The following is a 55792-nucleotide window of genomic DNA, read 5'->3' on the forward strand; positions in this document are numbered from 1 at the left end:
GTTCGCCGGCGCCGCCGTCGTCGGGCTGTCGATGTCCGGCGACGGCCGCTCCTCCGTCGGCGGGGTGCTGCTCTGCCTGGCCGCCGCCGTCACCTACGCGGCGGGCGTCGTCGCCCAGAAGCCCGCGCTGAGGCACGCGTCGGCGCTGCAGTTCACCACGTTCGCCTGCGCGATCGGCGCGCTCGCCTGCCTGCCGTTCTCCGGGCAGCTCGTCTCGCAGGCCGCGGACGCCTCGGCGGGCGCCACCCTCAACATGGTCTATCTGGGCGTCTTCCCGACCGCGGTCGCCTTCACGACCTGGGGGTACGCCCTCGCCCGCACGACCGCGGGGAAGATGGGCGCCACCACCTACGCCGCGCCCGCCCTCGTGGTGGGGATGTCGTGGCTGTTCCTCGACGAGGTCCCCGGCCTGGTCACCCTCTGCGGCGGGCTGCTGTGCCTCACCGGCGTGGCCGTCTCCCGCAGCACGCGGACGCTGCGCCGCCGCGTCCCGCCCGTCACTCCCGAACCGGGCGCCCCGGACTCACCCTCCGGGCTCATCGATGCTCATACTCACGACTGATGAGATCCATGCGGATTCGCCCGTAAACTCGCACCGATGGACACGACGGTTGCAGACCCACTCGTCGGGCGCGTGCTCGACGGGCGCTACCGCATTGAGTCCCGCATCGCGCGCGGCGGCATGGCCACGGTCTACCTCGCGCGCGACCTCAGGCTCGACCGCGTCATCGCGATCAAGGTGATGCACGCCGGACTCGCCTCCGACGAGGACTTCGTCGCCCGCTTCATCGGCGAGGCCAAGGCCGCCGCGGCGCTGTCCCACCCGAACGTCGTCGCCGTCTACGACCAGCGCACCGACGGCGAGCACGTCTTCCTGGTGATGGAGTACGTCGCCGGCCGCACCCTGCGCGACGCGCTGAACTCGCTCGGGCGGCTCGGCCCCCGCGCCGCGTTGGAGATCATGCAGCCGGTGCTGGCCGCGCTCGGCGCCGCGCACCGGGCCGGGCTCGTGCACCGCGACGTCAAGCCCGAGAACGTGCTGATCACCGAGGACGGCCAGGTCAAGGTCGCCGACTTCGGCCTCGCGCGGGCCGAGACCGCCAGCAAGATGACCAAGACCGGCATGATCATCGGAACGGTCGGCTACCTGGCGCCCGAGCAGGTGCTGTCCGGCAACGCCGACGTCCGCTCCGACGTCTACGCCGCCGGGATCATGCTGTTCGAGCTGATGACCGGACGGCTGCCGCACCAGGGCGACACGCCCCTCGCCGTCGCCTACAAGCACGTGAACGAGACGGTGCCTCCGCCGTCCAGCGTCGTCCCCGGCATCCCCCCGCAGGTGGACGCCCTGGTCACCGACGCCACGAGCCACGAGCCTCCGCGCCGCCCGCAGGACGCGAACCAGTACCTGGCCGAGGTCGCCGAGGCGTTCGGCGGCCTGCCCCGCGACTTCGACCGCCGCGTCGAGGAGTCGTCCCGCAACGCGACGAGCGTCATGGAGGCCCTGCCCGCCCACGGCCGCACCGCCGTCATGGACGCCGAGACCCTGGCGCCCCGGTACGCCCGCCCCACGAAGACCGACCGCGCCCTCGGGGCGCTGACCGGCCGCTACGTCCTGATCGCCATCGGCCTGGTCGCGGCGGTCATCCTCGGCTGGGCCGTCTGGTACCAGACGTCCGGCCAGTACGAGCACGTCCCGTCCTCGATCATCGGGATGAAGGTCGCCGACGCCCGCGACCAGCTGGAGTCCGACGGCCTGGACGTGCGCACCGCCAAGGCGGTCTACAGCGACCGCGTCCACAAGGGCGGCGTCGCCAAGTCCGACCCGGCCGCCGGGGCCCGCGTCGCCAAGGGCCAGACGGTCACCCTCACGCCCTCCCGGGGCATCACGCCCCGCGAGGTCCCCGACGTCGGAGGCAAGTCCCTCGCCGACGCCAAGAAGACCCTGGAGGACAAGGGCTTCACCGTCGGCCGGACGAGCACCACCCCCTCGCAGACCGTCTCCAAGGGCGACGTCATCAGCACCGACCCGGACGCCGGCGAGAAGCAGTCCCCCGACGTGCCGGTCGCGATCGTCGTCTCCACGGGCATGTCGATGCCCGGCCTCGTCGGCCAGAACGGCGACGCGGCGGCCAACCAGCTGCGCTCGATGGGCCTGGACGTGACCGTCAAGAAGAAGCAGGTCGACGGCAAGGACCCCGACACGGTGATCGAGCAGGACCCGTCGGAGGGCACCGGCGTCTCCCGCGGCGACAAGGTCACCATCGTCGTCAACAAGCGCGACTGCATCGTCGACGCGGGCCCCTTCCAGTTCGGCTGCGACGACGGCGACGGCAACCAGAACGTCCCCGTCCCCGACCTGACCGGCCGGCGCGTCAACGACGCCAAGAAGGCCCTGGAGGACTCCGGCTTCCAGGTGAACGTGACGGGCTTCGGCGGCAACGTCGTCCGCTTCCAGTCGCCCAACAGCGGCGAGGCCCCGCGCGGCTCCACCGTCACGATCGTCCGGGGCCCCTGACCGGCTAGTCTGAACGCGCCATGACCTCACCCATCAATCGCGTACCCGTCAGCCCCGTAGGGGCGCACGTCCCCGTGGCCGGCGGCCTCGCCACCGGCGGCCTGAAGTACGCCGCCGAGATCGGCGCCGAGGCCGTCCAGGTCTTCGTCTCCAACCCCCGCGGCTGGGCCCTGCCCGAGGGGAGGCCCGCCGAGGACGCCAAGCTCCGCGACGAGGACCTCCCCGTCTACGTCCACGCCCCGTACCTGGTGAACCTCGGCTCCCCCACCCCGGAGACGCTCGACAAGTCCCTCGCGGCCGTCCGCCACTCCCTGACCCGGGGCCGCGCCATCGGCGCCCGCGGCGTCGTCGTCCACACCGGCTCCGCCGTCACCCGGACCTACGACGAGGCCATGGCCCAGGTCCGCGAGCACGTCCTGCCGCTCCTCGACGAGATCCCCGAGGACGGCCCCGACCTGCTCCTGGAGCCCATGGCGGGCCAGAACAACATGCTCTGCGCCAAGGTCCAGGACCTGGCCCCGTTCTTCGAGCGCCTCGACCACCACCCGAAGCTCGGCGTCTGCTTCGACACCTGCCACGCCTTCGCCGCCGGCCACGACCTGGCCGCCCCGGGCGGCGTCAAGGACACCCTCGACGCCCTGGTCGCCGCCGTGGGCGAGGGCCGCCTGAAGCTGGTCCACGCCAACGACTCCAAGGACGCCTGCGCCTCCGCCAAGGACCGCCACGAGAACATAGGCGCCGGCCAGATAGGCGAGCCCCCTTTCGCCGACCTCTTCCGCCACCCCGCCACGGCCGGCATCCCCTTCATCATCGAAACCCCAGGCCGAGCCCCCGCCCCCCACGCCAAAGACATAGAAACCCTGAAACGCCTCCGCGGTTGAGCCAGAGCGCCACCCCTGCCTCCCCGCGACAGGGCCCACACCCCGAAGGCAGTTTCAAGCGGCGAGAACCTGCCCTTCGGGCGCGAAGCGAGCCGCAAGGCGAGCCGAAGCGAACCGGCCACAGCCACGGTGCTCCACGATGAAGGGCCCTCAGAGCCCGAAAGAAGAGCACCGCAAGAGGCCCAGCCCAGAACACTCACCCGCACCCACTACTGCAACAACCCCAGCCACCACCGCAACCCCGCACCAGGGCCGCGATCGCGTCCGAAGGCAGTTTCGAGCTTGCGAGAAACTGATCGCGAAGCGAGCCGCAAGGCGAGCCGAAGCGATGCCAGCGATCGCCCGCTTTATCGACGATGGAGGGCCGCCAGGCCCGAAGGAGGAGAAAAAGCAATAAAAAACGACTCAGGCGCCGCTGAACAACCCCCCGACTGTTCAGCGGCGCCTGAGCCACAGGTCGCGGGATCCCACCCCCCCGGTACGGGATCCTGCGACTCACGATCCGGCATTTGTCGCCGGATCTCCGGATTTGCTCTTGTGAGAGGGTTCGCGGCCGGGGACCGCCCGCCCCTCGGGGCGGTGTGACGTGTGGTGCCACTGAGAACACTAGAGGGGTGTCGCCGCCTGTGGACACCGCGACGGCGCGACTGTCGATGAACGGTGTGTAGTCATAGATATACGGAGCGTAGTCGTCGGATGAGCGGTCCCTGCGGCGGGACGAGCGGTCTCGGGCCCGGGTGGGGCGGCCGGAGCGCCGTCAAGAATGGTTCAAATCGGGACTCAGCGGGCGAACACGTCTTCGGGGAGGTGCAGTTTCGTCAGGGCGCGGTCGGCGCGGCGGGGGACGCGGCTGCGGGTCAGGAGTGAGACCGCGACCATGACGGCGAACACGGCGGGGGCGATCAGGGCCGCGGGTTCGGCCACGGCGGCGGCGGTCCAGCCCGTCAGGGGGACCTCGTACAGGTGCAGGACTCCCGAGCCGACGGCGAGGCCGGTGCCGAGGAGCAGGCCGGCGCCTGCCCCGGCGGCGGTCAGGCCGCGCCACCAGATGGCGAGCAGGAGGAGCGGGCACAGGGAGCACGCCGACACGCAGAGGGCCAGGGCGACGAGGCCGGCGGCGTTCTGGGTCCCGATCCTCGGGAGCAGGGCGAGCGGGACGGCGAGCGCGAACACGGTGGCGACGCGGAAGGAGGCGACGCCGCTGCGGCGGGCGCACTGGGTGACCGTGCCGGCGATGGTGACGACGAGGCCGCAGGAGGTGGAGATGAACGCGGCGAAGGCGCCGAGGGTGATGAGCCCGGTGAGCAGCGCGCCGGCCGGCCCGGGGATGCGCTGCGGCAGCAGCAGGACGGTCGCGTCGGTGTCGCCCGTCATCAGCAGTTCGGGAGCGTAGAGGCGTCCCATGGCCGCGTACACGGTGGGGAAGACGTAGAAGAGCGCGAGGAGGACCGGGACCAGGGCGGCCGTTCGGCGGGCGGTGCTTCCGCTCGGATTGGTGTAGAAGCGGATGAGGATGTGGGGCAGCCCCATGGTGCCGAGCAGGATGCCCAGGAGCGCCGAGTACGTGCGGTAGAAGCCGTGCTCCTCCCCGCGGCCGAAGGGGGTGGCCCAGGTCTCGCCGCTCTGGACGGGCAGGCGTTCGGCATGGGGCACCGGCGCGCCGGCCGGGAAGACCACCTCGGCGCCCGGACCGATGGTGTGGCGGCCCGCGGCGAGGGTCACCGCCCCGCCGCCGTGCCGGGCTCCGTCCACGCGGCCCCGGGCGGTGACGAGGACGGCCTCGGGCGCGGTGACCGCCACCTCGGTGCTCACGCAAACCCGGGTGGCGTGCGGGAACCGCGCGGGCCCGCCGGCGACGGGGTCGGGACGGCCGTCCATCTGCCACATGGCCAGCAGCGCCACGGCGGGCACGGCGAGGGCGACCAGCTTCACCCAGAACTGGGCGCTCTGGACGGCGGTGATGCTGCACATCCCGCCGGAGGCGACGATCAGCAGCGTGACCGCCACGACGACGGCCCAGCCCGCCCACACCGGGGCGCCGGTCATCACGCGCAGGGTCACGCCGGCGCCCTGGAACTGCGGCAGCAGGTAGAACCAGCCGATGAAGCAGACGCAGCAGGTGACGATGCGGCGCACGGCCGGGGAGCCGAGCCTCCATTCGGCGAAGTCGGAGACGGTGTAGGCGCCGGACCGGCGCAGCGGCGCGGTGACGAACGCCAGGAGCAGGACGTATCCGGCGGTGGCCGCGACCGGCAGCCACAGCATGTCGGCGCCGTAGGCGAGCACGAGCCCGGCGGTGCCGAGGAACGCGGCGGCGGAGAGGTACTCGCCGCTGATCGCGGAGGCGTTGCGCCAGGGGGTCACGCCCCGGGAGGCGACCAGGAGGTCGGAGGCGGTGCAGGCGGAGCGGCGGTCGCACGCGCCGAGCGAGGCGGTCGCCAGCAGCAGGACCAGGAGCACCGCCGCCACCGCCACGGCGGTCATCGCCGGCCCGCCGGCCCGGTGAGGTCGCGCTCGGCGCGCTCGGCGCGGCCGAGCTGGCGGAACGACGCCGCGACCCAGACCGGCTGGATGCCGAACGCGAGGACGAGCCAGGGCAGCGGGACGCCGTGCACGCGGGCCCGCGCCACCGCCGGGACGATCGCCATCAGCGCCGGGAGCGCCGTCACCACGGTCATGACGAACGCGCCGGTGCCGAGGGCGGTGCGCAGCTGGGCGCGGATGAGGCGCCGGGTCTCGGCGGCGCCGATCGGCGGGCCGGGGACGAGCGCGTCGGGCCCGGCCGGGACGGTATCGGGCGGATCGGGGTCCGCCGGGGCGGTGTCGGGAGGGGCGGTCCCGGCGGCCCGGGCCCGGCCCGGCGGCGCGCCCTCCGGCTGGGAGCGGGGGCGGACGGCCGCCCCCGCCACCGCGTCGCGGCGTTCATCGGTCATCGCGGACCTCCCCCGGGGCCCCGGCGTCCTCGTCCGGCTGGTGGAACTTGCGGACCAGCTGGTCCCTGACCTCGCGGGTGTGGCGGCGGCTGACCTGGAGCAGCTCGTCCCCGATCTGGACCGCGGCCCGGCCGCCGTCGAAGCGCAGCTCGGTGATGTGGGCGGCCGCGACGAGGGTGCTGCGGTGGATCCGGATGAACCCCGCGCCCTCCCACCGCTTGGAGAGCGCCGACAGCGGCATGCGGACCAGGTAGCCGCCGTCGGCGGTGTGCAGCCGCACGTAGTCGCCCTGCGCCTCGACGTGGGTCACGGCCCGGCGGGACACCAGCCGCGTCCGCCCGCCGAGCTCGACGGGGATCATCTCGTCGTCGGGGTCGGGCGAGGCGTCGCCCGCGGGCGGGGACGGCCGGCGGACGGCCGCCGCCACCCGCCGGACCGACTCGGCGAGCCGCTCCGGGCGGACGGGCTTCAGCAGGTAGTCGAGCGCGCCGAGCTCGTAGGCGGCGACGGCGCAGTCGTCGTGCGCGGTCACGAACACCACGTGCGGGGGCGCGGCGAACGCGGTCAGCAGCCGGGTGAAGTCGAGCCCGTCGAGGCCCGGCATGCGGATGTCGAGGAACACGGCGTCGAGGCCCTCGCCCTCGACGAGCATCCGGCTCAGGTCGCGGAGCGCGGCCGAGGCGTCCGCGGCGCCGGCGACCCGCGTGATCCGCGGGTCCTTGCTGAGCAGGTAGGTCAGCTCCTCCAGGGCCGGGCGTTCATCGTCGACGGCGAGGACGTGCAGCATGAGGGCGACTTTGCCGCGATTACCGTCTGTCCGCAATCGGTTCCGAAAAGTGAGTGGCGTGTCGCCCGGATCGCGCCTCAGTCGGGAAAGACGCCCGGACGGTACTTCGGGACGCGCAATTTGACCTTGGTTCCGGCGCCGAGCGCTGTCTCGACGGTGAGGCCGTACTCGTCCCCGTAGACCTGGCGCATGCGCGCGTCGACGTTCGCGAGGCCGATGCCGGGGGCGCCCTCCGGCCGGTCGTGGGTGGCGACGCTCCCCCACCCGGTGGGCCCGGGACGCCCGAGGGGCGCCGAGAGGATCTCTTCGAGCCGCTCGGGGTCCATGCCGATCCCGTCGTCCTCGACGCTGATCGCGGCCTCGGCGCCGGAGTCGCGGGCCACGATCGAGATGTGGAAGGCGCGGCGCCCCCCGGCCATGCCGTGCCGGACGGCGTTCTCGACGAGCGGCTGGAGCGCGAGGAACGGGACGGCGACCGGCAGCACCTCGGGGGCGACCTCGACGTTGCACTGCAGCCGCTCGCCGAATCTGGCGCGCTCCAGAAGCAGGTACCGGTCGATCGAGCGCAGCTCGTCGGCGAGCGTGGTGAAGTCGCGCGGGTTGCGGAACGAGTAGCGGGCGAAGTCGGCGAAGTCCAGCAGCAGGCCGCGGGCCCGCTCGGGGTCGGTGCGGACGAAGGAGGCGATCGTGGTCAGCGAGTTGTAGACGAAGTGCGGCGAGATCTGGGCACGCAGCGCGCGCATCTCGGCCTCGGCGAGGCGGACGCGGGCCGCGTCCAGCCCGGCGAGTTCGAGTTGCCCGGTGACGAGCCGGGCCGCCTCCCCGACCGCGCGGACCCGGGCGGTGGACGGGCTCGGCCAGTAGGCGGTCAGCGCCCCCTCGACGCGGCCCTCGACGGCGAGGGGGGCGACCATCGCCACCTGGACGCCGCAGTGCGGATCGCCGCAGGCGAGCGGCTCCGGCGTGATGACCCGGGGCCGGCCGGAGGTCAGCACGGGCAGCGCGTGCGCGACGGCCTCGCCGGCGTGGGCGCCGCGGCCCGCGCCGTCCCAGGCCAGCAGCCGCGGCGCGTCCCGCGCGGCGCCGCCCGGTTCGCCGGGGCCGCCCGGTTCGCCGGGGTCGCCGGGGTCGCCGGGGTCGCCGGGGTCGCCGGTCGCGTCCGGGGCGCCCGGATCCTCCGGCGGGCGCACCGCCACGATCGCGACCGCCTCGGCGCCGAGCAGCGAGCGCAGCAGGCGGGTCGCCCGGCGCGCCGCGTCGCCGGTGAGCCCGGCCCGCAGCGGGGGCGCGGCGTGCGCGATCAGGTGCAGGGCGGCGAGCGCCGCCGCCTCCGCCGGATCGGCGGGCCCGCGCCGCGGGAGGAGGCACCACCGGCGCGGCGCCCAGACCCCGCTGGCCCCGGCTGCCGCGGCGCACGCCACGACATCTGTGACGGACGGTAGGTCCATGGAAACGTACGGTAATGGCTATCATCGCCGCGGGTGCGCCTGTTGCCGATTTACCGAGGTCTCGAATGGGACACGCTCGGCCCGCCGGAAGGCCCGTTCCGGAGGACCGATGACGGCGGACCGGTCACAGCGGGGGCGACTCGCCCTCGTCCTCCTGGTATGAGTAGCGCTGCTCCCGCCACGGGTCGGCCACGTTGTGGTAGCCGCGCTCCTCCCAGAAGCCCCGGCGGTCCTTCACCAGGTACTCCACGCCGCGGACCCATTTCACGCTCTTCCACGCGTACAGGTGCGGGATGACGATGCGGACGGGGAAGCCGTGGTCGGGGGTGAGGCGCTCGCCGTCGCGGTGGGTGGCGAACATCGTGCCCTCGGTGAGGAAGTCGCTCATCCGGATGTTGGCGCTGTAGCCGTACTCGGCCCAGACCATGACGTGCGTGACGTCCGGCGCCGGCGGCGCCAGCTCGACGATCGTCATGCCGGAGACGCCCTGCCACTCGTTGTCCGGGATCGTGAACTTGGTGACGCAGTGGAAGTCGGCGACCGCGGTGGCCTTCGGCAGCGCGTCGAACTCGTCCCAGTTCCAGCGGTGGTGCTCCCCCGACTCGGTGGCGCCGAAGACCCGGAAATCCCAGTCCTTGGGACGGAACTTCGGCACGGGTCCGTAGTGCAGGACGGGCCAGCCCCGGGGGACGTACTGCCCGGGCGGCAGTTCGCCCGGCTGCGGCGCGGACTGTTCGGGGTGGGTCATGACGCGGCCATCCTGCCATCCGGAGTGAGCTGAGCCATATCCGGGGTGCGCGCGGAACCGCGCGCCCGGACATCGGCTAGGCTTTCCCCGTGCGCAACGTCGTGTATTTCTTTTGGCCCGACCAGCCCGGACGGCTGGTCTGCCAGACGCTGCGCTGACAGACCACAAGGCGAAAGCCCCGGGCCGGCCGGCCCGGGGCTTTCGTCGTTCCGGGGACCGGCCGGCCTCCCGGGGCCTGATGGAGAGGCAGTGAACCCATGGTCGTCGTCATGGCCCCGGAGGCCAGCGAAGCGGATGTCAGAGCCGTCGTCTCACTGGTCGAGACGGCGGGCGGCGACGCCTTCGTCAGCCGCGGGGTGGAACGGACCATCGTCGGGCTGGTGGGCGACGTCCAGCAGTTCGGCTCGCTGAACCTGCGCGGGATGCGCGGCGTCAGCGACGTCGTCCGCATCTCCGCCCCCTACAAGCTGGTGAGCCGCGAGCACCACGCCGAGCGGTCGGTCGTCCGGGTCGGCGGGGTGCCGATCGGCCCCGGCACCATGACGCTGATCGCCGGCCCGTGCGCGGTGGAGACCCCCGAGCAGACCCTCGGCGCGGCGCAGATGGCGCAGGCCGCGGGCGCGACGCTGCTGCGCGGCGGCGCGTTCAAGCCGCGCACGTCCCCGTACGCGTTCCAGGGCCTCGGGGAGGCCGGGCTGCGCATCCTCGCGGACGTCCGCGAGGAGACCGGCATGCCGATCGTCACCGAGGTCGTGGACGCCGCCGACGTCGAGCTCGTCGCCTCCTACGCCGACATGCTCCAGATCGGCACCCGCAACGCGCAGAACTTCGCGCTGCTGCAGGCCGCCGGCGAGGCGGGCAAGCCGGTCATGCTGAAGCGCGGCATGAACGGGACGATCGAGGAGTGGCTGATGGCCGCCGAGTACGTCGCGCAGCGCGGCAACCTCGACATCGTGCTGTGCGAGCGGGGCATCCGCACGTTCGAGCGGGCGACCCGCAACACCCTCGACATCTCCGCGGTGCCGGTGGCGCAGCGCCTCTCCCACCTGCCGGTCATCGTGGACCCGTCGCACTCGGGCGGCAGCCGCGACCTCGTCCTGCCGCTGACCCGCGCGGCGATCGCGGTCGGCGCCGACGGCGTGATCATCGACGTGCACCCGCACCCGGAGACCGCCCTGTGCGACGGCCCGCAGGCCCTGGTGGACGGCGACCTGCGCGAGCTCGCCAAGCTCGCCCGCGACCTGCCTCCGATCGTCGGCCGCTCCCTCACCAGGAGCGAGGACCCCGACGCCGTGCCCGCCTGACCCCGCCTCATCCCGCCCGATCCCGCCCGACCGCTCGGTGTCCCCCGGGGGCACCGAGCGGGTATCGTCCTGAACCATGGCTTACTGGGCACCCGACTGCGGGCCGCCGCGCTCCTGACGGGGCGCGGCGAACGCATTCCCTGCTGATCGGCACGGCCGGCGCGAACACGCGCCCGGCCGCGCCGCCCTGCGCCCCGAATCCGGATCTCTCCTCCCGATTCGAGCCCAGGAGCTTCTTCCGTGTCACAGAACACCTTCCTTCGGCGCGCGTCCGAAAAGTCCGCGCGGTCCCGTGCCCGGCGCGGCGGCGCCGACGTCCTGCTGGCGGCGGCCCTGTGGGGCACGACCGGCACCGTCCGCACGTTCGCCGACGGCGCGACCCCGTACTCGGTCGCCGCGATCCGCATCGTCGTCGGCGGCCTGGTGCTGCTGGCCCTCGCCGCGTCCACGCGCGGCGGCGCGGGGCTCCGCCGGCTGGTGGCGGACCGCCGCAACCTGCCGCTCGTCGGCCTCGGCGCGATCGCCGTCACCGTCTACCAGACGGCGTTCTTCGTCGCCGCCGGACGCACCGGAGTCGCGATCGGCACCGTCGTCACGATCGGGAGCGCGCCCGTGTTCACCGGCGTGATCGGGCTGGTCGCCCGCCGGTCGGTGCTGACGGGGCGGTGGACGCTCTCCACGGCGGGGGCCGTCGCGGGCTGCGCCCTGCTCGTCGGCGGCGGCCGGGACGCGGGCGCGGAGCCGCTCGGCATCGGGCTGGCCCTGCTGTCCGGGCTGTCGTACGCGGTGTACGCCACGGTGGCGTCCGTCCTCATCACCCGGGGCGAGGAGGACCGCGCCGTCGCCGCGGCGCTGTTCGGGACGGCGGCCCTCCCGCTGATCCCCGTGCTGCTCGCCGGGCCCACGGGCTGGCTGCTCACCGGGAGCGGCGCGATCATCGCGCTCTACCTCGGCGTGGTCACCACGGGCGGCGGCTACCTGCTGTTCGCCCGGGGCCTGCGGACGACGCCCGCGACGACGGCGACGACCCTGACGCTCGCGGAGCCGGCGGTGGCGGCGGTGCTCGGCACCGTCCTGCTGGGCGAGCGGCTGGGCGGCGCGGCGCTGGGCGGCCTCGCGCTGCTGGCGGCGAGCCTGGTGGTCCTCGTGGCGCCCGCCCGCCGGCGCGGGCGCGGCGGCGGCGCAAGCGGCGGCGGCGCACAGCGCGGTAACGAAATGGTCTGAACCATTGGCCGGGCGCGGGTTCGGCGAGGATGATGACCGGCATGACGACGGGAGATGGTGACGCCGGGGGGCGGCTGTTCCCGGACGACCTGGACGGCGTCGACCCGGTCGCCGCGGTGCTGCTGGCGGACGCCCGCCGCGCCCTCGCCGCCTACCCGGAACTGGTGGCCCTCGGCGCCGTGTTCACCGCCGCCGAGCGGGTTCCGGGCGGCTGGCAGGTCGTGTGCCCGTTCGACCCGCTGCCGCAGGGCGCGCGCGAGATCCTCGCCGACCACCTGGAGGACCGGGCCGCGCCGGGCTCCGGCGCGCGGGCGCGCGACCTGGCGGCCGCGGCCTGGACGCTGCGGCGCGAGCCGGCCGACGAGGTGATCGCGGGCGGCCGGCGGTTCCGGATCGCCCGGATCGAGCAGCTGGCCCGCACCGGCCCGGACGGCCCCGAGCCGCCCCGCCCCACCGATCTGGACCCGCTGCCGACGGCCGGGCGCCTCCCGCCCGCCCGGCCGCACGAGCTGCTGCCGGACGACGGCCCGGGGGCGGACCTCGCGACCGCCGAGCTGCTGTGCCAGGTGCTGGACGCCGCGGCGGCCACGGGGAACGAGCCGTCCGGCGCGTTCCTCACCCCGGTCGCGCTGGCGCCCGCGTTCACCGTCGCCGAGCGCGGCGAGCGGCGGTGGCGTCCCGTGGGCCGCCTCTACGACGCGCCGTGGCAGGCCCGCGACTCGCTGGCCACCTACTTCCGGCACGTGGTGCCGGCGGTGGAGAGCCCCGCCGAGGCGGACCTCGCCCGGTTCGCCGAGGCGGCGGAGCTGATGGAGGACGACACCCGCCGCAACGGCATCGCCGTCGCGGGCCGCCGCTTCCGCATCGTCCGCATCGAGCGGATCACCCTGATGGGCCCGGACGGCCCCGAGCCGCCCCGCCCGACGGACTTCGACGCCCGCTAGACTGTGTTTTCGCAGTCCCGGCCCACTCCGCTCGCCTGGCGGCTCGCTACGTGACCGGGCCTGGGGCGAACGCGGCATCGCTTCGCGATCAGCCCGGTTCCGCTCGCCTCCGGCTTCGCTCCACCGGCCAGCTCACGCGTTCGCGCGCATGGCCGAAGCCCCCTTCGACACAGGCCCAAGCCGTGGTGATGAGGAAGACCTCCGTCGTGGTGGAGATGTTCGGGCTCCACACCGCAGCGGAGGTCTTCGTGCCGTGACGCCCGGCCGGCCGGCCGTGGCAGGCTCCAGCCGGTCGGGCGGGCGCGGAGCGGCGGGTCAGGCGACCGGGTCGCCGTAGGCGGGGCGGTGCTCCTGGACGGACGCGGCGAGCTGGTCGGCGAGCTCGCCGACGTCGAGGCGCTTCTCGATCTGCCGCAGGTCACCGATCTTGGCGCGGGTCTCGGCGCGGCGGGGCGCGAGCAGCGTGCAGCAGTCCTCGTCGGGCAGCTCGGAGATCGTCAGGGTGCGGATGCGGCGCGCCTGGTCCATGATCTCGACCTTGTCCATGCCGACGAGGGGCCGCAGGATGGGCAGCTCGACGGCGTCGTCCAGCGCGGTGATGTTGGCGAGCGTCTGGCTGGACACCTGCCCGAGCGCGTCACCGGTGATCAGCGCGGAGCCGCGCAGCCGCCGGGCGAGGACCTCGCCGGTGCGCAGCATCAGCCGCCGCTGCGCGATCACCGCGAGCCGGTCGGCGCCGGACGACTTGATCTGCTGCTGCGCCTTGCCGAACGGCACCACGAACAGCCGGGACCCGGTCTGGAACTTGTCCAGCTCGCGGACCAGCGCGTACGCCTTGTAGATCGACTCGGGGCCGGTGAACGGCATGCCGGAGAAGTGCAGGTAGTCGACGCGCAGGCCGCGGCGCATCATCCGGTACGCGGCGACGGGCGAGTCGATCCCGCCCGACATCAGCACGAGGCCGCGGCCGCTCATCCCGACGGGCAGTCCGCCCTGACCGGCGAGGCCGCCGGAGTAGACGAACACCTCGTCGCGGTCGACCTCGATCGACAGGGTGTGCTCGGGGTTCTTCAGCCGGACGGGCTGGCCGTAGCGGTCGGTGACGAGCGTGCCGATGTGCCGGTCGAGCTCGGTGGAGGTCATCGGGAACCGCTTGTCGCGGCGCCGGGACCGGACGGCGAACGCGCCGGTCCGCCCGTCCATGAGCTCCAGCGCGGCGCGCTCGACGCTGGCGAGGTCCTTGCCGACCCGCCAGGCGCGGTGCGCCCACACGATGCCCATGACGTCGGTGATCCGCTGCGCGACCCGCTCCATGGTGGCGAGGTCGGCATCGTGCTTGCGGACGATGAAGACGCCGTGCCGCCGGACGACGTCCACCCGGGCGATCGGCCGGACGGCCGTGCGCACGTTGTCGGCGAGGCGGCGCTCGAACTGCTCGCGGTTCTTGCCCTTGAGGACGACCTCGCCCAGCTTGAGCAGCACGCACGGCTCGCCGTCGACCGGCGACTGCTCCCGGACGTCCGCCGCCGCGGTGCCGGGCGCGGTGTCGAGCGTGGTCATGCGTGATCCTCCTGGCGGGAACAGGGTAAAGAGAGGACCTCCAGTGTGGCCCAGAGAGGCCAACACCGCGACCCGCATTCCCTGTTCCCGCACGGCGGGACGATCAGCCGAAGAAGACCTCGGACTCGGAGTAGCGCTCCAGCGGGACGGTCTTGAGCTCCTTCGTCGCCTCGTCGAGGCCGACGCGGATGATGTCGGTGCCCTGGAGGGCGACCATCTTGCCGTAGTCGCCGTCCTTCACGGCGTCGATCGCCTGGAGGCCGAAGCGGGTGGCGAGGACGCGGTCGAACGCCGTCGGGGTGCCGCCGCGCTGGATGTGCCCGAGCACGGTGGCGCGGGCCTCCTTGCCGGTGCGCTTCTCGATCTCGTCGGCGAGGGCCTGCCCGATGCCGCCGAGCCGGACGTGCCCGAACGAGTCGCGCTCCCCGGTCTGCAGGGCCATCTGCCCGTCGATCGGGTGCGCGCCCTCCGACACCACGATGATCGGGGCGTAGCGGGTCTTGAACCGGCTCTCCACGTACTGGCAGACCTTCTCGATGTCGAAGGGCCGCTCGGGGATGAGGATGACGTTGGCGCCGGCGGCCATGCCGACGTGCAGCGCGATCCAGCCCGCGTGCCGGCCCATGACCTCGCAGATCAGCGCGCGGTGGTGGCTCTCGGCGGTGGTGTGCAGCCGGTCGACGGCCTCCATGCCGATGTTCACCGCGGTGTCGAACCCGAAGGTGTAGTCGGTGGCGTTCAGGTCGTTGTCGATCGTCTTGGGGACGCCGACGACGTTGACGCCGTTCGCGTACAGCTCGCGCGCGACGCCGAGGGTGTCCTCGCCGCCGATGGCGATCAGCGCGTCCACGCCGAGGCCCGCGAGGTTGTCCTTGATCCGCTCGACGCCGCCCTCGACCTTGACCGGGTTGGTCCGCGAGGAGCCGAGGATCGTGCCGCCGCGGGGCAGGATCCCGCGCACGGCCTGGATGTCGAGGGCCACGGTGTCGCCTTCGAGGGGGCCGCGCCAGCCGGCCCGGAAGCCGACGAACTCGTAGCCGTAGACCTGGACGCCCTTGCGGACGACCGCGCGGATCACCGCGTTCAGGCCGGGGCAGTCCCCGCCTCCGGTCAGCACTCCGACGCGCATGCCGTCACCTTCTCCCGCCACCGGGCTCCTCCCTCGGTCCACGTTTCCAGCCTAGTCGCCGCACGCGGCGGCGCCGGGCCCGCGCCGGATCTTCCGGCGCGCCGCCATTGGTCTAGACCATAGCCCGTGGCGGGGCCCCGCGGCACTTCGTTCCCGGGACGGCGCCCTCAGCGCGACGGGCCCCGGCCGAAGACGCGGACCCGTCCCCGGAAGACCACCGCCGCACCGCCGGGCACGCGCCGCGCCGCGGCCCCGCGCGGGCGCGGCGGGTCCTGCCCGTCATAGGACCATCGGAGCTCGGCCAGCGCGAGTTCCCGCGCCGCGTCGCCCGCGAGTCGCCCCGGGTCGCCCGCGAGTCGCCCCGGGTCGGCGCGGGCGAAGTCCCAGCCGTCCCGGAAGGAGCCGCGGGTCGGGCGCCCGGCGGCCCAGGCCGCGAAGGCGGCCTTCCAGGAGGTCCCGTACGAGGCGGCCAGCGCGGGCCAGGCGCGGGCGACCTCGCCCGCGCGCTTGACCAGGATCCCGTGCGCGGCGGCGCGCACCGCCTCGGCGTCGAACCCCTCCGGCATCGGGCCGCCCGACGTCATGGCCCGCACGAGCGCCTCCTGCGCCGCCGCCAGCCCGGCGTCGAACCCGCTCACGTGACGGGCTCCAGTCCGGAGGCGGCGGCGATGGCGTCCAGTTCGGCGCGCAGCTCGCCGGCGGGCGGGTAGCGGCCGTCGCGCTCCAGCAGGAGACCGGGCGGGCGGCACCGCGCGCACAGCTCCGCGACCAGCTCCAGCACCTCCGCGGGGACGGCCGCGGCGTGCGTGTCGTGGTACCGCCCGCCCTCCTGCGAGCCGCCCGCGACGTGGCAGTAGGCGACGCGGTCCAGGGGCAGGCGGTCGAGGAGGTCGGCGGGGTCCTCGCCCCGGTTGCGCGCGTTGGCGTACACGTTGGCGACGTCCAGCAGCAGCAGGGCGCCGGTGCGCTCCAGCAGCTCGGTCAGGAAGTCGGCCTCGGTGTACTCGGCGTCCGGCCAGTCGAAGAGCGCGGCGATGGGCTCGACGGCCAGCGGGACGGGCAGCTCCGCCTGCGTCCGGCGGATGTTGGCGGTCAGCGCGGCCAGGGCGGCCCGGGTGCGCGGCACCGGCAGCAGGTGCCCGGCCTCGACGCCGCCCGCGCGGACGAACGCGACGTGCTCGCTCGCCAGCGGCGCGCCGAGCGCCTCGGCGCAGGCGGCCAGGTGCGCCACGCGCTCGGCGGAGACGGGCTCGGCGCCGCCGAGCGACAGCCGCACCCCGTGCGGGACGATCCGCGCGCCGCGGTCGCGCAGCGCGAGCAGCTCGGGGGCGGGCGCCTCCGGGTGCACCGACTCGGCGATCACCTCGGTGAAGCGCAGCCCCGGCAGCGCGCCGACGAACCCGGCGATCTCGGGCCGCCAGCCGATCCCCACGGCCAGCCGCATGTCAGCCCCCTCCGCCGCAACCGCCGCCGCCCCCGCAGCCGCCGCCTCCCCCTCCGCAGCCGCCGCCGCCGCTGCCGCCGCCGCACGAGCCGCCGCCCCCGCAGGAGGAGGACGAGCACACCGAGGCGGTCGAGGAGCAGGAGGAGCCCGAGGAGCCGCCGGAGGAGGACGCGACTCCGGCCATCTCCAGGTACCGGCCGAGCCCCACGGTCTGGGCGAACACCGGGTCGAGCGCCATGAGCGCGGCCGTGCCGAACAGTGCCACGCCCATCAGCGCGGCGGGGGCCGGCAGCCCGGCGTAGGAGGGCCTGCTCGCCGGGTCGAGGGCGGCTTGGGACTCCTTGAGACGCTCGACGGCCCGCTCGCCCTCCCGCGTCCGCTCGGCGCCCGGACCGAGGGCGACGGCTCCGAGGCTGAGGCCGCCCAGCGCGGCCAGCGGGACGAGTTTGGCCGGGAAGCCGTCGAAGGCGTCTGTCATCACGAAGACGCAGAAGCCCAGCATGATCCACCCGAACATGACCAGCTGGAGGTTGCGCAGCCGGCGGCGCCCGGCCGGTGCGAGCACCATGCCCTGCGCGGCGAGCCCGTCGCGGAGCCGGTCGAGCTCCGCCCGCACGCCCGGCTCGGCGGTCAGCTCGGCGAGCGTCCCGGCCCGCAGGTGCGCGACGGCCCCGAAGACCGCCGCGTCCAGCGGCGTCCCGGCCGCACGCGGGCCGGCGGCGGACGGCTCGCTGGCCAGCAGGCGGCCGTCGGCGTAGGCGTCGGCCGCGCCGTCCAGCCGCAGCGCCGTGATCGAGGCGGCGATCGCGTGCCGTCCCCCGCCGCGCAGGTAGGCGACCTCGTACGGGTGCAGCTCGCGAGTGGGGGGAGTGCCCCGCAGTGCCGGGGTACGCATGCGCCGCAGGATCGCCAGCAGAACGACCCCGATCAGGACGTGGGCCGCGAGGAACCCCAGCGCGGGCCCCAGGATGTCGTCCGCCATGACGTGCTCCCCCGTCGCTATGCGCCTTTGCGTGTTGAGACGCATGCGCCGCCGCGGCGGTTCGCCCCGCGCTACTCCTCCTCGTCGAGGCCCTTCTCGATGGCGTAGCGGACGAGTTCGACGCGGTTGTGGAGCTGGAGCTTGCCGAGGGTGTTCTGCACGTGGTTCTGCACCGTGCGGTGGGACAGGACGAGGCGCTGCGCGATCTGCTTGTACGTCAGCCCCTTCGCGACGAGGCGCAGCACCTCGGTCTCGCGCTCGGTCAGCCGCGGCGCGTCGTCGTCCTCGCGGGCCGGGGCGGCGGCGAGGCGGCGGTACTCGCCGAGGACGAGCCCGGCGAGCCCGGGGGTGAAGACGGCGTCGCCCTCGCCGGTCCGCCGGACGGCGTCGAGGAACTCCTCGCGGGCGGCGGACTTGAGCAGGTAGCCGGTCGCGCCCGCCTTCACCGCCTCCAGGACGTCCTGCTGCTCGCCGCTCGCCGACAGCACCAGCACGCGGACGGGCGGCTCGGCGGCCGCGAGGCGCCGGGTCACCTCGACCCCGCTGAGGTCGGGCAGCTGGAGGTCGACCACGGCGACCTGCGGGCGCGCGGCGGCCGCGATGCGGACCGCGGCGCGGCCCTCCCCCGCCGTCGCGACCACGTCGTGGCCGGCCTCGGCCAGGTCGCGGGCCACCGCCTCGCGCCACATCGGATGGTCGTCCACGACCATCACCCGGAGGGGCCGGAGGGGAACGTCGCTCACGGTCACACCCTAGCCCGCGGCACGCTCATCTCGACCTCGGTCCCCTCGCCCTCCGCGGAGACGATCGAGACGCTGCCGCCGAGGTCGGCGATGCGGCCGCGGATGGACTGGGCGACGCCGAGCCGCCCGTCCGCCGCCGCCCGGTCCAGCCGCCCGGGGGGCATGCCCGGACCGTCGTCGCGGACGCTGACGGTGACCTCGCCCTGGCCGTCCTCCAGCAGGACCCACGCGCGCGCCCCGTCGCCGCAGTGCCGCCGGACGTTGTCGAGCGCCGCCGCCACCGCCGCCTCGACCTCCCCGGCGGCGTGCGCCGGCAGCCGCACCTCCGTGGCGGGCGTCGAGACCGTCACGGAGGTGGAGCCGTGCCCGGCCAGCAGAGCGCGCAGGTCCGTCCCGGCGCCGGCGGCCTCCGCGGGCGGCGCGGCCGGGCCCGCGCCGACGAGGGAGCGCAGCGCCGCCTCCTGCTCGCCCGCGAGGCGCCCGAGCTCGGCCGCCTCGCCGCCGAGCTCGCCGCCGCGCCGCTGCACCATCGCCAGGACCTGCAGCACCGAGTCGTGGATGCGGCGCGCCAGCCGTTCGCGCTCCCGGGTCGCCGCCTCCAGCTCGACGGCCCGCGCCAGCCGCGCCTCCGCCTCCCGCGCCAGCCGCACGACGTGCCCGACGACGAGGCCGGCGAGGAACAGCAGCACGATGCCGTTGAACGTCGTGCCGCCGATGCCGTCGCCCGTCTCGGCGATCGCGTGCACCATGAGGTTCGCGGCGGCCAGGACGGCCGCGGCGGCGATGCCCGCCCGCCGCCCGCCGGCGACCGCCCAGGCCAGCACCGCGGCCGCCACCCACGACACCGGCAGAGTCGGGCGGCCGGCGGAGATGTTCGGGGACGTCTCCACCCACGCCGTCGCCAGCACGCACCCCGCCGCGACGGCGAGGTCGGCGCCCAGCATCACCCGGCCGCGCCGCCCGGGGCCGCCCGCGGCGAACATGGCGGGCCCGAAGGCGAACGACGCGTAGCAGGTCCATCCGGCCATGACGGCGAGGACGGCCCAGCCGCCGAGCGGGTGGGCGTAGCCGCCGGCGTTCATGGCGATCACGACCGCGGCGTAGCACAGGGCGAGCCCGCGGTAGACGGCCACGGCGCGCCACAGCGCCGTCTCCAGGCCCGTCCCGCGCGGCTCAGCCGCCGTCACTCAGCCCTCCGTCGTCCTCGACCGGACGCACCTCCTTGCCGGCCATCTCGGCCTTCACCTCGGCGGCGTAGCGGTCGACGTACTCCTGCCCGGACAGCTCCCTGATCGCCCTCATGATCTCGTCGGTGATCTCGCGGAGCACCTCGTGGTCGTCCTCGCGGCCGTAGTGGCGGGAGAAGTCCAGGGGCTCGCCGAACCGGACGCCCGGCCGGATCCCGAGCCGCGGGTACGGCCTGCCGGGCGGCATCAGCTCGAACGTGTTGACCATCGCCATCGGGATCACCGGCACGCGCGACTTCAGCGCCAGCCGCGCGACCCCCGTCTTGCCGCGGTACAGCCGGTTGTCGGGCGCCCGGGTGCCCTCGGGGTAGATGCCGAGCAGCTTGCCCTCGCCGAGGATCCGCAGCCCCGTCCGCAGCGCCGCCTCGGCCGCCGAGCCGCCCGTCCGGTCGACCGGCACCACCCCGACTCCGGTGAAGAAGCCCTTGCTGACCAGGCCCTTGATCCCCCTGCCGGTGAAGTACTCCCCCTTGCCGATGAAGAAGATCGGGCGCATCAGCGGCAGCGGGCCGAAGAAGTGGTCGGCGAACGACAGGTGGTTGCTCACCATCAGCGCCGGCCCGCGCTTCGGGACGTTGCGCGCCCCCCGGTTCCGCGGCCACCACAGCAGATACATGACCGGGGAGAGGACGATCCTCAGCAGGATCCAGAACCAGAGCATCGTATGCGGGTACCTTTCCCTCGGACCGGACGCCCCCGCGCGGGCGTGCCCCGGTCCTGCCGACGGGGATGATGGGACATCCTCCCACTCTCCGTCCCACCGATCTACCGGCTGGTACCCCGGACCGGAACCCGGCCGCCCACCGGCGGCGGTCCGGGAATAACCGTAGGCTCGGAGCGGTAAAACTCAATCGGGTGCGCCCGGGGGCTTGTCCCGCGCGGCGCAGCGAATACCGTGGGACACACGTTTCGGGGTGTCCGGGAGAGCCTCCGCGCGGGGGCGACCGGGCATCACATGTCAATGGGGGGAGCGGAGGCCGCCATGCCGGTGCTGCCGGTCACGCCGGAGTCGTCGAAGGAGCCGGCCCCGTGAATCGCCGTGGCAATGGACTGTCAGCGGACACCTACGCCCCACTGGTCGACCTCGCGCCGCATCTGGCGGACGCGATGCTGGCGGCCCTCGGCGAGGCGGGCGTCGCGGCCTACGCGGCGTCCCCGTCGGGCCTGCCGGAGATCGCCGAGACGGCCGCGGAGCCGGTCGCCGGCGACGTCCTCGACCGGCTGTACGTGGACGTCGACATGAAGCCGGCCGCCGAGGGCATCCTGCGCGTGCACCTCGCCCGGCTGCGCGAGGCCTCCGCGCGCGGAGGCGACGCCGAGCGCGAGGGCGCCGACCTCGCCGACGCCGACCTGCTCGACCCCGACCGCCAGGACGCCGCGGAGCGCACCGAGACCGGCCTCGCCGACCCGGCCGCGGGCAAGGCGGGCGGCGGCGCCGAGCGCGACGAGGACGCCATCTGGGCCGAGATCGTCGCCGGCTACGACGCCGTCCCCGAGGGCGACGAGGTCCCGTGGCCCGACGAGGAGAACATCCACGAGCCCGCCGACCCCCCGGGCGAGGGCGAGGACCGCACGGGGCGGCTGCCCCGCGCCCGCGTGATCAAGCCCGCCGAGGAGCCGGGGTTCCCGGCCGGCGACGACGATGACGACGAGGGGCACTACGTCCCGCCCCCTCCCCCGCCGCTGCCGAGCGCCGACCCGCTCACCAAGGGAGCCTGGATCGCGCTGATCGGCGGCCCCGTCTACCTGCTGGTCACCGTCATCCTCGACTGGGAGGTCCCCGGCTGGGCCGCCTTCCTCGCCGTCGCCGCCTTCATCGGCGGCTTCGTCACCCTCGTCCTGCGCATGGGCGACGAGCCCCGCGACCCCGACGACGGGGCCGTCGTCTAGCGCGGCGCCAGCTCGGCCAGGAGGGGCCGGTGGTCGGTGGCCAGGGCGTGGTCGCCGGCCTCGTCGGGCGGCACCCCGCACGCGGCGATCCGGACCGCCGGGTCGGCGAAGACGCCGTCGATGCGGCGCCTCGGGCTGCGCGCGGTGAACGTGAGCTCCCCGCCCGCCGGCGCCGCCGCGTAGCCGTCCTGGAAGCGGCCGGCCAGCAGCGACCAGGCCGGGCCTCCCGGCTCCTCGTTGACGTCGCCCGCGAGGACCACCGGGGCGCCGTGGCGGTCCCGGGCGCGGTCCAGGTGGGCGAGGATCTCGTGGACGTGCCGCAGGCGCGGGCCGTCCGCCAGGTCCAGATGGGTGCTCGCGGCGATCAGGCGGGCGCCGCCGACCTCCAGGACGGCGATCGCGAGGGCGCGGCGGTGCAGGCCCGGGTCCGGGGTGAGCAGGTGGAACTCGCGGGCCACCCGGCGCACGTGCGGCGCGGCGAGGACGGCGAGCCCGCAGGCCCGCCGTCCCGCCGCGATCCGCAGGCCGCAGGCCCGCGCCAGGCGGCGGCGCTGGAGCCGCCACCCCCAGAAGCGCGGGACCTCCTGAGCGCACACCACGTCCGGGGCGTTCGCGCGGACGACGCGGGCCACGGCGGCCGGGTCGTCGCGCAGCGACCGGATGTTGTAGGAGAGCAGCCGGACGGCGGCCACGCCTAGACGATCACGTCCTGGAACGGGCGGACGCGGGCCAGGTCGGCGGCGCCGACGATGCCCGCCGCGGATCCCAGCTCGGCGATCCGGATGTCGGGCAGCGGGCGGTGGCCGCGGCCGGTCAGGGCGTCCTCGAACGCGGAGCGGATCGGGTCGAGCAGCAGGTCGCCGGCGTCCGACAGGCCGCCGCCGATGATGAAGGCGCCCGGGTCGAGGATCGCGCTGAGGTCGGCCAGGCCCTGGCCCGCCCAGTGCGCGATCGTCCGGAAGCACTCCAGCGCCGCCTTGTCGCCCTCCCGGGCCGCCTGCGACACCTCGGGGCCGCTGATGCCCTCGGGCCGGCCGCCGCCGAGCTCCAGCAGGCGCCCCGCCATCGCGGGCGCCACCCGGGCCAGGTCGCGCGCCTCGTGCACCAGGGCGTTGCCGCTGGCGTACTGCTCCCAGCAGCCGCGGTTGCCGCAGCCGCAGCGGCGCCCGTCCGGGACGACCCGGAAGTGCCCCATCTCCGCGCCGATGCCGAACCGGCCCCGGTACAGCTCGCCGTTGATGATGATGCCGCCGCCGATGCCGGTGCCGAGGGCCACCAGGACGAGGAAGTTCTCGCCGCGGCCGGCGCCGTACCGGGCCTCGCCCCACGCGGTGGCGTTGCCGTCGTTCTCCACGACGACCGGCAGCCCGACGAGGCTCTCCACCTTCTCCTTGATCGGCTCGTCGCGCCAGGCGAGGTTCGGCGCGAACAGCACGGTGGAGCGGGTCTCGTCGACGAAGCCCGCGGTGCCGAGCCCGACCGCCGCGACCTCCTCGTACTTGCCCTTGAGCAGGTCGACGACCTCGGCGATGGTCTCGGCGGTCTCCTTGGGGTTGGTCGAGGGAGTCGGCCGGCGGACCTTCTCCAGAATCGTCCCCCGGTCGTCGACGACCCCCGCGGCCACCTTCGTGCCGCCCACATCCACGCCGATGGTCAGGGCCATATAACCCTTCCTCCTCCTCACGTCGCCCCTGGCTGGAGCCACTCCACGCTCTACCCGATGTCGATGGGGCCGCCGGTGGCGGCCGACCACGGGTCGCCCGGATCGGGACGTTCCGACCGATCGGACGTACCCGCCCCGGCGCCCTCCGACGCCTCCGGCGGCCCGGTCCGGTCGAACCTCCGCGTCTCGCCGGGCGCGCGGGTCCGGTCGAACGCCGCCGCGACGTCCAGCGCGGCCGCCATCAGCGACCGCCCGGCCTCGCGCAGGTGCCGTCCCACCTCGCCCCCGGACTCCCGCTTGATCGCGATGGCCCGGCAGACCGGGCAGTCGCGGCACTCGGGGGCGCCGGTGGCGATGTGCGGACCGCGGGCGTCCCCGCCCGGCTCGTCGGCGATGGCACGGTCCCACACGTCGCCGGCCGGCCCGGCCCGGCCCGCGCGCTCGTCCCGGCCGCCGCCGACCCGCCTGATCAACGCGTCGACGAGCTTGGCCGCCTCGTCCAGGACGTCGCCCGGCTGGTCGCTCATGTCTCCATCTTCCATCCGTCGTCGGCGTGAACGGTATCGCCTCCGCGCCGTGTTCAGGCCACCGCCCGCGGCGGGCTCAGCCCTCGACGCGGCTCCTGAGGCCCCTGAGGGCCGAGTCGATGATCCGCTTCTCGCCCTTGCGCTTCACCATGCCGATCATGGGGATGCGGACGTCCACCGCCAGCTCGTAGGTCACCTCGGTGACGCCGTCCTCCTCCGCCAGGCCGTAGGCGCCGTGCAGCCCGGTGACGACCGTGCCCGGCTCCACCAGCTCCCACGTCACCCGGTCGTCGCCCTCCCAGGTGTAGGCGAGCCCGACGGTGTCGCTGAACGGACCGCCGTCGAACGTCAGCCGGGCGCGGGCGGCGCGGCCGTCCTCGCCCCTGTCCTGCACGGTGAACTCGCGGATGCCGCTCGCCCACTCCGGATACGCCCCGAGATCGGCGATCACCGCCATGACCTCGGACCTCCCGGCCTTGACCGTGATGGAGGAACTCGTGCGGTCCGCCATCTGCGTCTCCCTCCGGCTCGTCCCCGAACCCCTGCGGGCCCGCTGTCCCTAGAGAAGTATGGTTCACACCGTCAGGACGTAGGGCACACCGCGCGCACGGAAGTGCCCGACGTTCACGCATTCGGTGCGGCCGATGCGGATCCGGCTCGCGAGCGGCTGATGGACGTGCCCGAACAGCACGTACTTCGGCTGCGTGCGGTGGATCGCCTCCAGGACGGCCTCGCTGCCCCGCTCGAACCTGCGCGCCACGGTGTCGTACAGCAGGTCGGGGACGGCGGGCGGGATGTGGCAGCACAGCACGTCCACCTCGCCGACCGCCTCGACCTTGGCCGCGTAGGTCTCCTCGTCCAGCTCGTAGGGGGTGCGGTACTCGGTGCGCAGGCCGCCCCCGACGAACCCGAACCGCAGGCCGCCGATCTCGGTGGTCTGGCCGTCCAGGACGTGGTGGCCGTCGCGCAGGTGCGCGTCCCAGAGCCGGGGGACGTCGACGTTGCCGTAGGTCAGGTACGCCGGGGCGGGCATGGCCGCGAACAGCTCGGCGTACTGGCGGTTCACGGCCCGCTCGATGTGCGGGCGGGCGTCCCCCTCCAGCGAGGCCCACAGGCGCCGGGAGAACTCGCGGGCCTCGTCGAAGCGCTTCTCGGTGCGCAGCCCGATGAAGCGGTCGGCGTTGTCCTGGCCGAACAGGTCGGCGAAGATCCCCTGCCCGTGGTCGTGGTAGTCGATGAACAGGATCAGGTCGCCCAGGCAGATGAGCGCGTCCGCGCCGTCGGCCGCGCCCGCCAGCGCGTCCGCGCGGCCGTGGACGTCGCTCACCACATGGATCCTCATGCACCGAATGTAATGGCGCCGGCCGCCCGGGTGAACGGGCGGAGCGCGGGGGCCGTCAGCCCGCGGCGGCCGCCACGAGGGTGCGCCACTCGCGCACGAGGACGGGGTCCACCGGCGCGTCCCAGTCGCCGTCCGGGCGCACGGCGGTGCCCACGTGGAAGGCGGTGACGCCCGCGGCGGCCAGGACGGCGACGTGCTTGCGGCGCAGCCCGCCCCCGGCCATGATCATCTTGGCGGCGGCGGGGTCCTCGACGGCGCGCCGGACGAGGACGTCGACCCCCGCGTCCACGCCGCGGGCCGAGCCCGCGGTCAGCACCGTGTCCAGGCGCCCGCCGAAAGCGCGGACGGCGCTCCACGCCTGGGCCGGGTCGGCGGCGTGGTCCAGCGCCCGGTGGAAGGTCCAGGGCAGCGGGTCGGTGTCGGCGGCGAGCTTGCCGGTGGCGCCCGCGTCGACGTGGCCGGAGGAGTCGAGGAAGCCGAGCACGAACCCGTCGGCGCCCGCGTCGGCGAGGCCCGCGGCGGCGCGGCGCAGCCGGTCCAGTTCGGCCCCCGTGGTGCGGAACCCCGCGTTGGCGCGCAGCATCACCCGCATCGGCAGGGACGTGGCCTCGCGCATGGCCGCGACGAGGTCGGGGTCGGGGGTGAGCCCGTCCGCGGCCATGTCGGCGACGACCTCGACGCGGTCGGCGCCGCCCTCCTGCGCCGCGCGCGCGTCGGCCACGGTCAGGGCGATCACTTCGAGCAGCGACATGGCGACCCCCGGAACCCGCTTGCGTTGTGCGACCGGCTCAAGCGTAGGCGACCCGGCGGCGCGCGCCGGGGCCGACGGGCGGTCTTTGCCGTGCCGTTAACCGCGGCGGTTCGCGGCACGATTGCTACTCGTGGGTATCATGCGGCAACGGAGGAGTTCTCGCACCGCCCGCCGGACGGCCGGGCGCGCCGCGGGCCTCCCCGCCGTCCTCGAAGACCGATGACAGGAGTGGGCCGTGCGCGAGTCCAGCGTCCCCGCGATGGTGGAGGTACCCGACTCCGCCACTCTGACCGACGCGCCCTTCACCCGGGCTGCGCAGGAGCCCGGCCGGATCGTGCTGCGCCGCAGGAACGGCGACGCGTGGAGCGCCGTGACCGCCGCGGAGTTCGCCGCCGAGACGGCGGCGGTCGCCAAGGGCCTGGTCGCCGCCGGCGTGGAGCCCGGCGACCGGGTGTGCCTGCTGTCGCGGACCCGCTACGAGTGGACGGTCCTGGACTACGCGATCTGGGCGGCGGGCGCGATCTCCGTCCCGATCTACGAGACGTCCTCCGCCGAGCAGATCGAGTGGATCGCCGGCGACTCCGCGGCCAAGGCCGTGTTCGCCGAGACCGGCGCGCACGTGGCGACCGTGGAGGAGCTCCGGGACCGGCTCCCCGCGCTGGCGCACGTGTGGGGCATCGACGCGGGCGGGGTCGCGGAGGTCACCCGGCTCGGTGCCGACGTCGGCGACGACGTCGTCGAGGAGCGCCGCCGGTCCCGCTCCGCCGCGGACACCGCCACGCTCGTCTACACCTCCGGCACCACCGGGCGCCCCAAGGGCTGCGAGATCACCCACGGCAACCTGGTGTCGACCGCCCGCAACGCCGTGCAGGGGGCGATCGCCGAGATCGCCGTCGAGGGCAGCTCCACGCTGCTGTTCCTGCCGCTGGCGCACGTGTTCGCCCGGCTGATCGAGGTCGCCACCATCGAGGGCGGCATCGTGCTCGGGCACAGCGACGTCCCGAACCTGCTGCCGGACCTCGCCACGTTCCGGCCGACGTTCCTGCTGGCCGTCCCGCGCGTGTTCGAGAAGGTCTACAACGGCGCCGAGCAGAAGGCCGCCGCCGACGGCAAGGGCAAGATCTTCAAGACGGCGGCCGAGACCGCGGTCGCCTACAGCCGGGCGCTGGACGGCGGCGGCCCCGGCCTCGGGCTGAAGGCCCGGCACAAGGTCTTCGACGTGCTCGTCTACCGCAAGCTGCGCGCCGCGGTCGGCGGCAGGGTGCAGTACGCGGTGTCCGGCGGCGCGGCGCTCGGCGAGCGCCTCGGCCACTTCTTCCGCGGCGTCGGGATCACGATCCTGGAGGGCTACGGCCTCACCGAGACGACCGCGCCCGCCGCCGTGAACCGGCCCTCCGCCATCAGGATCGGCACGGTGGGCAGGCCGATCCCCGGCGTCGACGTGCGCATCGCCGAGGACGGCGAGGTCCTCGTGCGCGGCATCAACGTCATGCGCGGCTACTGGGACAACGAGGCCGCCACCAAGGAGGCCCTGGAGGACGGCTGGTTCCACACCGGCGACCTCGGCTCCCTCGACGAGGAGGGCTTCCTGAGCATCACCGGCCGGAAGAAGGAGATCCTGGTCACCGCGGCGGGCAAGAACGTGGCGCCCGCCCCGCTGGAGGACCGGCTCCGCGCGCACCCGCTGATCAGCCAGTGCCTCGTCGTCGGCGACGGCCGCAAGTTCATCAGCGCGCTCGTCACCCTGGACGAGGAGGCGCTCGGCCCCTGGAAGGCCCGGCACGGCAAGCCCGAGGCGATGTCGGTCGCCGAGCTGCGCCGCGACCCCGATCTCGTCGCCGAGATCGAGGCCGCCGTCACCGACGCCAACAAGTCGGTCAGCCACGCCGAAGCGATCAAGAAGTACGTCGTCCTCGGCGTCGACTTCACCGAGGAGGCCGGCCATATGACGCCGAGCCTGAAGGTGAAGCGCAACGTCGTGATGAAGGACTTCGCCGACGAGATCGACGCCCTCTACACCGGCTGAGGCGGGACGTCCCGCGCGGTCAGGCGCCGGGCCCGCCGCCGCCGGGGGCCGGGCGCAGCGCGGCGACCGCGTCCCCGATCCGGGTGGAGCCGTTGAGCAGGTCCAGCGTGAGGCGGCGGACGTCGCCGGCGTCCAGCAGCGCCGCGATGACCGCGGCCACGTCGTCGCGGGTGACCGCGCCGTGCCCGACCGGCGGCTCGGCCAGCGCCACCAGGCCGGTGGGCGGGTCCTCGGTGAGGCGGCCCGGCCGCAGGATGAGCCAGTCCAGGGCGTCGCGGCGCCTCAGGTCGTCCTCGGCCTCGCCCTTGGCCCTGATGTAGGCCTCCCAGACGTCGCCGCGACCGGGCGCGGGCGGCTCGCCGGCGCCCATCGCCGAGATCTGCACGAAGCCGCGGACGCCCGCGCGCTCGGCGGCGTCCGCCGCCAGCACCGCGGCGGCGCGGTCGACGGCGTCCTTGCGCGCCACGCCGCTGCCCGGGCCCGCCCCGGCGGCGAACACGACGGCGTCGGCGCCGGTCAGGTGGTCGGCGACCTCGTCGGCCGTCGCCGACTCCAGGTCGCACACGACCGGTCCGGCTCCGGTGTCCCGGACGTCCCCGGCGTGGCCGGGATTGCGGATGATGCTCAGCACGGTGTCCCCCCGTGCGGCCAGCAGCCGGGACAGCCGCAGCGCGATCTGCCCGTGCCCGCCCGCGATCACGATGTTCATGCCGCGATCGTAGGACGCCGGGGGCCCGGACGCGTGGACGCGCGCCCGGGCCCCGGGGACCGGCCGCGCTCAGCGCCGGCGCTTGATCCGCGTTCCCGCCTTGGCGCCGTTGATCGCCCTGACCGCCTTGGCCATCAGCCGGTCGTCCATCACGTTGATGAGGTCGCCGTGGTCGGTGACCGGGTCGTGGCCCGACTCGGGGAAGCTGTCCAGCGCGAACGCCAGCGGCTTGGCCGGCAGGTTGTAGGCCAGCGTCATCCGCAGCTGCGGCACCGCCTTGGTGCCCTGGGGGCACTGCCCCGTCCGCGGGTCCGCGAACCGGATGTGGTCGCGGTGGTTGGCGCTGTCGGTGTTCTGGCCGTCCCAGCAGCTCGGGAAGTTCAGCACGCGCTCCACCTTGCCGCCCCGGGGGCACAGCGGGTACTTGTCGGTGAACGCCCGGTTCTCGAAGCCGCTGCACGTCCAGCTCGCGTGCGCGTTCTTCAGCCCGTTCGTCACGGCCTTGGCGTCACCGGTGGCGACCCGGATGAACCGCGGCATCGCGGTCACCTTGGCGCGCGGGTTGCCGAGGTACTGGATCTTCACGCTGGACGGGGTGACGATGCTGCCGACGTTGCCGTCCGCCTGGCTCTGCTGCGCCCGGTCCGAGGTGTCCTGGCCGTCGCGGAGCCGGACCACCGGCCAGAAATAGGCTGACTTGTCGCCGTTGGTGCAGGTCGTCCCGGCGGCAGCGAAGGTCTCGTCGGTGGAGAACGCGTTCGTGTCGAGGTTGCCGACGTAGTCGTGGATGTGGTGCGCGCCGTTCACGACGCCCGGGGCCGCCAGCACGTTGTCGGGGTTGCTGTGGGCCTGGCCCTTGTTCACACCGCAGTTGGACGCGAACACGCCGGTCGAGGCCTGGCGGCCGCGGCGGGGCTGCTGCACGCGCGGCGCCTTGCGGATGTCGACGAACTGGTCCGCGCGCAGGGCCGGATTCGCCGGGGGCTGGCCCCCCTGCCCGTTCCCCTGCCCGCCGTTCTGCTGGCCGCCGCCGTTCTGCTGACCTCCGTTCTGCTGACCTCCGTTCTGCTGACCTCCGTTCTGCTGACCTCCGTTCTGCTGACCGCCGTTCTGCTGACCGCCTTCGTTGATCGGGCCGCCGTCACCCATCTGACCGCCGTCGCCCATCTGACCTCCGTCGCCCGTCTCGCCACCGTTCTGCTGGCCGCCCTGGGGGGCGGTGGGCGCGGCGGTGGGCGGGTTCGTCGGGCCGGTGCCGCCGTCGGCGGGCAAGGCCGGATAGGCGGCCGCGTTCGCCGCTCTGAGGGTTTCGGAGGCGTTCGCACCGGGGGTCCCCTGGCCCGCCGTGGCGACCAGGGTGAGCGCCGGGATCAACGCGGCGAAGGCTTTCTTCTTTCGTCCCATCGGAAAACTGCTCCCTTTGCGGGGTCAACGTCAGTGCAGAGCGCGCCTGGGAACCAGGCCCGTGCTCTCCAGCAGCGACATGTGCGTGTTGACGAATTTCAGGCACCGTTCGGCGAACGCGCGGATCTCGGTGTTCTCGGTCGCCGCGCGCACCTTGGCGATGACGGTGAAGACCTGCCCGTGGGCGGCACGCAACCGCAGCACGAACGTCTTGTCATAGTCGGCGCCGTATTTTCCCGACATCTCCCTCAGCCAGCTCTTCTGGCTGCCGTTGGGCTCGTTGGGAAGCAGCACGCCCAGCTTCTGCGCCTCGGCGCGGGTGTCGGCGTCCAGTTGCATGTGCTGGCGCATGATGATCTCGCCGACCTCCTTCACCCGGGGGCTGGAGGCGCGCTGCGCGGCCTGCTGCCCCGCGGGCATCTCCCAGAGGCCGGCCTGCCGCACCTTGACCAGGAGCTGCCTGTCCAGAGTGCTGAGCCGGCCCCAGCGGGTCTGGACGGTGCCGCCGAGGTTCGCCGCGCCGCTCGCGGGCGTGCCGACCGGGGTCATGACGACCGCGAAGGCCGCCACGACGGCGGCCGCGGCCGCCAGGACCAGCAGCAGGCGGCCCTTGCCGAGGCGCGGGAGCGTGCGCTTTCCGGCGATTCCGTAGGATTTCCTCAAGGGCTCTCGTCCCTCCTTTCAAGGATCACTCGACGGACCCGGCGCGGGTTCGTCCAGATATACGCACCGGCCCGCCCGCCGGGTTCAACGATGTCCACCTGTCGTCATTTTCTTCTGCCCGGGAATTCACCGCCGCGAGGGCGCCCCGGGGACTCCTCCGACGACGCGGAGCGCCAATGCGGGGCACATCGCGACCGCCTTCTGAACGTCCTTCTCCATCCACGACGGAATGTCGGTTCCGAGCACGACGGGAAAGCCGTACCGGTCGAGCTGGATCAGCTCGGGCACGAGGTAGGCGCACAGGCCGTGGCCGTCGCACCGGCTCCAGTCGATCGCGACCCGCCCCTCCGTGCCGTCCGGCACCGGCAGCGGCAGGACCCCGTAGGTCGACTGGCCGCACCCCCCGCCCCACCGGTGCGCTTCGATGTCGGCGGCGAAGGCCTCCATGGCCGACAGGACGAACCTGGCCGTCCCGTCGGGGTGGGTGCAGGCCCCGCGGCCGCGGCCGACGCCGGCGGCGCGGCGCACGCCGTCCACCGTCCCGGCCCCCTCCGTCAGCGCCATCAGGGACCGGACGACGTCGGGCAGCCCGAGCCGGCACGGCCCGCACTGCCCGGCGGACTGCGCGGCGAGGTAGGAGGCGATCCGCGTGGCCTCGCCGAGCGGGCAGGTGCCCTGGGTGAGCGGCAGGATGATCCCGGCGCCGACCGTCCCGCCGACGCGCCGCATCCCGGCGCGCGACAGCACCGCGCGCGACACCGCGGCCGGATCGAGCCACATCCCGTGGTACCCGCCGACGAGCACTCCCGGCGACGGCGGGACGTCGCAGTGGTCGAGGACGGCCCGCAGCGGCGTGCCGAGCGGCGCCTCCACGACCTGCGTCCCGCCGATCGTCAGCAGCGTGGTGCCGGGCTCGTCCTGCGTCCCGGCCGAGGCGTACAGGTCGGAGCCGAGCGAGACGAGCACCGCGAGCTGCGCGAACGTCTCGGTGTTGGACAGCAGTGTCGGGAAGCCGTCCACCCCGGAGTCGGACGCGCGGACCTTGACGCCCGGCGGGATCGGCGTCTCCCCGTTGATCGCGCGGATCACCGCGCCGCTCTCCCCCGAGATGAACCGCTCGGTCAGCCGCACGACCCGGGCCGGCATCCGCCGCTCGCTGATCGCGGCGCGGACCGACCGGGCGGCCTCGTCGCTCTCGACGGCCAGCACGATCCGCTGGGTGCCGAGCGCGTTCGCCGCGATCTGCGCGCCGTCCAGCACCAGGTGCGGGGCCCGGCCGAGCAGCACCTTGTCCTTGGCGCTGCCGGGCTCGCCCTCGGCGCCGTTCACCACCACCACGACGTCCTCGCTGGACCCGCGCTCGTCGCCCTTCTCTCCCGGCAGCAGCGCGGTCCGGTCGGCGGTCGGGTGGTTGACCCGCGCCGCGACCGCCATCAGCTTGCGGGCGAACGGGAACCCCGCCCCGCCGCGTCCCCTCAGGTCGACCTGCTCGGCCATGCGCACCAGGTCGTCCAGCGCCGGCGCGCGGAGCCTGCCGTGCACCGCCAGGTGCCGGTCGAGGTCCAGCCGGTCGAACCGGTCGAACCCGAGCGTCAGCCGGGGGCCGCCGATGTTGGAGACGGTGACGGTCGAGGTCATCGGTTCTCCTCCGGGAATACCCTGGCCTTCAGGCCGGGGAGGAAACGGGCTCTTATGGAGCAGGGCAGGGAAGCCGGGGCGTTTCGCTGAACGTCCACGAATCGACGTGCGGCTGCGGCAGCGTGCTCGACCGCGATCTGAACGCCGCGCGCAACATCCTGGCCGCCGGGCTGGCGGTGACCGCCTGTGGAGACGGTGTAAGACCTCAACGGGATTCCTCCCGGACAGGGCGGTCGTCGGCGAAGCAGGAAATCCAGCGGGCGACCGCCGGAATCCCCCGCCTACAGGCGGGAGAGGAAGTCAACGGATGACCTCGGTGTCGCGGCCCGACCCGGTCACGGGCATGCCGCGCGGGTCGGCGACGGTCCGCCGGGAGTCCCCGAAGGCGCGCGCGTCGTCGAGGTCGCGCGGGTCGTCGAAGCGCTCCTCCTCCGCGCGGGCGCGCGCCCGCGCGGCGGCGCGCCCCTCCTCGTGCTCGCGCGCCGCCATCGCGCGCCGGTCGCGGCGGCGGCCCGCGCCGTCCGGCAGCGAGTACGCCTCGACGTCCTCGCCGGCCAGATGGACGTCCCGCGGCTTGATCACCACGACCATGCGGGTGACCAGCGCGAGCACGACGAACACCACGCTCATGACGTAGCTCAGCACGACCCACGGCGCCGCGGCCCGCCCGGTGATCAGGCCGTGCACGATCGCGAGCGGCCAGGACACGTAGGCGACGGCGTGCATCGACCGCCACACCCAGGCCTTGCCGCGCAGCGCGAACCGCGCCCGCATCAGCCCGGTGACCACGATGAGGAGCATCAGGTCGGAGGCGATGGTGCCGAGGCCGATCGCGCCGCCGTCCGGCACGACGATCTGGACGGGCAGCGCGAGGCCGCTCATCACCTTCACCGTGACGTGCGCGACCAGCATCGCCGTCGCGATGACGGCGGAGGCCCGGTGCACCGCCTGGGCGAGCACCCGGTGCCGGATCTTCAGGATGAGGCGATCGGTGGCCAGCAGCCCGCTCATCACCGCGGTGGTCAGCGCGACGAGCGCGAAGACGCCGGCGTAGAAGCTGAGGAAGTACTGCACGTTCGCGACCGCGACGGCGCCCTGCGGGGTCGCCGCGCCGACCAGCACCAGCACCGCGCCGGCGAGCACCACGCGCAGCGCCCAGGCGGGCACCGCGGGATCATCACTGTTGCGAATTCGCACCGCTCGGACTCCTGTTCTAGGTGGCGGCAGGCGCCGGGGCGCCCGCCGGTCCGGCGCCGTCCGCCGGCTTCTTGCCGGGCGACGGCGTTGACGACGCAGAGCCGTCCGCGGCGGGGACCGGGCCGAGGTTGGCCAGCAGGCCCCCGGGAAGCACTTGCAGGACGCCGCGTTCGGCGAAGCCGAGGAGCGGCTTGGCGCGCTCGCGGAACGTCCAGCCGCCGATCTCGGCGCCGTCGAGCGGGACCGCGCCGCCGCCGCGGCGCAGCCCGAAGGCGACCTCGGCGCGGGGCGCGGCGGCCCCGCCGCAGGGCCGCGCGGAGCCGGTGCGGCCGAGCGCGTCGCCCTGCTCGACGACGCTGCCGTCGCGCAGCTCGGTCACGCTCCGCATCCCGTAGTACGTGGACGCGAGGCCGCTCGGGTGGATCACCATGACCACCGCGCCGGCCTGGCCGGAGCAGAACCGGTAGAGGCGCCCGCCGCCGGCGGCGAGGACGCGGCCGTCGCCTCCGGAGAACGCCAGCGACGCCAGCGGGCGGGAGGACGCGGCATCGTCGGAGGTGGTCATCGACCACGCCTGGCCGATCTTCCAGGGCAGCACCAGCCGGTCGCCCGCCCGGGTCCCGTTGAGGAGCGTGGCGGCCTGGGCGGCGCTGAGGGCGCCGTACTTGCGCAGGAGGCGCGACTCCGACGGCGACATGAGGTTCGCGGGGGCGGCCCCGAGGAGCGAGGCGAACGCCGTCGCCCCCGACAGGCCGACCTCCCACTGCCGGCCGTTCCAGTGGGCGGCGTAGAAGGCGAGTTCGGGGCCGGCCGCGCTCGCCTCGGGGACGGGGATCGCACTGGTGCCGAAGACCCAGGTCCGGTCGGCGCTCTGGCGGGTGGCGCCCACGAACGGCTGCCGTGTCAGCGCCGCCCCGTAGGCCTGCCGCGCCGCGGTGCCGCGCTGCGCCAGCGTCAGCCTGCGGACCTGCGTGGCGAGGACCCCGAGGTCGGGCCCCGCCGGGGTGGTGGCCGTGCCGCCACCGCCGCCCGGCCGCTGCTGGGGCTGCTGGGGCTGCGCGGACGTTCCGGCGCCGGGTTTCGGCGGCCTGATCGCGCGCTGCGAGCCGACCGGCCCGGAGGAGCCTCCGACGGGACCGCCGTCGAGCAGGGCCCGCTCGGCGATGCCCAGCAGGGACAGCCCGACCGCGGTGGACAGGACGATCGCGCCGATGCTCAGCCGGTCCGCGGGCCGCCTGCCGCGGCGCGGCGTCGCCTTCGGCCCCGGGCGCGGCGGCGACTGGCGGCGCCGCTGCTCCGGCCGGCCGGGCCGCCGCCGGGGGCCGCCCCGGCCCGCGCGGGCCGGCTCCGCGCGGCGGGAGCGCCCGCCCCGCTCCGGGAACTCCCGGGACCGGTCCCTCCCGGACCTTTCCGCGCGCCCGCCGAGCCCCTCGGCCCTGGCGTCGAACCTCTCGGTCCGCGCGTCGCGCGGCGCACCGCGGCCCCCGAAGGGCTCGGTCCGCGCGTCCCGTTCGGTGCGGGCGCCGAACCGCTCGGTGGGCACGTCCTGCCGCGTACTGCGCGCGTCGGACTGCTCCGCCCGAACATCCCGCCGCCCGTCCCGGCGTCCCGCCCCCTCGCCACGAGCGCCGGAACGCTCGGCGTCCCGCCGGGCGGTCCGGGGGTCGGGGCGCTCGGGGCGGGCGTCCCGCCTCGTGCGGGCGGCGTAGCCCGCGGGGTCGTAGCTGCCGCGCGCGTCGAAGCGCTCGGCCCCCGCCTCGGCGCGCCCTTCGGGAGGCTCCGGCCACTGCGCCCGGGGGCGCGGCTTCTCGGCGCCCTTGCCCGAGCGCCGCGCGCGGGCCCTGGCCTCGCGGCGCTTGATCTCGCGCCGCGACGGCTCGCGCCGCGGCGATCTGCGCCCGCGCTCGGACCAGTCCGGCTGCTCCGACCACCAGGACCCTTCGGGCCACTGGGGATCCTCCGACCAGAGCCCCCGCTCGGGCTCGGGGCTCGGGGACGGGCGCGCGGGCGTCTCAGCCCACGGTGAAGCATGCGTTTGGCTCCGGGACGCATGCCCGTAATCGCGTCGCGCCATGCCCTCTCCTGTGGAGGAGACGGAGAGCACGGCGAACGCCGGTGAGTTCCGCGCCGCCGGGCCTGTCACCCGGCGGCCGTCCCGCTGAGACATGACGGGACCGCGGCGTCGGAGCCCGCTCGCTCCCACCACGATCCCCGGACGAATTCGTACGAGTCCGCCCGAACACTCCGGGAGCATACGCCCCTGGAGCCGCTCCGATGTTCTTTGGTGCCGAAAAAGGCCGATGACCCTCGTCCTGCGGCGCCTGCGCTTCTCACCTGTACGCACGGAGGCCGCCGCGGGTTCACGCCCCCCGGGCAGAAGGCCCGCACCTTCTCCCACCTGGGGCGAACGGTTCCTCGGGCGGGGGACGGCTTAGCGACGGCTGATCCGCTCATTAAGGGCGGGTTAACGGTAACGCCGCGGGCCGCCGGCGGCTCTAGCTTCGGGAGTGTCAGCGACCGCGGACGCGGGAAGCGGCGGGAGGTGGCCCTTTGACACGATCACCGCGACACGGGATCCGCCCGGGGGGCCGCCTTCGCCTCCCGCGCGTCCGCGGTCGGGCGCCGTCGCGGGCTCGGGCGCCCTCAGGTGCCCGCCCGCAAAGGCGTGCTCGCGGTTTCGGCGTGGTGAAGCGCCGCTGAGTCGCCGTCCCCGGGGTGAGGACCCGCCTACGGCGCGGGGGCGGGTCCTCACCCCGGGGGCGGTTCCGTTCAGGGAACGAGGAGATTGCCCAGGCGGCTCGCCTGGACGTCCCAGCGCCATTCGCGTTCGATCCACGCACGGCCCTTCGCGCCCATGGCGCGGGCCCGGTCCGGATCCGCGAGCAGCCTCGTCACGGCTTCGGCGATGCGGGGGACGGAGCGGCCCGGCACCACGAGGCCCGTCTCGCCGTCCAGGACGGCGTCCGGGGCCCCGCCCGAGTCGCCCGCGACGACCGGGAGGCCGGTCGCGGACGCCTCCAGGTAGACGATGCCGAGGCCCTCCACGTCCAGTCCGCGGCGGCGGGTGCGGCAGGGCATCGCGAAGACGTCGCCCGCGTCGAAGTGGGCGGGCAGCTCCTCCCACGGGACGCCGCCGGTGAACACGACCGAGCGGCCGACGCCGAGGGACGCCGCGAGGCGCTCCAGGTCGCCGCGGTAGGGTCCGCCGCCGACGATCAGCAGCGCGGCGTCCGGCAGGGACTCCAGCACGCGGGGCCAGGCGTGGAGCAGGGCGTCCTGCCCCTTGCGCGGGACGAGGCGGGACACGCACACCGCCACCGGGCGCCCCGCCAGCCCGTGCCGCTCCCGGACGCCCTCCCCGCCGGCGCCCCGCCGGAAGAGCGTCTCGTCGACGCCGGGCGCGAGCCGGGCCATCCGCTCCGCCGCCTCGGGCGACAGGGCCCGCGCCATCCGGGAGCGGGTGTACTCGCCGAGGTAGGTCAGGACGTCGACGCCGTCGCCGATGCGGCCCAGCAGGGTGCGCGCCACCGGCAGCGACGCCCAGCCGGCCTCGTGCCCGTGCGTGATCCCGACGAGCCGCCGCGCCCCCCGGCGCCGCAGCGCCGGGGCCAGCAGCCCGAGCGGGGCCGCCGCCCCGAACACGACCGAGTCGCAGCGCTCCGCGCGCAGCACGTCCGCGGCCCGGCGCAGCACGCCCGGCTCCGGCAGCATGAGCGAGCCGGGATGCCGGACGACGGGGAACGGCTGCGCGGCGTCGAACTCCGCGGCGCCCTTCCAGGCCGGGGCGTAGACGACGACCGAACCGGGCGGGCGCCGCACGGCGAGGCCGTGCACGAACGACTGGATGCCGCCCGGCCGCGGCGGGAAGTCGTTGGTGACGAACAGCGTCCTGGTCATCGCGCGCCGCCCGGCACGCGGAAGGGCCCGCCACCGGCGTTGCGGTGACGGGCCCCCGATGCGCGGACGATCAGTGCTTGACCTCGTGCGACGTGGCGCCGCCCTCGATCTCGGCGTGCTCGCCGTTCGCGTGCTCGTGCTCCTCCACGGGGACGTCGTCGAACGTCCACGCGCGGTTGAGGCGCGAGCGCAGGTGCCCGATCGGGCCCTTGGTGCCGGGCGCCGGGATCCCCTTGGCGTCCCGGGCCGGGGCCTCGGGCCGGGTGTTCTCCTTGGAGAGCAGGACGTGCAGCTCCTCGGCGCGCGGCGCCTCGTGCCGCTCGGAGTACTGCCCGTCCGGCGACATCATGATCACGCCGCTCTCCACGCCGTGCCCGACGATGTCGGCGTCCTTGCGCTGCAGGCCCAGGCAGATCCGCTTGGTGACGATGAACGCCACGATCGGCCCGAGGAAGAACGCGACCCGGAAGAACCACGTCGTCGCGAACAGCGACACGTTGAACTTGTCCGCGATGACGTCGTTGGCGCCGGCGACCCACAGCAGCCCGTAGAAGGTGACCGCGGCGATGCCCGTCGCGGTGCGGACCGGGGCGTTGCGCGGCCGCTCGTTCACGTGGTGGTGGCGCTTGTCGCCGGTCACCCACTGCTCGACGAACGGCCACGCGGCCGCGCCGCCGAACACGATGCCGAGCGGGACCAGCGCCGGGATCAGCACGTTGAAGCTGACCGTGTGGCCCCAGGCGGAGACCTCCCAGTTCGGCATGATGCGCAGCGCGCCCTCCAGGACGCCCATGTACCAGTCGGGCTGGGAGCCGGAGGAGATCGCGCCGGGGTCGTACGGGCCGAACAGCCAGATCGGGTTGATCTGCGCGAACGCGCCGAGCAGCGCCAGGACGCCGAAGGTGAACAGGAAGTAGGCGCCCGTCTTGGCCATGAAGACCGGGTAGAACGGGTAGCCGTACACCTGCTGCTCGGTCTGGTTCTTGACCGGCATCGCCGTGTGCTTCTGCACCCACATGATCATCATGTGCGCGGTGACCATGCCGAGCAGCAGGCCCGGGATCAGCAGGATGTGCAGCATGTACAGGCGCGGGACGATGTCCTGGCCGGGGAACTCGCCGCCGAACAGGAACATGTAGATGTAGGTGCCGACCACCGGGATCGACTCCGCGACGCCCTGCGTGATGCGCAGGCCGGTGCCGGACAGCAGGTCGTCCGGCAGCGAGTACCCGAACAGGCCCTCCAGCATGCCGAGCGTGAACATGCCGATGCCGATCAGCCAGTTCAGCTCGCGCGGCTTGCGGTAGGCGCCGGTGAAGAACACGCGCAGCATGTGCGCGAGGATCGACGCCATGAACAGGACCGCGGCCCAGTGGTGGATCTGCCGCATGAGCAGGCCGCCGCGCACGTCGAACGTGATGTGCAGCGTCGAGGCGTAGGCCTCGGACATCGTGACGCCCTGCAGCTTCGTGTACGAGCCGTCGTACACGGTCTCCGTCATGCTCGGCTGGAACCAGAGCGTCAGGAACGTCCCGGTCAGCAGCAGGATGATGAAGGAGTACAGGGCGATCTCGCCCAGCATGAAGGACCAGTGGTCCGGAAAGACCTTCTTCATGTTGCGCTTGAAGAAGGTGGTGGAGCCCAGGCGGTCGTCGAGGAAGGTCAGCGGCGCCTGGACCGCCTTCGGGGCTGTCGCCTCGCTCATCCGCGCTCCCAGAAGCTCGGTCCGACGGGTTCGTGGTAGTCGCTCGTGGCGATGAGGTACCCGTCCTCGACGGACAGCGGCAGCTGCGGCAGCGACCGGGCGGCCGGCCCGAAGATGACCTTCGCCGCGTCGGTGGCGTCGAAGGTCGACTGGTGGCACGGGCACAGGATGTGGTGTGTGGTCTGCTCGTACAGGGCCGCGGGGCAGCCGACGTGCGTGCAGACCTTGGAGTAGGCGACGATCCCGTTGACGTGCCAGTTCTCGCGGCCCTTGGCGGGCTTGAACTGGTCCGCGGGGATGTTGATGAGGATGGTGACGGCCTTGGCGTTCTGGGTCAGCACCTGGTCCTCGGGGAGCTCCTCCTCGATCCCCTCGGGCAGGACGGTGATCATCGAGCCCGGGGACGCGAAGTCGCTGACCCGCAGCGGCTTGTTGGTGCCGTCCACGACCAGGCGGGCGCCCTTCTTGCCCTCCGCCTGCGCCTTCTTGACGGCCTCGCCCCAGTAGGTGTGGCGGAGCCGCTTCTCCGGCAGCGGGCCGAGGTCGCGCAGCAGCACCAGCGGGGCCAGGCCGAGCGGCGCGGCGGCCAGCAGCAGCGTGCGGCGCAGCAGGGGCCGCTTGGTGATGCCGCTGTCGTCGGCGCCTTCCAGGAAGTCCTCGGTGAAGGCCGCGCGGGTCTCCTCGGTGGCGCCCAGCTCGTGCCGCTCCTGGAGGATCGGCTTGCTCGTCATCAGGCGGCGCACCCAGATGGTGACGCCGAAGGCCATGGCGAGGAACGACAGCGCCATCAGGCCGCCGAGCCACAGGTTGCTCTCGCGCGCCCGGGTGACGCCGTGCATGCCGCCGTCGCGGCCGCTCCAGCCGATGAAGTAGGCGATGAACGCCACGCTGGCGGCGAACGCGAGCAGGAAGAGCGTCGCGACGATCCGCTCGGCGCGCTTGGCCGACGCCTCGTCGAGCTGCCCTCCCACGCCCGCGGGCGCCGAGATGTCGTCCTCGGCCAGCAGGGCCTTCTCCCGCGCCGGGGACGGCGTTCCGATCACGCGTTCGCGCGGGCCGGGCCGGCCCGGCGTGTCCTTGTTGTCGTCGCTCATGACTTCTTCAGCTTCTTCGGCTTCTTCGCGGTGATCCACATGGCGGCGAGGACCAGCAGGCCGATGCCGACCAGCCAGCCGGCCAGCCCCTCGGTCACCGGGCCGATGCGGCCGAGGCCGTTACCGCCGGGGTTCGGCTCCTCGCGCGTCTGGACGAGGTAGGCGATGATCGCCTGCTTGTCCTTCGGCGTGAGCGTGGTGTCGTTGAACACCGGCATCGCCTGCGGGCCGGTGAGCATGGCCTCGTACATCTGGGTGGGCGTGACGGCGGGGTCCGACAGCGAGGGCGCGTACTTCCCGCCGGTCAGCGCGCCGCCCTGGCCGGTGAAGTTGTGGCACTGCGCGCAGTTGGTGCGGAACAGCTTCCCGCCGAGCGCGACGTTGCCCGTCTTCGGGTCCACGGCCGACGCCGGGGGGATCTCCGGGCCGCCGCCGAGCGAGGTGACGTAGGCGCTGAGGTCGGAGAGGTTCTTCTCCGCCTGGGCCTTCTGCTTCTCGGCCGCCTCCCGCTTGTCCTTCTCCTCGAAGTCGGTCTTGATCGAGGTGTTGAACTCGGGGATCGGCGTCTTGCGCGGCATCTGCGCGCCGGGGTTCGCCGCGGGCATGCGGCCGGAGCCGACCTGGAAGTCGACGGACGCGGCGCCGACGCCGATGAGGCTCGGGGCGATCGGGTTGCCCTTGGCGTCCTTGGTGCCCTCGGCGTTCAGCCCGTGGCAGCTCGCACAGTTCTTGTTGAAGAGCTGCTGGCCGTTCTTCAGGTCCTGCGCCGCCTGGGCGGTGGTCTGCGCCTCGGCACGGTCAGTCCGCGGCGAGAAGCCGGCGTAGATCGCGCCGATCGCCGCCAGGGCCGCCAGCACGACGGCGTAGCCCGCCCACGGGCGCCGTCGCCATGCGGTGATCCTTTTCACGGAAGTCCCCGTTCGGGTCATATCGGTCGGGTCGGTCGGGTCGTTCAGAGGTCGAGCAGGTAGACGACCGAGAACAGGCCGATCCACACCACGTCGACGAAGTGCCAGTAGTAGGAGACGACGATCGCGCTCGTCGCCTGCTCGTGCGTCCACCGCTTGGCGGCGTAGGTGCGTCCCAGCAGGAACAGGAAGGCGACGAGGCCGCCGACGACGTGCAGGCCGTGGAAGCCGGTGGCCAGGTAGAAGACCGAGCCGTAGGCCGAGGACGAGAAGGTGAGGCCGTCCTTGGAGACCAGCTGGGAGTACTCGTAGCCCTGGCCGGCGACGAAGTAGGCGCCCATGAGGAACGAGAGCACGTACCACTCGCGCAGGCCCCAGCGCGCCACGTTGAACACGCTTCCGTCACGTCCGACCTTGCCCGCCTCGGCCTTGAACACGCCCATCTGGCAGGTCACCGAGGACAGCACCAGAACGGTCGTGTTGATCGCCGACAGCGGCAGGTCCAGCGGGGCGCCCGGCCAGGCGTGGTGGCCGGACTGGCCGATCGTCACAGAGCGGATCGTGAAGAACATCGCGAACAGCGCCGCGAAGAACATCAGCTCGGACGACAGCCAAACGATCGTCCCCACGCTGACCAGATTGGGACGGTTCGCCCGTGCGTGAGGTGTTGTCTCTATCGCGGATGCTGTCACGCCAGCATTATTGCGCCCCTATCCAGTGACTGACGCATGACCCCCCTTCTAGGGTTCCCCGAGCGTGTCACCGGTGCCGCGACCCGGTACCCTTCAGGTCCATGAGCACCGCCCCGGAGAGCCCGATGAAGATCCTCGTCTACAGCGACGACGCGAACACCCGCGCCGAGATCCGGATGGCGATCGGGCGCCGGCCCGCCGCCGACCTCCCGAAGGTCGAGTTCGAGGAGTGCGCCACCCAGCCGGCCGTCGTGTCGCGGCTCGACCAGGGCGGCGTGGACGTCCTCATCGTCGACGGCGAGGCGCAGCCCGCGGGCGGTCTCGGCGTGTGCCGGCAGGCCAAGGACGAGGTGTACGACTGCCCGCCCGTCCTGGCGGTCATCGGCCGCCGCGACGACGGCTGGCTCGCCACCTGGTCGCGCGCCGACGCCGTGGTGGGCCTGCCCATCGACCCGATGGGCCTCGCGAACGCCCTCGCCGGCCTCATGCGGCAGCGCCTCAAGAGCCGCCTCCCGGCCCTGTAGCCACGCAGCAGCCACGCACCCACCACGACCCTGTAGGCGACATGGACGCGCGCACCAGCTGGCCCGCACTGCTCAACGCCCTCGTGTCGGGCGACTCGCTGTCCAGCGAGGAGACCTCCTGGGCCATGAACAGCATCATGTCCGGCGAGGCCACCGACGTGCAGATCGCGGGCTTCGCGGTGGCGCTGCGCGCCAAGGGCGAGACGGTCGAGGAGGTCACCGGCCTCGCCCGGGGCATGATGGACAACGCCACGCCCATCGAGGTGCCCGGCCGCATCGCCGACCTCGTCGGGACGGGCGGCGACCGCGGCCACACCGTCAACGTCTCCACGATGGCCGCCGTCGTCGCGGCCGCGGCGGGCGTGCGGGTCGTCAAGCACGGCAACCGGGCCGCGTCGTCCTCCTGCGGCGCCGCCGACCTCCTGGAGCACCTCGGCGTCGCGATCGACCTGTCCCCCGAGGCCACCGCGCGGGTCGCCGACGAGATCGGCATCACCTTCTGCTTCGCGCCGCTCTACCACCCCGCGCTGAAGTACGCCTCGCGCACCCGCAGCGAGCTCGGCACGCCCACGGTCTTCAACTTCCTCGGCCCGCTGACGAACCCGGCGCGCCCCCTGGCCCAGGCCGTCGGGGTGTTCCACCCGCGGATGGCGGGCGTGATGGCGGGCGTGTTCGCCGCGCGCGGCTGCTCCTCGCTGGTGTTCCGGGGCGACGACGGGCTGGACGAGCTGACCACCACCGGCACCTCCACGGTGTGGGTCGTGCGCGACGGGACGGCGACGGAGACGACCTTCGACCCCGCCGACCTCGGCATCCCGCCGGCCAAGCCGGAGGACCTGCGCGGCGCCGACGCGGTGTTCAACGGGCGGGTGGCCCGCGAGACGTTCACCGGCCGGCGGGGGCCCGTCCGCGACATGGTCCTGCTGAACGCCGCCGCGCTCGTCACCGCCTACGAGGGGGCGCCGCCCGCCGCCGACCTCACCGCCACGCTGGGGGCCGGCTACGAGCGCGCCGCCGCCGCGGTCGACTCGGGCGCCGCCGCCGCCCTCCTCGACCGCTGGGTCGACACCTCCCGTCGCCTGCGCGGCTGACGCCCTCCACTCAGGCGACGCCGCTCAGGCGACGCCGCGGGCGCCGCTGGACAGCCGCTGCGCGATGTAGATCGGGATGACCGACAGCACGATCAGGGCGGCGGCGAGCACGTTCACGACCGGGGCCTGGTTGGGCCGGAACAGGTTGTTGAAGATCCAGATCGGCAGCGTCTGGGCGTCCGGCCCGGCGGTGAACGTGGTCACGATGATCTCGTCGAAGGACAGCGCGAACGCCAGCAGCCCCCCGGCGAGCAGCGCCGAGCGCAGCGCCGGGAACGTGACGTGCCAGAACGTCTGGAACGTGTCGGCTCCGAGGTCGGCGGACGCCTCCTCCAGGCTGGTGCCCGTGCGCCGCAGCCGGGCCAGCACGTTGTTGAAGATCGTGACGACGCAGAACGTGGCGTGCCCGACGATCACGGTGAACAGGCCGAGCCCGATCCCGAGGGGCTTCAGCACGACCTGGAAGGCGTTGCTGAGCGCGATGCCGGTGACGATGCCGGGCAGCGCGATCGGCAGCACGACGACCAGCGAGACCGACTCGCGCCCGAAGAACCGGTACCGCGACACCGCGAAGGCGGCCATGCTGCCGAGGACGAGCGCGATGGCCGTCGCGCCGAGGCCCGCCTTGACGCTGGTGAGGACGGCCTGCCGGGCGCCCTCGTTGTCCAGCGCCCGAGACCACCAGCGCCCGGTGAACCCCGACGGGGGCCAGCCGAACGTGGTGTCGGCGTTGAAGGAGTTGATCAGCACGACCAGCAGCGGCACGTAGATGACGGCGAGGCCGAGGAACATCACGACGCGCAGGGCGGTCCGCGCGGCGGGCGAGAGGGTCATCACAGCTCCCTGAGCGCGCCGGTGCGGCGGGCCGCGGCCAGGTAGCCGAGCATCACCACCACCGGGATCGTGGCGACCGCCGCCGCGAACGGCAGGTTGTTGGCGGCGCCGATGTTGTCGTAGACGACGTTGCCGAGCAGCTGGCTCCGGCCGCCGACGATCTTCACGGTGATGTAGTCGCCGAGCGACAGCGAGAACGTGAAGATCGACCCGGCCACCAGCGAGGGGAACACCAGCGGCAGCACGACCGACCGCAGCGTGCGCAGCGGCCGGGCGCCGAGGTCCCCCGAGGCGTCCAGCAGCGAGTCCGGGAGCCGCTCCAGGCCCGCGTAGACCGGCAGGATCATGTACGGCAGCCACAGGTAGGCCAGCACGATCACGGTCGCCGTGAGGCCGTAGCCGGGGCTGGAGAGCCCGAACGGCCCGAGCACCTCGTCGACCAGGCCGCCCTGCGCCAGCATCACCCGCCAGGCGTACGCCTTGACGAGGTAGGCGGCCCACAGGGGCGCCAGGATCGCGATCACCAGGTAGGGCCGGTGCCGCGGCTTGGCGACCTTGGCCATGTACAGCGCCATCGGGAAGCCGATCGCGGTGTCGATGAGGGTGACGGCCGCCGCGACGCCGAGGCTGCGCAGCGCGACCGTCCGGTAGACGGGCTCGTCGACGAGGGTCTGGAAGTTGGCGAGGGTGAACTGCCGGACGACCTCGCCGGTGAAGACGTCGGTCGTCCAGAACGCGGTCAGGAAGATCGCGGCGAGCGCGCCGAGGTAGACGACGGCCAGCCAGGCGAGCGGCGCCGACAGAAGCAGCGACAGGCGCAGCCGCGGGCGGCGGTGCAGCAGGGCCGCCGCCCGGCGCCGGATTCCCGGCGCCGGGCGGCCGTCCTTCCCGCCGGTGAGGGCGGAGCCGGTCATCCCTTGATCGCGGTCCACGCCTGGGTCCACTTGGAGTAGTCGACGCACTTGACGTCCTTGCGCCCGTCGAGGCACTGCGTGATCGGCGTCGTCCAGAAGTGCACCTTCGAGAAGTAGTTCTCGTCGGTGGCGTGGAAGGTGTCGCAGTGGGTCTTGTCCGCGGTCTCCCGGCACGCCTTGGCGTTCGCCGGGGCCTCACCGAACCACTCGGCGACCTGCGCGTTCGCCTTCGGGGAGACGATCCAGTCCATCCACTTGTAGGCGCAGTTGGGGTGCTTGGCCTTCGCGCCGACCATCCAGGTGTCCGACCAGCCGGTGGAGCCCTCCTTGGGCAGGGCCACCTCGACCGGCGCCTTCTCGCCCTTCGCGAGGTTGGCGATGACCTGCCACGTCGTCCCGAGGACCGAGTCGCCGCTCTTGAACGCCTGGACCTCCTTGGTGTAGTCGGACCAGTACTCGCCGATGAGCCCGCGCTGCGTCTTCAGCAGCTCGACGGCCGCGTCGAACTGCTTCTGGTCGAGCGCGTACGGGTCCTTGATGCCGAGCTCGGGCTTGGCCGTCTTCAGGTAGAGGGCGGCGTCCGCGATGTAGATCGGCGAGTCGTAGGCGGTGATCTTCCCCTTGTACGGGGAGTTGGCGTCGAACACCGCGCCCCACGAGTCGGGGGCCGTCTTGACCTTGTCCTTGCGCCACATGAGCAGGTTGGCGCCGCGGCCGTGCGGGATGCCGTAGGCGGTGTTGTTCACCGAGTTCCACGGCTTCATCTTCAGCCCGGCGAAGATGTCGGCGTAGTTCGGCACGAGCCCGGTGTTGACCGGCGCGACCGTCCCGGAGGCGATCAGCCGCAGCGAGGCGTCGCCGGAGGCGGAGACCGCGTCGTACTCGCCGGTCTTCATCAGGGTCACCATCTCGTCGGACGTGCCGGCGACCTTGGTGTTGACCTTGCAGCCGGTCTGCTTCTCGAACGGGGTGACCCAGTCGACCTTGGGGTCGTTGGAGCCGTCCTCGGCGTACCCGGCCCAGGCGACCAGGTTGACCTGGCCCTCGCCCTGGCCGAGCGACTTCTGCATCGGCACATTCGGGACCGGGAAGCCGCCCTGGCCTGCGCCGGTCGCCTTGTCGCCCGAGTCGCCGCCGCAGGCTGCGGCCGCCAGTCCGATCGCCAGCGTCGCCGCGGCGGCGGCCGCCATGCGCGTGGACCACATGGGGAACTCCTTATTGTGGGGGTTTTTCGGGGGTTTTCTGGGGTGGCTCAGGGGGTGGGCGCCGGCGCGGAGCCGGCGCCCGACACGAGGAACTCGTGCGCCTCGTGCCAGCCGACCCGGACGCGCGCGCCGCGCCGGGCCAGCACGTCCGTGGAGGAGGTCCGCAGGTTCTGCTGCAGCGCGACGACCCGGTCCCCCGACTCCAGGTCGATGACGAAGCGGGTGACCGCGCCCGCGTAGACGACCTCGGCGACCGTGCCGAGCGCGTGCCGGTCCCCCGCGTCCGGTCCGCCCGCCTCCCGCGCGCCGCCGTCCTCGTCGACGTGGAGCTTCTCCGGCCGCACGCAGACGTCGCCGATGCGGTTGGTCGTCCCGACGAAGCCGGCCACGAACTCGGTCGCGGGCCGCTCGTACACCTCGGCCGGCGTGCCGACCTGCTGCACCCGGCCGCCGTCGAGGACCGCGATCCGGTCGCTGAGGGTCAGCGCCTCCTCCTGGTCGTGGGTGACGAACACGAAGGTGATGCCGGCCCTGCGCTGGATGCTCTTCAGCTCGACCTGCATCTCCTCGCGCAGCTTCTGGTCGAGCGCGCCGAGCGGCTCGTCCAGCAGCAGCACCTTCGGCTCGTTCACCAGCGCCCGGGCGAGCGCGACCCGCTGGCGCTGGCCGCCCGACAGCTCGGCGGGCCGGCGCGCCTGCATCCCGTCGAGCCGGACGCTGCGCAGCGCCTCCAGGGCCCGCTTCCGGCGCTTGGCCTTCGGCACCTTCCGCACCTTCAGGCCGTACTCGACGTTGCGGAGCACGTCCAGGTGCGGGAAGAGCGCGTAGTCCTGGAAGACGGTGTTGACGTCACGGTCGAACGGCGCAAGCCCGGTCACGTCCCTGCCGCCTAGTTCGATCGTTCCAGAGGTCGGTCGTTCGAAGCCCGCGATCAGCCGCAGCACGGTCGTCTTCCCGGACCCGGACGGGCCGAGCATCGAGAAGAACTCGCCGTCCCCGATGTCGAGGTCGACGCCCGCCACCGCCTGGACGGCACCGAAGGTCTTGCGCAGATCGCGGATCCTCACCGCTGAAGCCGGCATGACCGAAAACATATGGAGTCATAGGTTTAAGTTCAAGTGATGTTCCGGTATCACTGTGTCAACACCGGGAGGGGGCCCATGGACAGCGCGCACCTCGTCGTGTTCGCTCCCGTCGACAACACCGCGCGGGTGCACGCGGTCGTGCGGCGCCTGGGCGACGCGATCGCGCTCGGCCTCCTCGCGGACGGCGAGCAGCTGCCCAGTGAGACCGAGCTGTCGGCATATCTCGGTGTTTCGACGGTCACACTACGCGAAGCGCTGATGGCCTTGCGTCAACAAGGGCTCATCGAGACCCGCCGGGGGCGCGGCGGCGGCAGCTTCGTCCGGGCTCCCACCAGGGCTTTCGATCTCGACGAGCGGCTGCGTTCGCTCAGCGCGGAAGAGCTCCGCGACCTCGGCGACCACTACGCCGCCGTCGCCGGGGCCGGCGCCCGGCTCGCCGCCGGGCGGTCGCTGCCCGGCGACGTCCGGCGGCTGCGGCGGTCGCTGGAGGAGATGGCCGGGACGGGTCCCGGCGCCGGGATGTGCCGGCTGGACGGCAGGTTCCACCTGGAGGTCGCCGCCGCCTCCCAGTCCGGCCGGCTCACCCGGGAGGAGATCCGGCTCCAGGCCGAGATCGGCCCGCTGGTCTGGGCCGTGCACGACCTGCCCGAACGGCGCGACCGCGTGGACTCCGAGCACGCCCGTCTCGTGAAGGCGATCGAGGTCGCCGACGGCGCCGGAGCGCGCGATGTAGCTGAAAGTCACGTCCTGAATGCGGTAGAACGTCTGATTGAACGACGGCTCGCACTCTGAGACCCCGAGGGGGACCCATGCCCGCCGAGCCACCGGCCGTCGGCGCGGCGGCGGCACACGTCCGCGCCACCCTGGACGGCGTCTTCACCACCGTCGCGCAGGTGCGCGACGCGACGGCGCGCTGCCTGGAGGACGTCCGCCGCACCGGGCGCGCCCCCGCCCGGTCCGACCTCGCCGCGCTGCGCCCGCTGCTGCTCTCCCACCTCGGCCCGCTCGTCTGCGGCCTGGGGTTCATCGCCGCGCCGGGGCTGCTCGCCGACGCGGCCTGGTACCTGGAGTGGTGGCAGGCGGGCCCGGCCGGACGGCCGTCCCAGCTGCTGCGCGACCTGAACCCCGAGAGCAGCGTCCTGTACGACTACACCGACTGGGAGTGGTTCACGGGGCCGCGGAGCGGCGCCGAGAAGACCGTCTGCGGCCCCTACGTGGACTACCTGTGCAGCGACGAGTACGTCCTGACCCTGTCGGCGCCGGTACGCGTCGACGGGGCGTTCGCGGGCGTCGCGGCCGCCGACGTCTTCGCCCGGACGTTCGAGAACGAGGTCGTCCCGGCACTGCGGGAGATCCCCGCGCCCGCCCTCGTCGTCAACGCCCCCGGCCGGGTGATGGCCTCCAACACCGCCAGCTGGCCCCCGGGCGCCGTCTACCGCGAGGCCCCCGGCTACGCCGCCCGCTCCTGCGGAGGCGGCATCGACCGCATCGCCCTCGTCGTCGGCCCCTAGAGGCGGCGGGCCGCCCGTTCCGGGGCCGGCCGGGTCAGTCGGCGTCGGGGAGGCCGAGGGAGAAGGCCTGCTCCAGGTCGTGGTGGGAGTAGGTGCGGAACGCGATGTGGGTCTCGGTGCCGGCGATGCCGGGGACCTTGTTGACGCGGCCCGGGATCACGTCGTTGAGCTCCTCGTGGCGGCGCACCCGGACCATCACCATGAGGTCGTGGTCGCCGGTGATGGAGTAGACCTCGCTGACGCCGTCCAGCGCGGCGATCGTCTCGGCCACCTCGTGGATGCGCGCGACGTCGGCCTTGACGAACACGATCGCAGTGACCACTGCACCCCTCCCCCAGAGAAACGGACCCCTCGACCCTATCGGGGGCGCCCGGCCGACCGGGCGCGAGGGGAAGCCGCCCGCCCGGGCCGGACGGGGTCAGCCGCGGCTCAGCGCGGCCAGGCGGTGCGCCGGGCCGGCGCGGCGGGCCAGGAGCGCGAACACCACGCCCGCCACGAAGCCGTAGATGTGCGCGGTGTAGGCGACGTTGCTCTTCTGGTCGCCCAGGGACAGCCACTGCAGCACGAACCAGTAGCCGAGCACCACCCACACCGGCAGGCGGATGAAGATGACCGGCGGCACCCAGCTGACGATGCGGCCCCGCGGGTTGAGGATCACATAGGCGCCCATCACCCCGGCGATCGCGCCGGACGCCCCGATGAGCGGGACGGTGGAGCCGGGCGACGTCCACGCGAACCCGTACACGGCGACGAGCCCGAACACCAGGTAGGCGAGCAGGAAGCGCCAGCGCCCGAGCCGGTCCTCCACCCCCATGCCGACGACGAACAGGAAGACCAGGTTGCCGAGCAGGTGCATGGCGCCGGAGTGCAGGAACATCGAGGTGAACGCCGCCGTCCAGGGCGCCTTGCGGAAGCTCGCGGGCCCGCAGTCGTGCACGACCCCGGCCGGCAGCGGCTGCTGGTCGCCGGTGGTCAGCTCCTTCGGCACGGCGCCGTACTCGAAGGTGAAGTGCGTCGCCTTGCACTCGCGGACCGCGCCCTTGCCGTACCAGGCGGCGAAGTTCGACATCGGGGTGAGGAGGAAGACCACCACGTTGACGGCGATCAGCAGGTACGTCACCCAGGGGACGCGCCGCGCAGGCTGACTGTCGTAGAGAGGCAGTGCCATGCGGGGTCGTCCTCCGGTTGCCGGGTGTACACCGTCACCTTAGTGGGCGGCGGGGCCCGCGAACGGCCCCCTCGGGCCGCTCGTAGCTCCGGTCGTAGGCCTTGTCGATCCACTCGCGCAGCCCCTCGGCGCCGTGCAGCGGGCATGTCCACGGGCCGTCGACCTCGACCAGGCGGACACCGGGCAGGTCGAGCCAGCGCAGGACGCACTCCATCTCCTCGGCGGTCGCGCCCTGCGAGGGGGGCGCGCCGAGCGGGACACCGCCGGGCGCCTCCCCGGAGGGCGGGAACACCGTCTCGGCCGTGGCGATGAGCGCGTCGACGTAGGGCCGGGGCCGGGCGTTCGGCGGGACGGTGCCGGCCGCGGCGAGCCGGCCGTAGCGCACCACCGACAGCTCCCAGCCGCCGTCGAAGGCGGGACGGGCGGCCACGAGCTGCGGCAGCCGGGCCAGCGCCGCGAGCCGCTGCCCGCGCGCGGCGGCCCGGACGAACGCGGCGAGCCGGTCGCGCTGGGCGGCGGCCTCCTCGTAGCGCAGCTCGGAGGCCAGCCGGTCGATGCGGACCTGGGCGGCGGCCACGACGGGCCGCACGTCGCCCTCCATGATGGAGCGGGCCGTCACGGCGTGGAGGGCGTAGGCGTCGGCGGACTCGCGGCCGTCGCAGGGCGCGCCGCACCGGCCGAGATCGGCGAGGGCGCACGAGCGCGCCTTGCCCTGCTGCACCAGCCGGAGGGTCAGCCGCTGGGTGCACTGCCGCAGCGGCACGGCCTCGTGCAGCGCGGCGCGGGCCTCCTCGGCCTGCCGACGCGAGGAGATCGGCCCGAGGTAGCGGGCTCCGTCGGCGCGGCACTCCCGCACGATGGACAGCCGGGGGAACGGCTCCACGGTCAGCTTCAGCCAGATCGCCCGCTCGGGGAACTTGGAGCGGCGGTTGTAGCGCGGCTTGTGCTCGGCGATCAGCCGCAGCTCGCGGACCTCGGCCTCCAGCCCCGTGGCGCACTCGATGGTGCGGACGTTCTCGGCGAGGCCGACCATCTCCCGGACGCGGCGCCGCGTCTCCGAGCCGGTGAAGTAGCTGCGCACGCGCGAGCGCAGGTCGCCGCTCTTGCCGACGTAGAGCACCTCGCCGGCATGGTCCTCGAACAGGTAGACGCCGGGGGTGGAGGGGACGTCGTCGGCGAGGTGCCGCTTGCGCCGCTGCTCGGGGGTGGGCGCCTTGGCGAAGCCCCGCATCTCCTCCAGCGAGGTGACGCCGAACGCGCCGATCCGCTCGATCAGGCCGTGCAGCACCTCCACGGTGGCGCGGGCGTCGGCGAGGGCGCGGTGCGTCGGCTCGTTGGACGTCCGGAAGAAGCGGGCCAGCGTGCCGAGCTTGCAGTTGGGCACCTCGTCGCGGGACAGGACGCGCCGCGCCAGGTCGACGGTGTCGACGACGGGGAACGCGGGCCAGGCGTAGCCGTTCGCGGCGCACGCGGCCTTGAGGAAGCCGATGTCGAACGAGGCGTTGTGCGCGACGAGGACGCAGCCGCGCGCGAACTCCAGGAACGCCGGCAGCACCGACTCGATCCGCGGCGCGGCCGTCACCATCGCCGTGGTGATGCCGGTCAGGGCCGTGATGAACGGCGGGACGGGACCGCCCGGGTCGACCAGCGTGCCGAGCTCGCCGAGCTCCTCTCCCCCGCGGACCTTCACCGCGCCGATCTCGGTGATGGCCGAGTCGGCGGCCGAGCCGCCGGTGGTCTCCAGGTCGACCACCACGAAGGTGACGTCGTGGAGCGGGGTGCCGAGGTCGTCCAGGGTGCCCTGGACGCCGTGCCCGCGGACTCCGCGCCCCTGGACTCCGCGCCCCTGGACTCCGCGCCCTTGGACACCGTGCGCAGCCGTCATGTGCGCGACCGTAGAGGACCCCACCGACAGAACCCCGGGCCGCTAGGGTTGGGGGGCGCCGGGACGTCCCGCCGGGCGGGGGCCGCGAGGACGGGCGGGAGGGATCCCGCCGAGGGCCGGGCGCGATCCGTCCGATCGCACGTCCGCCCCGGTTAGGGCGGGGTGTGCTCGGGAACACACAGCCCACCGGCGGCGCAGCCCGGAAGGAGCGGGATCATCGACAGCGGTCCCGAAGCGACCCCCGGCGACGGGGAGCCCGCGGAGAAGCCGACCCGCCCGCTGCCCGAGGCGGTGCGGCAGGGCGTGGTGGAGGTCGCCGCCGAGCTGATCGGGTCGCTGCCCTCCGACGAGGTCCCCGCGCCGCTGCGCCGGTTCGCGCGCTTCGAGCGCCGCAAGCGCGCGAAGCTCGCGGGCCAGCACATCGCCGCGGCGCTGGAGAAGGACGGGGAGTTCCGGCGCCGGGTCGCCGAGCCGCTCCGGGAGGCGCAGGCCGACCTGGTGGAGGCGGTCGAGGGCGGGCGGGTGCCGCCCGCGGCCGACCCGGTGCGCGTCGCGGTGCTGGCCTACCTGCTGCGCCCGCCGGGCTGGACCGGGCTGGTGGAGTCCGCGCGCGAGGAGCTGGCGCGCTCGACGGCCGCGTCGGATGAGCTGGAGGCCGAGCGCCGCATCGCCGCGCTGAAGGCCGAGCTGGCCGCGACCCGCGACGCCCGCGGCGCCGAGCTCGCCAAGCTGCGCGCCGAGCTGCGCGAGGCCAAGGCCGAGGTCGCGGAGCTGCGCCGCAAGCTGCACGACGCGCGCACCCGGTTCCGGGCCGCGGAGGAGCACGCCCACACGGTCGCGGCGGACGCCGATCGCGAGCTCGCCGCCGCGCGCGAGTCGACCGCCGCCTCGGACAAGGAGCTGCGCAGGCTGCGCGCTCGCGCCGTCCGGGCGGAGGAGGCGGCGGAGGCCGCCAAGCGGGCCGCGCGCGAGGGGCGCAACGTCGACGACGTCCGGCTGCGGATGCTGCTGGACGCGCTCGTGGACGCGGCGCAGGGCGTCCGCCGGGAGCTGGCGCTGCCCTCCACCATCGGCCGCCCCGCCGACGCGGTCGGCGGGCTGGAGCCGGACCGGCTGGCGCACCGCGCGCTGCCCGGCCGGGCCCTGTCCGACAGCGACCCGCAGCTGCTGGACCGGCTGCTGGCGCTGCCGCAGGTGCACCTGGTCGTGGACGGCTACAACGTCACCAAGACCGGGTACGGGGAGCTGCCGCTGGCCGACCAGCGCAGCCGGCTGCTGTCGGGCCTCGGCGGGCTGGCCGCGCAGACCCGCGCCGAGGTGACGTGCGTGTTCGACGGCGCGGAGCTGGACGCTCCGGTCGCCATCGCGGCGCCGCGCGGGGTGCGGGTGCTGTTCAGCCACCCGGGCCAGACGGCGGACGAGCTGATCGGCGAGCTCGTGCGGGCCGAGCCGCCGGGCCGGTCGGTGGTCGTGGTGTCGTCCGACCGGGAGGTCGCCGACGCCGCGCGGCGCGCCAGCGCGCGCCCCTGCCCGTCCTCCCTGCTGCTGCGCAGGCTGGGCCGTTCCTAAGACTCCCCTAAGGCTCCCATAAGGGAGTCCTCGCCGTACGTGATCATGGCGTCACGAATAGTGGACAATATCAGCAGATGTCAATCAAAGAGTGATGAATCGGTTGTGACGGCTGTTGCCCCTCGCTAATGTCGTCGGCTGACGTCGTGGACGAGAGGGGCGAAACCGACCGTGGCCAATGATCACATCGGGGCACCGGCACAGCGGCCTGGCCGCAGGGCGGGCTCTGCGGGCAGAGGCGTCTCCCGCCGCCTCGCGGCCGTCGCCGGCCTGACCGTGACGGTCTCCCTGACCTGCTCCCCGGTGGTGGCGCACGCCGAGCCCAAGCCGACCCGGGCGCAGGCCCAGAAGACGCTCGACAAGCTCAACGAGAAGATGGACCAGAAGGTCGAGCAGTTCAACCAGAACCGCGAGAAGCTCAAGGTCGCCAAGAAGAAGTTCGACGCCGCGAACAAGGCGAGCAAGCAGGAGCAGGCCAGCTTCGAGGAGCAGCGGTCCAAGATCGCTCAGATGGCGGCCACCGCCTACAAGAACGGTGACTCGGCCGATGTCACCGGCTTTGTCGGCAGCAAGGACCCGCAGTCGATCCTCGACCAGGCGGCCGTCTTCTCGCACCTGTCGCAGGAGCGCAGCTCCCAGCTCACCCAGTTCCTCGCGACCGCCCAGCGGCTCCGCCGCGAGCAGTCCCAGGCGAAGTCCTCCTACGACGAGGTGAAGTCGAAGCAGGACGAGCTGAAGAAGCAGAAGCTGGAACTCGACAAGCAGGTGAAGAAGCAGAAGACGCTCGTGCGCCGGCTCAGCCCGCGCACGCCGTCGGGCTCTAGCCCGGGCGGCGGTACCGGCGGCACCTACAACGGGCCGGCCAGCGGTCCGGCCCGCACGGCGCTCAACTTCGCCTACGCCCAGCTCGGCAAGCCCTACTCCTACGGCGCCGAGGGCCCGAGCTCCTACGACTGCTCCGGCCTGACCATGAAGGCCTGGGCCGCCGCGGGCGTCGGCATCACCCGCACCACCAACACCCAGTACGCCTACACCAACAGCAAGCGGGTCGCCTGGAACAACCTGCAGCCCGGCGATCTGGTGTTCTTCAGCAACCTCGGCCACGTCGGCCTTTACGTGGGCGGCGGCAAGATGATCCACGCCCCGCACACCGGCGACGTCGTCAAGATCAGCGACATCGGCAGCGGCTACTACAAGGACAACTTCTACGGCGCCGGGCGCCCCTGACGCACCGCCCTGACACCCGCGCCCCGCGGGCGTGACGGGGCCTCATCGACAACGGACCAGGCTTGACCTGGTCCGTTGTTGATTTTGGGGGGGTTTGCCTTCTTTTGGGGTTTTGGTACCTTGTCACCACCCACGGCGCCCTCCAGACGCCGCGGCCCCGCGGCGCCCACCAGGCGCCCCGGCCCCACGCGGCGCATCCAGCACCCGCGTGACGGCGGCGCGATCCACGCGCCGCTCCCCCCAGGGCGGCACGCCCCACGTGCCGCCCCGCGGCGCCCGAAGGCGCCGCACGGTCTCGACGCAGACCCGGCCGACCCCGTTCCACCGTGCGCACGCCGCAGCGTGCATGGCGCTGAGTGCGCAGCAGCGGTGGCCTACGCGGGGCAGGCCCCGGACGGCCCCGGAGACGGGCCGCCGTCCGCCCACAACATCAGGCGCCGCTCGTTCGCACGCGGGAGACAGGTCCCGTGCCGGGCCCCATCTCGCCCCCAGGATCGCAGCGGCAGCGCCGAATCCGCCTCAGCGCGGAACCGGGGACCCATATCCGCCGGAGTCCGGAGAACGTCTCCGGACGGGCATTCCGGCACCCGGGGTGAATCGGCGCGTCTCTCCCGGCAGTCCGGCGAGAGCCGCCGTAGGGCCACTTCCACGCCCGAACCCGTCAGCTAACCCGGTAGGCGTCTGGAAGACAAGGAGAGAATCCCGCAGCGTTACCTGGGGCGTGGCCGCCACGCGGTCACGCCCCCACCCTCTCACTCCGCGGGCGCCTGCGCCCGCCGAG

At 73.7% G+C, this 55792-nt stretch carries 52 protein-coding genes and 1 riboswitch (1 of these 53 cut by a window edge); of the genes, 15 read left to right on the forward strand and 37 right to left on the reverse strand.

The window, feature by feature from the left end:
* The 3 genes in view from ACQEU6_RS15010 to ACQEU6_RS15020 are tightly spaced (at most 36 nt apart) and all read left to right on the forward strand, a layout consistent with a single transcriptional unit that may run on beyond the window.
* Positions 1 to 562 carry the 3' portion of a DMT family transporter gene (locus ACQEU6_RS15010; RefSeq protein ID WP_499332438.1) on the forward strand. Its footprint begins 407 nt before the window's first position, so 562 of the gene's 969 nt are visible here — the last part of the coding sequence; the start codon falls outside the window, past its left edge; its stop codon occupies positions 560 to 562.
* Positions 563 to 598: 36 nt separating this feature from the next.
* Positions 599 to 2518 (forward strand): Stk1 family PASTA domain-containing Ser/Thr kinase, encoded by a 1920-nt coding sequence (pknB, locus tag ACQEU6_RS15015; protein WP_499332439.1) that lies wholly within the window; start codon positions 599 to 601, stop codon positions 2516 to 2518.
* A gap of 20 nt (positions 2519 to 2538) precedes the next feature.
* Complete coding sequence (locus ACQEU6_RS15020) at positions 2539 to 3399, forward strand: deoxyribonuclease IV (protein ID WP_499332441.1); 861 nt, start codon at positions 2539 to 2541, stop codon at positions 3397 to 3399.
* A 780-nt stretch (positions 3400 to 4179) separates the two neighbouring features.
* On the opposite strand, the gene ACQEU6_RS15025 is transcribed toward ACQEU6_RS15020, so the two are convergent.
* The 5 genes from ACQEU6_RS15025 to ACQEU6_RS15045 form a co-directional block, all read right to left on the reverse strand.
* Positions 4180 to 5883, reverse strand: a complete 1704-nt coding sequence (locus ACQEU6_RS15025) for a sodium/solute symporter (protein WP_499332443.1) — start codon at positions 5881 to 5883, stop codon at positions 4180 to 4182.
* Positions 5880 to 6332: a hypothetical protein gene (locus ACQEU6_RS15030; protein WP_499332444.1), complete on the reverse strand. Its 453-nt coding sequence runs from the start codon at positions 6330 to 6332 to the stop codon at positions 5880 to 5882. The genes ACQEU6_RS15025 and ACQEU6_RS15030 overlap by 4 nt, the downstream gene beginning before the upstream one ends.
* The gene (locus ACQEU6_RS15035; RefSeq protein ID WP_499332446.1) at positions 6322 to 7119 is read right to left on the reverse strand and encodes a LytR/AlgR family response regulator transcription factor; all 798 of its coding nucleotides are present in this window, start codon (positions 7117 to 7119) and stop codon (positions 6322 to 6324) included. The genes ACQEU6_RS15030 and ACQEU6_RS15035 overlap by 11 nt, the downstream gene beginning before the upstream one ends.
* A gap of 77 nt (positions 7120 to 7196) precedes the next feature.
* The gene (locus ACQEU6_RS15040; protein ID WP_499332448.1) at positions 7197 to 8567 is read right to left on the reverse strand and encodes a histidine kinase; all 1371 of its coding nucleotides are present in this window, start codon (positions 8565 to 8567) and stop codon (positions 7197 to 7199) included.
* Positions 8568 to 8691: 124 nt separating this feature from the next.
* Positions 8692 to 9315 carry a sulfite oxidase-like oxidoreductase gene (locus ACQEU6_RS15045; protein WP_499332450.1) on the reverse strand — a complete coding sequence of 208 codons (624 nt, stop codon included), beginning with the start codon at positions 9313 to 9315 and terminating at the stop codon, positions 8692 to 8694.
* Positions 9316 to 9572: 257 nt separating this feature from the next.
* Between ACQEU6_RS15045 and aroF the strand changes: the two genes are divergently transcribed.
* The 3 genes from aroF (at position 9573) to ACQEU6_RS15060 (ending at position 12787) form a co-directional block, all read left to right on the forward strand.
* A complete protein-coding gene (gene aroF, locus ACQEU6_RS15050) occupies positions 9573 to 10619 on the forward strand; it encodes a 3-deoxy-7-phosphoheptulonate synthase (protein WP_499332451.1) in 1047 nt (348 codons plus the stop codon).
* A gap of 240 nt (positions 10620 to 10859) precedes the next feature.
* Positions 10860 to 11843, forward strand: a complete 984-nt coding sequence (locus ACQEU6_RS15055) for a DMT family transporter (RefSeq protein WP_499332453.1) — start codon at positions 10860 to 10862, stop codon at positions 11841 to 11843.
* A gap of 41 nt (positions 11844 to 11884) precedes the next feature.
* Positions 11885 to 12787, forward strand: a complete 903-nt coding sequence (locus ACQEU6_RS15060) for a DUF5954 family protein (RefSeq protein WP_499332455.1) — start codon at positions 11885 to 11887, stop codon at positions 12785 to 12787.
* Positions 12788 to 13102: 315 nt separating this feature from the next.
* Here ACQEU6_RS15060 and thiI read toward each other — a convergent pair whose 3' ends face one another.
* From thiI to ACQEU6_RS15100, 8 genes are all read right to left on the reverse strand, one after another.
* The gene (gene thiI, locus ACQEU6_RS15065; RefSeq protein WP_499332456.1) at positions 13103 to 14347 is read right to left on the reverse strand and encodes a tRNA uracil 4-sulfurtransferase ThiI; all 1245 of its coding nucleotides are present in this window, start codon (positions 14345 to 14347) and stop codon (positions 13103 to 13105) included.
* A 103-nt stretch (positions 14348 to 14450) separates the two neighbouring features.
* Positions 14451 to 15476, reverse strand: a complete 1026-nt coding sequence (locus ACQEU6_RS15070; protein ID WP_499332458.1) for a 6-phosphofructokinase — start codon at positions 15474 to 15476, stop codon at positions 14451 to 14453.
* A 167-nt stretch (positions 15477 to 15643) separates the two neighbouring features.
* Positions 15644 to 16114, reverse strand: coding sequence for an SCO6045 C-terminal-like domain-containing protein (locus ACQEU6_RS15075; protein ID WP_499332460.1), 471 nt, complete (start codon positions 16112 to 16114; stop codon positions 15644 to 15646).
* Positions 16111 to 16920, reverse strand: a complete 810-nt coding sequence (locus ACQEU6_RS15080; RefSeq protein WP_499332462.1) for an MbnB/TglH/ChrH family RiPP precursor modification enzyme — start codon at positions 16918 to 16920, stop codon at positions 16111 to 16113. The genes ACQEU6_RS15075 and ACQEU6_RS15080 overlap by 4 nt, the downstream gene beginning before the upstream one ends.
* 1 nt (position 16921) lies before the next feature.
* A complete protein-coding gene (locus ACQEU6_RS15085; RefSeq protein ID WP_499332464.1) occupies positions 16922 to 17902 on the reverse strand; it encodes a TIGR04222 domain-containing membrane protein in 981 nt (326 codons plus the stop codon).
* Positions 17903 to 17973: 71 nt separating this feature from the next.
* On the reverse strand, positions 17974 to 18612 hold the full coding sequence (locus ACQEU6_RS15090) for a response regulator (protein ID WP_499340199.1): 639 nt from the start codon (positions 18610 to 18612) through the stop codon (positions 17974 to 17976).
* Between the two features lie 35 nt (positions 18613 to 18647).
* Entirely contained in the window at positions 18648 to 19832 is a 1185-nt protein-coding gene (gene macS, locus ACQEU6_RS15095) for a MacS family sensor histidine kinase (protein ID WP_499332465.1), read from the reverse strand.
* Complete coding sequence (locus ACQEU6_RS15100; protein WP_499332466.1) at positions 19819 to 20553, reverse strand: lysophospholipid acyltransferase family protein; 735 nt, start codon at positions 20551 to 20553, stop codon at positions 19819 to 19821. The genes macS and ACQEU6_RS15100 overlap by 14 nt, the downstream gene beginning before the upstream one ends.
* Positions 20554 to 20921: 368 nt before the next feature.
* Here ACQEU6_RS15100 and ACQEU6_RS15105 point away from each other — a divergent pair, with 368 nt between their 5' ends.
* On the forward strand, positions 20922 to 21782 hold the full coding sequence (locus tag ACQEU6_RS15105) for a hypothetical protein (protein ID WP_499332467.1): 861 nt from the start codon (positions 20922 to 20924) through the stop codon (positions 21780 to 21782).
* Here ACQEU6_RS15105 and ACQEU6_RS15110 read toward each other — a convergent pair.
* The 6 genes from ACQEU6_RS15110 to ACQEU6_RS15135 all read right to left on the reverse strand — a co-directional run bounded on the left by ACQEU6_RS15110 (position 21779) and on the right by ACQEU6_RS15135 (position 26065).
* On the reverse strand, positions 21779 to 22474 hold the full coding sequence (locus ACQEU6_RS15110) for an endonuclease/exonuclease/phosphatase family protein (RefSeq protein ID WP_499332469.1): 696 nt from the start codon (positions 22472 to 22474) through the stop codon (positions 21779 to 21781). The two genes, ACQEU6_RS15105 and ACQEU6_RS15110, sit on opposite strands and share 4 nt — an antisense overlap.
* 2 nt (positions 22475 to 22476) lie before the next feature.
* Positions 22477 to 23445, reverse strand: coding sequence for an ROK family glucokinase (locus ACQEU6_RS15115; protein ID WP_396080074.1), 969 nt, complete (start codon positions 23443 to 23445; stop codon positions 22477 to 22479).
* 50 nt (positions 23446 to 23495) lie between these two features.
* Positions 23496 to 23972 (reverse strand): hypothetical protein, encoded by a 477-nt coding sequence (locus ACQEU6_RS15120; RefSeq protein WP_499332471.1) that lies wholly within the window; start codon positions 23970 to 23972, stop codon positions 23496 to 23498.
* Between the two features lie 76 nt (positions 23973 to 24048).
* A complete protein-coding gene (locus ACQEU6_RS15125; RefSeq protein WP_499332473.1) occupies positions 24049 to 24483 on the reverse strand; it encodes an SRPBCC family protein in 435 nt (144 codons plus the stop codon).
* A 63-nt stretch (positions 24484 to 24546) separates the two neighbouring features.
* Positions 24547 to 25314, reverse strand: coding sequence for a metallophosphoesterase family protein (locus ACQEU6_RS15130; RefSeq protein ID WP_499332475.1), 768 nt, complete (start codon positions 25312 to 25314; stop codon positions 24547 to 24549).
* A gap of 55 nt (positions 25315 to 25369) precedes the next feature.
* Positions 25370 to 26065: a copper homeostasis protein CutC gene (locus ACQEU6_RS15135; protein ID WP_499332478.1), complete on the reverse strand. Its 696-nt coding sequence runs from the start codon at positions 26063 to 26065 to the stop codon at positions 25370 to 25372.
* Between the two features lie 235 nt (positions 26066 to 26300).
* Here ACQEU6_RS15135 and ACQEU6_RS15140 point away from each other — a divergent pair, with 235 nt between their 5' ends.
* Complete coding sequence (locus ACQEU6_RS15140) at positions 26301 to 28091, forward strand: AMP-dependent synthetase/ligase (protein WP_499332480.1); 1791 nt, start codon at positions 26301 to 26303, stop codon at positions 28089 to 28091.
* A gap of 19 nt (positions 28092 to 28110) precedes the next feature.
* Here the strand turns inward: ACQEU6_RS15140 and ACQEU6_RS15145 are convergent, their stop codons facing one another.
* On the reverse strand, positions 28111 to 28800 hold the full coding sequence (locus tag ACQEU6_RS15145; protein WP_499332482.1) for an SDR family oxidoreductase: 690 nt from the start codon (positions 28798 to 28800) through the stop codon (positions 28111 to 28113).
* Positions 28801 to 28869: 69 nt separating this feature from the next.
* Complete coding sequence (locus ACQEU6_RS15150) at positions 28870 to 29607, reverse strand: DUF1996 domain-containing protein (RefSeq protein WP_499340201.1); 738 nt, start codon at positions 29605 to 29607, stop codon at positions 28870 to 28872.
* Here ACQEU6_RS15150 and ACQEU6_RS15155 point away from each other — a divergent pair.
* On the forward strand, positions 29493 to 29930 hold the full coding sequence (locus ACQEU6_RS15155; RefSeq protein ID WP_499340202.1) for a pentapeptide repeat-containing protein: 438 nt from the start codon (positions 29493 to 29495) through the stop codon (positions 29928 to 29930). The two genes, ACQEU6_RS15150 and ACQEU6_RS15155, sit on opposite strands and share 115 nt — an antisense overlap.
* A 304-nt stretch (positions 29931 to 30234) precedes the next feature.
* On the opposite strand, the gene ACQEU6_RS15160 is transcribed toward ACQEU6_RS15155, so the two are convergent.
* The 9 genes from ACQEU6_RS15160 to ctaE form a co-directional block, all read right to left on the reverse strand.
* Positions 30235 to 30867: a DUF4142 domain-containing protein gene (locus tag ACQEU6_RS15160; protein ID WP_499332483.1), complete on the reverse strand. Its 633-nt coding sequence runs from the start codon at positions 30865 to 30867 to the stop codon at positions 30235 to 30237.
* 126 nt (positions 30868 to 30993) lie between these two features.
* Positions 30994 to 32505, reverse strand: a complete 1512-nt coding sequence (locus tag ACQEU6_RS15165; RefSeq protein ID WP_499332484.1) for an NADH-quinone oxidoreductase subunit NuoF family protein — start codon at positions 32503 to 32505, stop codon at positions 30994 to 30996.
* Between the two features lie 300 nt (positions 32506 to 32805).
* Positions 32806 to 33702 (reverse strand): ferric reductase-like transmembrane domain-containing protein, encoded by an 897-nt coding sequence (locus tag ACQEU6_RS15170; RefSeq protein ID WP_499332486.1) that lies wholly within the window; start codon positions 33700 to 33702, stop codon positions 32806 to 32808.
* Positions 33703 to 33718: 16 nt separating this feature from the next.
* Complete coding sequence (locus ACQEU6_RS15175) at positions 33719 to 35776, reverse strand: M23 family metallopeptidase (RefSeq protein ID WP_499332487.1); 2058 nt, start codon at positions 35774 to 35776, stop codon at positions 33719 to 33721.
* Positions 35777 to 36471: 695 nt separating this feature from the next.
* Complete coding sequence (locus tag ACQEU6_RS15180; RefSeq protein ID WP_499332488.1) at positions 36472 to 37599, reverse strand: glycosyltransferase family 4 protein; 1128 nt, start codon at positions 37597 to 37599, stop codon at positions 36472 to 36474.
* A 70-nt stretch (positions 37600 to 37669) separates the two neighbouring features.
* A complete protein-coding gene (qcrB, locus tag ACQEU6_RS15185) occupies positions 37670 to 39304 on the reverse strand; it encodes a cytochrome bc1 complex cytochrome b subunit (RefSeq protein ID WP_499332489.1) in 1635 nt (544 codons plus the stop codon).
* Complete coding sequence (gene qcrA, locus ACQEU6_RS15190; RefSeq protein ID WP_499332490.1) at positions 39301 to 40398, reverse strand: cytochrome bc1 complex Rieske iron-sulfur subunit; 1098 nt, start codon at positions 40396 to 40398, stop codon at positions 39301 to 39303. The genes qcrB and qcrA overlap by 4 nt, the downstream gene beginning before the upstream one ends.
* Complete coding sequence (qcrC, locus tag ACQEU6_RS15195; RefSeq protein ID WP_499332492.1) at positions 40395 to 41306, reverse strand: cytochrome bc1 complex diheme cytochrome c subunit; 912 nt, start codon at positions 41304 to 41306, stop codon at positions 40395 to 40397. The genes qcrA and qcrC overlap by 4 nt, the downstream gene beginning before the upstream one ends.
* A gap of 44 nt (positions 41307 to 41350) precedes the next feature.
* On the reverse strand, positions 41351 to 41998 hold the full coding sequence (gene ctaE / locus ACQEU6_RS15200) for an aa3-type cytochrome oxidase subunit III (RefSeq protein WP_179842926.1): 648 nt from the start codon (positions 41996 to 41998) through the stop codon (positions 41351 to 41353).
* Between the two features lie 101 nt (positions 41999 to 42099).
* Between ctaE and ACQEU6_RS15205 the strand changes: the two genes are divergently transcribed.
* Both ACQEU6_RS15205 and trpD read left to right on the forward strand, forming a co-directional pair.
* Positions 42100 to 42522 carry a type 2 periplasmic-binding domain-containing protein gene (locus tag ACQEU6_RS15205; protein WP_499332494.1) on the forward strand — a complete coding sequence of 141 codons (423 nt, stop codon included), beginning with the start codon at positions 42100 to 42102 and terminating at the stop codon, positions 42520 to 42522.
* A gap of 41 nt (positions 42523 to 42563) precedes the next feature.
* Positions 42564 to 43613 carry an anthranilate phosphoribosyltransferase gene (gene trpD / locus ACQEU6_RS15210; RefSeq protein ID WP_499332496.1) on the forward strand — a complete coding sequence of 350 codons (1050 nt, stop codon included), beginning with the start codon at positions 42564 to 42566 and terminating at the stop codon, positions 43611 to 43613.
* A gap of 24 nt (positions 43614 to 43637) precedes the next feature.
* Here the strand turns inward: trpD and ACQEU6_RS15215 are convergent, their stop codons facing one another.
* The 4 genes from ACQEU6_RS15215 to ACQEU6_RS15230 are packed head-to-tail and all read right to left on the reverse strand — an operon-like array spanning position 43638 to position 47648.
* Positions 43638 to 44447, reverse strand: coding sequence for an ABC transporter permease (locus ACQEU6_RS15215; protein WP_499332497.1), 810 nt, complete (start codon positions 44445 to 44447; stop codon positions 43638 to 43640).
* A complete protein-coding gene (locus tag ACQEU6_RS15220) occupies positions 44447 to 45379 on the reverse strand; it encodes an ABC transporter permease (RefSeq protein WP_499332498.1) in 933 nt (310 codons plus the stop codon). The genes ACQEU6_RS15215 and ACQEU6_RS15220 overlap by 1 nt, the downstream gene beginning before the upstream one ends.
* On the reverse strand, positions 45358 to 46566 hold the full coding sequence (locus tag ACQEU6_RS15225) for an ABC transporter substrate-binding protein (RefSeq protein WP_499332499.1): 1209 nt from the start codon (positions 46564 to 46566) through the stop codon (positions 45358 to 45360). The genes ACQEU6_RS15220 and ACQEU6_RS15225 overlap by 22 nt, the downstream gene beginning before the upstream one ends.
* A gap of 47 nt (positions 46567 to 46613) precedes the next feature.
* The gene (locus tag ACQEU6_RS15230; RefSeq protein WP_499332500.1) at positions 46614 to 47648 is read right to left on the reverse strand and encodes an ABC transporter ATP-binding protein; all 1035 of its coding nucleotides are present in this window, start codon (positions 47646 to 47648) and stop codon (positions 46614 to 46616) included.
* Positions 47649 to 47726: 78 nt separating this feature from the next.
* Here ACQEU6_RS15230 and ACQEU6_RS15235 point away from each other — a divergent pair, with 78 nt between their 5' ends.
* Together ACQEU6_RS15235 and ACQEU6_RS15240 are read left to right on the forward strand one after the other, a co-directional pair.
* Positions 47727 to 48443: a FadR/GntR family transcriptional regulator gene (locus ACQEU6_RS15235; protein ID WP_499332502.1), complete on the forward strand. Its 717-nt coding sequence runs from the start codon at positions 47727 to 47729 to the stop codon at positions 48441 to 48443.
* A gap of 17 nt (positions 48444 to 48460) precedes the next feature.
* The gene (locus ACQEU6_RS15240) at positions 48461 to 49162 is read left to right on the forward strand and encodes a cache domain-containing protein (RefSeq protein WP_499332504.1); all 702 of its coding nucleotides are present in this window, start codon (positions 48461 to 48463) and stop codon (positions 49160 to 49162) included.
* 34 nt (positions 49163 to 49196) lie between these two features.
* On the opposite strand, the gene ACQEU6_RS15245 is transcribed toward ACQEU6_RS15240, so the two are convergent.
* The 3 genes from ACQEU6_RS15245 to ACQEU6_RS15255 form a co-directional block, all read right to left on the reverse strand.
* The gene (locus ACQEU6_RS15245) at positions 49197 to 49484 is read right to left on the reverse strand and encodes an Lrp/AsnC family transcriptional regulator (RefSeq protein ID WP_499332505.1); all 288 of its coding nucleotides are present in this window, start codon (positions 49482 to 49484) and stop codon (positions 49197 to 49199) included.
* Between the two features lie 96 nt (positions 49485 to 49580).
* The gene (locus ACQEU6_RS15250; protein ID WP_499332508.1) at positions 49581 to 50330 is read right to left on the reverse strand and encodes a rhomboid family intramembrane serine protease; all 750 of its coding nucleotides are present in this window, start codon (positions 50328 to 50330) and stop codon (positions 49581 to 49583) included.
* Between the two features lie 34 nt (positions 50331 to 50364).
* Positions 50365 to 52215 carry a DEDD exonuclease domain-containing protein gene (locus ACQEU6_RS15255; RefSeq protein ID WP_499332510.1) on the reverse strand — a complete coding sequence of 617 codons (1851 nt, stop codon included), beginning with the start codon at positions 52213 to 52215 and terminating at the stop codon, positions 50365 to 50367.
* Positions 52216 to 52377: 162 nt separating this feature from the next.
* On the opposite strand from ACQEU6_RS15255, the gene ACQEU6_RS15260 reads away from it, so the two are divergent.
* Together ACQEU6_RS15260 and ACQEU6_RS15265 are read left to right on the forward strand one after the other, a co-directional pair.
* On the forward strand, positions 52378 to 53784 hold the full coding sequence (locus tag ACQEU6_RS15260) for an NYN domain-containing protein (protein WP_499332511.1): 1407 nt from the start codon (positions 52378 to 52380) through the stop codon (positions 53782 to 53784).
* Between the two features lie 276 nt (positions 53785 to 54060).
* Positions 54061 to 55011: a C40 family peptidase gene (locus tag ACQEU6_RS15265; RefSeq protein ID WP_499332513.1), complete on the forward strand. Its 951-nt coding sequence runs from the start codon at positions 54061 to 54063 to the stop codon at positions 55009 to 55011.
* A gap of 496 nt (positions 55012 to 55507) precedes the next feature.
* Positions 55508 to 55706: riboswitch (cyclic di-AMP (ydaO/yuaA leader) on the forward strand.
* Positions 55707 to 55792 lie beyond the last annotated feature (86 nt).

Origin of the sequence: Spirillospora sp. CA-108201 (assembly GCF_050936235.1) — a bacterium.
Taxonomy (GTDB): domain Bacteria; phylum Actinomycetota; class Actinomycetes; order Streptosporangiales; family Streptosporangiaceae; genus Spirillospora.

What these genes read in the sequence shown, in the direction of transcription:
- ACQEU6_RS15045 (WP_499332450.1), bottom strand. Translation starts at nt 9,315, where the DNA reads ATGACCCACCCCGAACAGTCCGCGCCGCAGCCGGGCGAACTGCCGCCC.
- ACQEU6_RS15020 (WP_499332441.1), top strand. Translation starts at nt 2,539, where the DNA reads ATGACCTCACCCATCAATCGCGTACCCGTCAGCCCCGTAGGGGCGCAC.
- ACQEU6_RS15070 (WP_499332458.1), bottom strand. Translation starts at nt 15,476, where the DNA reads ATGCGCGTCGGAGTGCTGACCGGAGGCGGGGACTGCCCCGGCCTGAAC.
- ACQEU6_RS15025 (WP_499332443.1), bottom strand. Translation starts at nt 5,883, where the DNA reads ATGACCGCCGTGGCGGTGGCGGCGGTGCTCCTGGTCCTGCTGCTGGCG.
- ACQEU6_RS15225 (WP_499332499.1), bottom strand. Translation starts at nt 46,566, where the DNA reads ATGTGGTCCACGCGCATGGCGGCCGCCGCCGCGGCGACGCTGGCGATC.
- qcrA (WP_499332490.1), bottom strand. Translation starts at nt 40,398, where the DNA reads ATGAGCGACGACAACAAGGACACGCCGGGCCGGCCCGGCCCGCGCGAA.
- thiI (WP_499332456.1), bottom strand. Translation starts at nt 14,347, where the DNA reads ATGACCACGCTCGACACCGCGCCCGGCACCGCGGCGGCGGACGTCCGG.
- ACQEU6_RS15240 (WP_499332504.1), top strand. Translation starts at nt 48,461, where the DNA reads ATGCCCGCCGAGCCACCGGCCGTCGGCGCGGCGGCGGCACACGTCCGC.
- ACQEU6_RS15060 (WP_499332455.1), top strand. Translation starts at nt 11,885, where the DNA reads ATGACGACGGGAGATGGTGACGCCGGGGGGCGGCTGTTCCCGGACGAC.
- ACQEU6_RS15080 (WP_499332462.1), bottom strand. Translation starts at nt 16,920, where the DNA reads ATGCGGCTGGCCGTGGGGATCGGCTGGCGGCCCGAGATCGCCGGGTTC.
- ACQEU6_RS15250 (WP_499332508.1), bottom strand. Translation starts at nt 50,330, where the DNA reads ATGGCACTGCCTCTCTACGACAGTCAGCCTGCGCGGCGCGTCCCCTGG.
- ACQEU6_RS15175 (WP_499332487.1), bottom strand. Translation starts at nt 35,776, where the DNA reads ATGGCGCGACGCGATTACGGGCATGCGTCCCGGAGCCAAACGCATGCT.
- ACQEU6_RS15230 (WP_499332500.1), bottom strand. Translation starts at nt 47,648, where the DNA reads ATGCCGGCTTCAGCGGTGAGGATCCGCGATCTGCGCAAGACCTTCGGT.
- qcrB (WP_499332489.1), bottom strand. Translation starts at nt 39,304, where the DNA reads ATGAGCGAGGCGACAGCCCCGAAGGCGGTCCAGGCGCCGCTGACCTTC.
- ACQEU6_RS15115 (WP_396080074.1), bottom strand. Translation starts at nt 23,445, where the DNA reads ATGGCCCTGACCATCGGCGTGGATGTGGGCGGCACGAAGGTGGCCGCG.
- ACQEU6_RS15125 (WP_499332473.1), bottom strand. Translation starts at nt 24,483, where the DNA reads ATGGCGGACCGCACGAGTTCCTCCATCACGGTCAAGGCCGGGAGGTCC.
- ACQEU6_RS15130 (WP_499332475.1), bottom strand. Translation starts at nt 25,314, where the DNA reads ATGAGGATCCATGTGGTGAGCGACGTCCACGGCCGCGCGGACGCGCTG.
- pknB (WP_499332439.1), top strand. Translation starts at nt 599, where the DNA reads ATGGACACGACGGTTGCAGACCCACTCGTCGGGCGCGTGCTCGACGGG.
- ACQEU6_RS15135 (WP_499332478.1), bottom strand. Translation starts at nt 26,065, where the DNA reads ATGTCGCTGCTCGAAGTGATCGCCCTGACCGTGGCCGACGCGCGCGCG.
- ACQEU6_RS15030 (WP_499332444.1), bottom strand. Translation starts at nt 6,332, where the DNA reads ATGACCGATGAACGCCGCGACGCGGTGGCGGGGGCGGCCGTCCGCCCC.
- aroF (WP_499332451.1), top strand. Translation starts at nt 9,573, where the DNA reads ATGGTCGTCGTCATGGCCCCGGAGGCCAGCGAAGCGGATGTCAGAGCC.
- ACQEU6_RS15145 (WP_499332482.1), bottom strand. Translation starts at nt 28,800, where the DNA reads ATGAACATCGTGATCGCGGGCGGGCACGGGCAGATCGCGCTGCGGCTG.
- ACQEU6_RS15165 (WP_499332484.1), bottom strand. Translation starts at nt 32,505, where the DNA reads ATGACCTCGACCGTCACCGTCTCCAACATCGGCGGCCCCCGGCTGACG.
- ACQEU6_RS15215 (WP_499332497.1), bottom strand. Translation starts at nt 44,447, where the DNA reads ATGACCCTCTCGCCCGCCGCGCGGACCGCCCTGCGCGTCGTGATGTTC.
- ACQEU6_RS15255 (WP_499332510.1), bottom strand. Translation starts at nt 52,215, where the DNA reads ATGACGGCTGCGCACGGTGTCCAAGGGCGCGGAGTCCAGGGGCGCGGA.
- ACQEU6_RS15180 (WP_499332488.1), bottom strand. Translation starts at nt 37,599, where the DNA reads ATGACCAGGACGCTGTTCGTCACCAACGACTTCCCGCCGCGGCCGGGC.
- ACQEU6_RS15120 (WP_499332471.1), bottom strand. Translation starts at nt 23,972, where the DNA reads ATGAGCGACCAGCCGGGCGACGTCCTGGACGAGGCGGCCAAGCTCGTC.
- ACQEU6_RS15235 (WP_499332502.1), top strand. Translation starts at nt 47,727, where the DNA reads ATGGACAGCGCGCACCTCGTCGTGTTCGCTCCCGTCGACAACACCGCG.
- ACQEU6_RS15100 (WP_499332466.1), bottom strand. Translation starts at nt 20,553, where the DNA reads ATGCTCTGGTTCTGGATCCTGCTGAGGATCGTCCTCTCCCCGGTCATG.
- ACQEU6_RS15085 (WP_499332464.1), bottom strand. Translation starts at nt 17,902, where the DNA reads ATGGCGGACGACATCCTGGGGCCCGCGCTGGGGTTCCTCGCGGCCCAC.
- ACQEU6_RS15090 (WP_499340199.1), bottom strand. Translation starts at nt 18,612, where the DNA reads ATGGTCGTGGACGACCATCCGATGTGGCGCGAGGCGGTGGCCCGCGAC.
- ACQEU6_RS15035 (WP_499332446.1), bottom strand. Translation starts at nt 7,119, where the DNA reads ATGCTGCACGTCCTCGCCGTCGACGATGAACGCCCGGCCCTGGAGGAG.
- trpD (WP_499332496.1), top strand. Translation starts at nt 42,564, where the DNA reads ATGGACGCGCGCACCAGCTGGCCCGCACTGCTCAACGCCCTCGTGTCG.
- ACQEU6_RS15205 (WP_499332494.1), top strand. Translation starts at nt 42,100, where the DNA reads ATGAGCACCGCCCCGGAGAGCCCGATGAAGATCCTCGTCTACAGCGAC.
- ACQEU6_RS15040 (WP_499332448.1), bottom strand. Translation starts at nt 8,567, where the DNA reads ATGGACCTACCGTCCGTCACAGATGTCGTGGCGTGCGCCGCGGCAGCC.